This window comes from Shewanella sp. UCD-FRSSP16_17, from assembly GCF_001675935.1.
GTDB lineage: Bacteria > Pseudomonadota > Gammaproteobacteria > Enterobacterales > Shewanellaceae > Shewanella > Shewanella japonica.
Genome location: NZ_LZFV01000024.1, coordinates 115,343 through 173,013 on the forward strand (window position 1 = coordinate 115,343; position 57,671 = coordinate 173,013).

A 57,671-nucleotide genomic window follows, 5' to 3' on the forward strand; every position below is an offset into this window, starting at 1 on the left:
CGAATGACTAAAGCTGAACTAGCTTATATGAATCATCGAGTTAAAGGTGTGGTGATATGTGTCACAAAGTAAATATGAGATATTCTAATTTGTGATCTTTGCAAAATTCTTCAGAGAGTTAATTTGATATTTTATACACATTCTGAGAATAAATATTTTATGCTAACTAGTTTTGTTTCACGATGGGATGGAAGCCACATCTAGTAGCCTTCGCTAAAAGAGAGTTAAATATGAAAATTCAAATTATTGTTGCTTTAGTGTTCTTCGCTATTTTTGCTGCTTTGCTTCCTGGCACCCATTACATCTATGTAGCCAATGCTGATTATTACATGGGGCAATACATCACAGTTGCTTCAGTATTATTGATGTGGATTAGCTTGTTTGCGGGTATTGCGAGTCTTTTCTTCCACAAAATTAAAAGCTTATATCAATCAATTTATAACGATTAATTGTAGACATACAAGGTTCGTTATTAATTGACTTGATACGTAAAGCCACCTAAATAGGTGGCTTTGTTGTTTTTGGCTTTGTTGTTTTTGGCTTTGATGCTTTGAGCAATTATACGTTTAATCCTCTGTCATATAGAAGAAAGTAATCGCGAGTCTTTTTTCCCTCTTTTCTTTACCAAAGTAACTACTGGCGCTGTGAACCATATTGCCTTTGAATAAAATGAGGCGATTAAATTTATTTTCAATGGCTTCGTCTTCATACCAAGCACTTGGAGGTAAGCTGTCGGTGTTTAACGCATCCACTAAATTGTTATAGGGTTTTTGTACTAGATTACCGCCAGCAGCTTCATTCGCGTATTTCAAGCGATAGAAAGAGGTTCCAGAGTGTGGTTTAGGATTTTTACTTAAAAAAAGCACGGCGCCGTATCGACAAAGCTGCCGATTATCAACATGAGGCCTTGCCGCTCCTTCATCAGCCCCAACCAAAATGGCTGTGTTTGTATCAACAACGACACTGTTTGATTCAGCAACCCATAATTTATCGACTTTTAGGGTTTCTTTTATCCAGTTTTCTACTTGTAAGAGCTCTTTTTTCTTCAAGGCGTTTTTAGAGCGCATACCAGGCCATAACTCACTAGTATAAGGCTTGCCGAGCTTCCACTTACTTTTCATGAAACAGCGATTGGCAATCTCTGTTGCTTGCTTTTCAGAAAAGAAATTATCAATTATCCAAAAGTTTTTATTTTCTTCGGGCTTTTCATAATTGAGTTTAGGAGCATCGAAAGGTGCATCAGGAAGGTTGAGTTCATCTGAATATATTGGGTGCATGCTGTATCTACCTGCAAACGATTTAAAATAATAATTGTTCGTTTAATACGGACGGTGCTTGTTGAATTTATGTTATCAACATTCAAATGCGATGGGTAGAAAAGTGGCTCATTAACTTGTAAAAAATAATGAGTAATCAAAATCGGAGTAACGATTACTCACATAACACTCAATGACTTGAAGAAAGCAGCTCAATATGAAAACAACTTCCTGTACCAGGTTGACTGTCGATATTTATACGGCACTTTAATATCCCAAGGAGCTGTCTAACAATTGCAAGCCCAACACCTAATTGTGGGAGTGGTTGTTCTGGTGAAAAGGTAAGTTGTTGCATTGATAATTGTTTTAAAGCGTCCACTTCATGCTTGTGCATACCTGCGCCAGTATCTTTTACTGCAAGCCAAGTTTGACCATTTAACGTTTCACTGTAAATGGTAATAGTGCCATCTTTAGGGGTGTATCTGAGCGCATTATCAACAAGGTTATTGAGGATTCTGCGCATCAATTGTGGATCGGTATAAACCTGTAATTCATCGGTAATATTAAATTGTAATCTTATTCCCAGCTTTTTAGCTCTAGGAGCAAATGTCTGATTCAAATCGAGTAACAACTCACGCAAATTGATTTGTTTAATTTGAGCGCTAATTTGACCGTTTTCAAGTGCTGCAAGCTCAAGCAGTTGCGATAGTAATTGTTGCAAGTTTTGCCCTGAGTTAGCCGCATACTCTATGTATTCTGGTTGGCGCTCATTTGGTGGGGAGAGCAACCAGGTATCTATATATCCTAATAAAGAGGTGAGCGGTGTTTTTAAATCGTGGGATAAATGCAGTAAAAAGTCATGTTTTGCTTGTTGCTGGCGTTTAACTTGTTGATGTTGATTATTAAGCTCTTGCAGTAAATGATTAATATGTTCGCTGAGCTTTTTGATTTCTAAGCTACCGTTATAACGGTTTGGGAGAGTCAGGCTGCTGTCGAAGGAATTCCCTTCAAACGAACACGCTTTAAGACGCGTTAAATCACTGGCTAACTTTTGAATTGGACGGGTAAAAAAGCCTAATAATAATACAAACAATATCAAGGCAAATATCACCCAAAAACCAATCGTAGCGCCCCATAGTTTAGGCTGATTTTCAGAATTAATCAGCGCCTGCCAGCTGTCATAATCTTCACCGCCAATAATCACGTATAAATACCCGCTGTGAAGGCCATCCTCTGTGATAAGTGGGCTGACTGAAAAAATCTTCTCAGTTTCAGTCGATCGAGGGTCTGTTCCTAATATAGGTAAATCTCGGCGTGCAATAAACTGCTCAATTTTATCTAAACTCACTCGGTTTTTTTTAATCTTCTCCTCTTTTGCATCATAAGCAACGACTCGGCCTTCTGGATCGAGTGTATAGATCTCAAAACTGGGCCCAAGTAACATAAAATCATGAAACGCTTCTTTTAATGCCGCATCAGAAGTAATGCCTTGAGAGAGTAATGGGTTGATATGTGCCATATGCTCAGCCAATTCGAGATGCAAAGATTGCTGAATTTGGTTACGACTAAATTCATGATTGAGTTGCAACCATTGCCATAACGCCATGAACAGAATAAGCACAACCAATGTCGCTGAAAGAAATAGTCGATTAAATAGTCGATTCATAATGACTGGCCTGCCTTGGTAACATCAGAGAAAAATAATCCATTTACGCTTCTGGTGGAGAAAATTTATAACCCACTCCCCACACTGTTTTTACGAGCTCAGGATGACCTGGACTGCGGGCAAGTTTGCTGCGTAAACGATTAATATGGCTATTTACCGTATGCTCGTATCCATCATAGTTATAACCCCAAACAGCCTCTAGCAATTGCATACGACTGAATACTTGGAGTGGGTGCTTGGCTAAAAATAACAGTAAATCAAACTCTCTTGCGGTGAGTTCAAGTGGGCTGTTATTGGATACGACCTCTCGGGTGGTTGAGTTAATGGTGACCCCATTAAAGTCCAATTGCTCAGTTTGTACTTGTTGAACCTTACTGCGCCTTAGCATGGCTTTAACGCGGGCTCTAAGCTCTAATACGCTAAATGGCTTCACTAAATAGTCATCAGCGCCAGCTTCTAACCCCAAAACAATGTCGGCTTCAGAATCTTTTGCAGTTAGCATCATTATTGGTAATGACTTTTCTGCTTCTCGTAATTGCTGACATAACATGATGCCGTCACCATCAGGCAGCATCCTGTCCATGAGAATGAGGTCGAACGTTTTTGTGTCGATGATCTGCATTGCCTGACTTAACGTAGTCGCATGAAATACTTCATAATTTAATGCTGTTAAGTTGAGCATGATAAGTTTTGCTAAGTCTTGTTCATCTTCCACAAGTAAAATATGCGGCTTTATCTGATGGCCGTTATGCTTAGTGCTATCGTTCATCCAGAATGTCCCAAATCAGATCCCTACTGAGCAGACCTGACTTGGGCAGATTAAATTTCAAATTGTTTAAATAATGTTATCAAACAGAATTTAATCTATCGCTGAACAATCTGATTAGCTATGCATTCGCATCACTTACTCAGTACGGCTAATCGAGATAGAAACCGCTGGATTATCAAAACGATGTGAAGGCGTTAATACGCTATCCATTAACCCATCATACATAGTGATAACACCAGGGTGGATATGGACAAAATCAACATCATCACGTTCAGCGTTGTAGCCTTCACCACCATCAGCAGGTCCAGGCATAGTGCCTTGTGCTTCTGAGTTTGCTTCGGTTCCAGCATCGTAAACCATGCCACGCATAGATACTGAATCACTCACTGCGAGCATACTGATGTCATAGCTGTTTAAGCCTGTAAATGCATCATTGGTGTTCACTAACATAGTGGCAACCGTGAGGTTGGCTACATCGGCTTCTTCGAGTGTCACGGTAATGGTTTCTGACATCCCTGGCATTAAAATACCAGCGCCACTGACGGTTGAAGTAATGCCTTCAATCGCAGCAACATCTGCTGCATCACCACCTTCTGCGATTTTCTCTAGTGCAACGTTGGCTGCTTCACCGGCCTGCCACAACATGACATCATCACCATGAGAGGCGATAGCAATGGGAGACATTGGCTGGTTAGCTGTTAAATTCGTAACAGTGACAGTGTATGTTTGCATTACCACAGCTGGCGGCGTTGGTGTCACTGGTGCCGGTGTTGGTGAGTCATCATCGTCATCAGAACAACCACTTAATCCAATCACAGCGATAAGTGCTACGGCTGATAAACTGTATGGATGACTGCGTTTTTTGGACGTATTCGTTAAATATCTCATTGCGATTCCCCCTTATTTGACGGTAACAACAACTTTCGCCACAGGGTTTAACCAGCGATGAATACGACTGTCTAAATCACTGGCACCGCCTACTGCATCAGTATCGCCAAGCACACCTGGATGAGTGTGAACATAAGCATTAGTAGAACCATCCATAACACCAGTACCATTCATACCTCCGTCACCGCCAGGAGCAGCTGGAATACCTGGAACACCTGACATGCCGCCGCCATTGACGATTTCATCGTTGGCTTCTGTACCTGCATCATATGCATTTAAATACACAGTGTAGCTGCCTGCCTCAGTCGGAATTTCCCAGCTATCTAAACCAATAAAAGCATCGTTGGTTGGTAATACCATTGCCACAATCGATAAATGTGTCATATCCATAGAGTCGAGCATCACTTCACTTACATTCGCGCCAGGGGCTAATAATCCCATTGCAGGGTTAACAGCGGTAAAACCACCAGCACCCATTACGGCGGCATCTAAATCACCAACATCGCCGCCTTCAGCCATTTTTTGTAAGGCTGGTGTGGCCATTTCACCGACATGGAAAAGGTGACTGTCAGTATCATGAGCAGCAATCAGTAGCGGGGTGAAATGATTACCATGGGTTAGGTTAACGACACTAATTTCTAAATCAGCTGCAGATGCTTGAGCACTAAATATTCCGCCTGCAACTAATCCAAGGGTTAACAAGCTGGTTTTGACTGATAAATTTTTGTGTGTTGATGTCTTTAAGACTGATGATTTCATAACAGAGCTCCTTTTGTTTGATTGATAATGATTCTGACAAAGGGATCTCACTGGGTTATCGCTAAATTATCACAAAAGTTTAACATCGTTTATTTGAGCGATTTTTTTGTGTTATCGTGATGGTGAATAGTAAAATTTTAGGGTGTGAAAATGATAATAAGAACACTAACTCCTGAAGATTTTCAACAGGTTATTGAGCTAGGTAATTTAGTGCATGGTGAAGGTTACTTAGACATGCCTTCGCTGGAAAATATTTATCAAATGGGAATAAAAAATAATATTAATGCCCATTTTATCGCAGAAAATGAACAATTATCATCGGTACATCAGGCGCAAGAACAATCAAAAATAGCTGGGTTTAGACTGACCTATGCAGCGGGCAATTGGCCAATTGATAATTGGTGTACACCACAAAAATGGCCAGTTTCACCCGATCAAATGTGTTACTTCAAGTGCAATACAGTGGCTCAAGAGCTTAGAGGGCAAGGCATAGGTTCGCAACTACTACAAGCCTCTATCAAAGCAGTAAAAGCGCAAGGTGCGACAGCTGGAGTGAGTCATTTGTGGAAACAAAGCCCTAAAAATTCAGCAGTGGGCTACTTTACTCATGCTGGCGGTAAATTGATTAAAGAGCATCCGAGTCGATGGAACCAGCAGCAAGACAACAGTGATTATCTGTGCGTGATATGTGGCGATGATTGCCACTGTACAGCCTGTGAAATGGTGATTGAGTTTAACTAAATAACTCATTTTAACATTTCTCTGTATGACCACATTGGTGTTAACCACGAGTACCCAACATGCCTCAAGCTTTGTATGATCCCTTAATTAATCAATCACCTGCTAAGCAGCCTTTTGCGCATAGCTACTGGGCGATCACACAATCATTACCCGCATTACTTCCCTCGCTCAAAGGTTCTCAGCAAACAGACGTTGCTATTATTGGCGGCGGCTATACTGGTCTATTGACGGCTTATTATTTAGCGACACAATACCACATTGATTGTCGTGTGCTTGAGGCTAATCAAGTGGGGTTTGGCGCTAGCGCTCGCAATGCGGGTTTTGTATTAAAAGGGTCTGGTCGTTTGGGGTATTCAGCAATGGCTGAACGTTGGGATCTAGACACTGCGCGCGGGATCTACAGTGAATTTAGTCAAGCGGTAAGTCGAGTTGAAGGATTAATACAGCAACATCACATTCAGTGTGAGCCACAAGATAAAGGTTATCTCAAGGTCGCTCATAATCCAAAAGCGTTAAAAAACCTTAAAGCGGCAGCCGAATATATTCAAAAAAATATGGCCCAAGGCAGCGATTTTACAGCCGAGTTTATTACTGCTGAACACTTTAGAGAGCAGTACCTTAACCATCATCAAGCTTATGGTGCGTTAAGGCTGAATGATGGCTTTGGGATTAACCCTCTTAAGCTATTACTGGGCTATAAGTCCATGCTTGAAAAACAGGGAATAACCATAAACGAGCAATCCTGTGTGCGTGACTGGATAGAAGAAAATGGAAAGCACCGTTTAGTAACGGATCAAGGTGAACTGTTAGCCAATAAGGTGATCATGGCGGGTAATGCTTATTCGCCTAAGCAGCTGAACCAAAGAATAGATGATAAGTTTTTACCGATACTGAGCAATATTATCGTCACTGAACCATTAACTGCAGATGAGCTAAAAGCGGCAGGTTTACATAGTCACCAAGTGACCATGGATACGCGAATATTAAAGTATTACTTTAGATTGCTGCCCGATAACCGTTTATTGTTTGGAGGCCGTGGCGCCGTATGGGGCAAGGACGCGGCTAAGCCGATATATGGTCAGCGTTTGAAACTTGCGATGGATAAGTGCTTTCCACATCTGAGCCGAAAGAAGGTTGCTTATAACTGGACGGGGTGGATAGCAGCATCAATGGATGACATGCCCCATGTTTACGGTAAAAATGGCGTTGGTTACAGTTTGGGTTATTGCGGCGCCGGCGTATCATTTAGCGCTCAAGCTGCCTTTAGACTGGCACAAAGTATTGCAGGAGAAACCTTACCGAACTTACCTTTGTATAACTCCCCATTACCACAGATGCCGTTTGCAAAAGCAAGACGGCTAGGGCAATGGGGTTATTATCATTATGGCTGGCTCAAAGATAAATTCGGTTAATACTGATTTTATACATCGATATCATCAAGGCTAGCTTGCTTGAATTTCTTCATTGAGCGTTGATTCATCTAATGGCTCAATTTTAATATTGAAATAGGCATAAGACGCACTGATAAACGGACAAACTAAGTTAAAAATAGCGTAGGGTAGGTATGCGATAGTCGCCACGCCTAGGGTACTTGCCATAAAGGCGCCACAAGTATTCCAGGGGATCAGCGGGCTAGTGACAGTTGCTGAATCTTCTAAAGAGCGGCTTAAATTGACAGGTGCAAGTTTACGCTTTTGATATTCCATTTTTAACATTCTACCGGGTAATACGATGGCAATATATTGGTCGGCAGTAATCACATTAGCGCCAATACAGACCCCAAGAGTGGTGATAATTAAGCTGCTGGTGCCTGTCACTAAATTCATGATGCTTTCAAGTAAGCGAGCTAATAAGCCTGTCACTTCCATCACGCCGCCAAAAGCCATAGCACACAATATTAACCAGACTGTTGTCACCATACTGCTCATGCCGCCACGGCTTAATAGATTGTCGAGCACGGTATCGCCAGTATTAGCCACATAACCATCAAACATCGCAATCCAAATGCCTTTAATGATGGCAATTACTGGTAATAACTGTGGGTCGTTAACGTAAGTAATCACATTATCAAACTGGAAAATGGCTGCGCAGATAGCACCCGCTAAGGTACCAATAATCACGGTTGGAAAGGCGGGCATTTTCTTATTTGCCAAAAAGAGCACAACTAATAATGGTAGTAATAAATGCAACCCAGGTTGGTAAGTATTTTCTAGTAATGTCAGCGTACCACCTAGTTCCGAGTTAAAGCTGGATACATCGGCTGATAAACCTAAAAAAGTAAACACGATTAAGGCAATAATAATGCTGGGCACAGTGGTCCAAGTCATATGCTTAATATGACTAAAGATATTTGAGCCAGCAACGGCAGGAGCTAGATTGGTTGTGTCAGATAATGGTGACATTTTATCGCCAAAATAAGCGCCACTGATGATTGCACCTGCAGTGATATTGATATCTAAACCCATCGCTGAAGCGATACCAATAAGGGCAATACCAATAGTACCTGCTACTGTCCACGAACTACCGATGCTTATAGCGACAACGGCACATAAAATACAGCTGGCGGCATAAAAATATTGTGGATGGAGGATTTGCATACCGTAGTAAATCATTGTCGGCACTGTGCCGGCTAAAATCCAAGTACCGATTAGGGAGCCAACAGTAAATAAGATCAGTAAAGCGCCAGTTGCGACACCAATACTTTTAATGATCCCACGTTCCATTTGGTTCCAGCTGTAGCCATTTTTGTAACCAATTAAAATGGCAATGCAAGCGGCGAGAATCAGTGCAATTTGGTTTGCTCCTGATGAGCTATCAGAAGAGAAAAGGTACACCGCAGCGCCCAGCATGGTGATAAGGGCGATAACAGGTGCAAGGGCGTCAAACAAACTAGGTTGTTTGAGTTGAGAGTCAGACATAAAGCGATCCCTAGAGTTATTTTTATTGGGGTTTTGTTTTATTTTCTTGCTTTGTAAACAGTCGGTATTATTTGTTGTTAATTTGTGACTGGCCGACATCCTGCCATAGATATAAGGGGTAAGTCGATGTTTTGGCAGTGTGATCACTTGCTCTCTGAGAATAGTGAATAGGCCAGATTGATTAATAAATTACCCTAATAGGTTAGCTATTCACTTGCGGTGATATAAGTGCATATTTACTTAGATTCGATTGTTTGTAAAAACTCATTTTTAGTGAATTTTTTCGTTTACTTTAATAAGATCAAAGTCGTGGCGCTTCGCCCACACCAGACGAAAGGGAAACAACAGCTTTTCCCTTTTCGATATCCCTAGCCGCCCCTACGAAACTTTCTGAAAAGCGAAATATTTCAATGGGGATGATTTTAACTTGTTACATCGTTTGTATTCCGCTTCGTCCATCTTCAAAATCCCTAACGCTTCCAATGGGGCGTCCCTTCCCCTCGAAAGCTAGCCTGACATCCATGTCAGGACTCACGCGATTTTTTTGATGCACTCAAGCCAAATGGTGGCTTCAGGCTCTATGCTTGAGTTTTTAGAATACCCAAATGAAGTTAAATCGAAGAGGTAATAATCCCAGTGCAGATGCGTCTAAGACCTTCGAAAACATGGATGTTTTCGCAGAGCTTAGATGGACGTACTTGAAGCGTGTCTTAGATGAATCTGTACAAAAGCCTGCGGCAGGCAATTGGTTAAGTCGAAGCTATGAACTTAGATACATTATTCAATATCTACAGGGGTATTAAATAAGCGGACTATTGGCCGAAAAGTCGTGGCGCTTTATGGTTGGATATTTATTTGCTCTGAGAGAGTTAAATTTAGTCGACTATTTCAAGGTAAGCATTTGGTGGAAGGTCTACATTATTCTAGTTAATTGGGATGTGATTACTTGAGTAATAGCTACATAGGGTAATTGAAGTAAAGATAAAAAAATGGCAGGTTATAATTCACTGATTAATAATCAAAATAATATAAAGGGATTTATTTTGTTAGATTTTAAAACGTTATGGGAATCATTTCCTGAGAAAAGCTTAATGAAAGCTCGGTGTCAAAATAAGCAAGAAACAAGCTCTGCACCTTTTGACAATTATTGTGCAATATTACTAAGTGAAGCTTTAATTAATGTTGGTGTTTCTACATCAAGCGCTAAGGCCGCAAAGTGTTGGTCACATTCAGGAACTAAGCATATTTTAAGAGCTGAAGAAATGGCTAAATGGTTAACTTCTTCTAATATAGGTGGACTCCATAAGGTTGAAAAATTTCACCTAGTACTTTTCAAAAAGACTTAAAAAATCGAACTGGAATAATTTTCTTTAAAGATTATTGGCAAAGAGGAAATGAAACAACTAATAACCAAAGTGGTGACCATATTGACTTATGGAACAAGGATGAAATAAGCAGTAGCGGTATGTTAATGAGATCAATTTATGAGTTTTTTGGGACAGTTTCTGATTTCAATAAAAGCAAAGAAATCCATTTTTGGGAAATTAAGTGATAATTATGAATAGTTTGATTAAGAAAGTTACTTTTATCATTGTAAATTCCATTTTTAACATAGGGATTTTTTTAGGGTTTTATAATTATTTAGTATCTCCATTGCTGCATGAAGAGCAAAGGATGGATATTGCGCCTTATATTTTTATGTATGTTTTCCCAAGTTATATCATTGTTTCTATTCTATCAATATTCATCTTCAGAGTTTTATTTACCCGTAATTAATAAATATTAAAATTTTACTATCGATAATTAATCAAAAAAAATCCCTGTGACTTTTAGCATTGACTGCTATCACAGGGATTTTATTTCATAGCTTCAACAACAAGCTAATTAACGAGTTAGTCTTTACCTTGCTCACGTGCAATCGCACGGTATGCAATATCTGTACGGAAGTAGACGTCATCCCAGTGGATGGCATCGACTAAACCATATGCCGCTTTTTGTGCTTCTGTCACTGTGTTACCGAGTGCTGTTGCACATAATACGCGGCCGCCTGCTGTGACAACGTGACCGTCTTTCATGGCGGTGCCTGCGTGGAATACTTTGGCGTTGTTATCACCTAAAGATAAACCGTCAATCACATCTGCTTTGCGGTAGGCATCAGGGTATCCGCCTGCAGCTAGTACCACACCGACTGCTGCGCGTGAATCAAATTCAGCGGTCACTTTATCAAGCTCACCACGGGTGGCGGCTAAACAAAGTTCAACTAAATCTGATTGTAGACGCATCATGATTGGCTGCGTTTCTGGGTCGCCAAAGCGGCAGTTGTACTCTAGTACTTTTGCGCTGCCATCAGGTGCAATCATTAAACCAGCATATAAGAAGCCTGTGTAAACATTGCCTTCTGCTGCCATCCCATCAACCGTTGGACGGATAACGTTAGCAATTGTCCAGTCGTGTACGGTTTGCGTGACCACTGGCGCTGGTGAGTATGCTCCCATGCCGCCTGTGTTCGGGCCGTAATCGCCATTATCACGGGCTTTATGGTCTTGGCTTGATGCCATAGCTAAGATGTTATTGCCATCGACCATGACGATAAAGCTGGCTTCTTCACCTTTTAAAAATTCTTCAATAACAACGCGAGAACCCGCTTCGCCAAACTTATTGCCTGCTAGCATATCTTCAATTGCAGCATCGGCTTCAGCTTGGTCTTGCGCGATAATCACGCCTTTACCTGCAGCTAAACCGTCAGCTTTAATCACAACAGGGAAACCTGTTTTAGCAGTTAACTCAACAGAGTAAGCTTTCGCTGCGTCAATTTCAGTGAAGTTTGAGTAGTCAGCCGTTGGGATGTTGTGGCGAGCTAAAAAGTCTTTAGTGAAGGCTTTTGAAGACTCAAGTTGCGCTGCACCTTGAGTTGGGCCAAAGATAGGTAAACCTGCTTCGTTAAAGGCATCAACAACGCCAAGTGCTAAAGGCACTTCTGGGCCAACAATGGTTAATTCAATTTTGTTGTCTTGGGCAAACTTCACTAATTCTGAAATTGCTTCAACTTTAATGTCGACGTTTTCTAATTTTGGCTCTAAAGATGTGCCTGCGTTGCCAGGAGCAACAAAAACTTTTTCAACTTGAGCTGATTGAGCTGCTTTCCAAGCTAGTGCGTGTTCGCGTCCGCCGCCGCCAATTACAAGTACCTGCATCTTTATTCACCTTTTTTATATTCAATTTGGTAAAAATTATCATGTTCTTTAAACGAAAAAAGCAGCCAAATGAGGCTGCTCTATTCAAATGCTATTTAGTGACGGAAGTGACGCATTCCGGTGAACACCATAGCAATGCCGTGCTCGTCTGCTGCGGCAATGATTTCTTCATCGCGGATTGAACCACCCGGTTGGATGATGCAGCTGATGCCCGCTGCTGCGGCTGCATCAATACCGTCACGGAATGGGAAGAATGCATCAGATGCCATCACTGAGCCTTCAACAACCAAACCTTCATCAGCGGCTTTAATGCCCGCTACTTTAGCTGAGTAAACGCGGCTCATTTGACCTGCGCCCACACCGATAGTCATGCCATCTTTGGCGTAAACAATCGCGTTAGATTTAACGAATTTAGCGACTTTCCAGCAGAACATTAAATCAGTAAGTTGTGCTGCTGTTGGTTGTACTTTTGATACCACTTTAACGTCAGCGACATCAACCATACCTTGGTCACGGTCTTGCACTAATAAGCCACCATTAACGCGCTTAAAGTCTTGAGTGGTGGTTTTAGTATTCCACTCGCCACACTCTAATAAACGTACGTTTGCTTTTGCTGCAACGATATCACGTGCTGCTGCACTGACTTTAGGGGCAATAATCACTTCAACGAATTGACGGTCAACAATGGCTTTCGCAGTGTCTGCATCTAACTCTTGGTTAAACGCAATGATGCCGCCAAATGCTGATGTAGGGTCAGTTTTAAATGCGCGATCGTAAGCTTCTAAAATGGTGTCGCCTAGTGCAACACCACATGGGTTAGCATGCTTAACGATAACACATGCAGGACCGTCGAATTCTTTAACACACTCAAGAGCTGCGTCAGTATCAGCAATGTTGTTGTAAGACAACGCTTTACCTTGTAGCTGAGTTGCGCTGGCAACTGATGCTTCATCAATGTGTGCATCAACATAAAATGCCGCTTTTTGATGGCTGTTTTCACCGTAGCGTAAATCTTGCTTTTTGATCAGCTGAGTATTGAAGGTACGTGGGAAGCTTGAATCTTCGTGGCACTCATCTTTACTGTGTGCTGGTACCATAGTACCGAAGTAGTTCGCAATCATGCCGTCATAAGCTGCTGTATGCTCGAATGCTGCAATAGCTAAGTCAAAGCGAGTTTCAAGTGTTGTGCTGCCTTCATTGGCTTGCATTTCTGCAATCACGCGGTCGTAATCACTTGCGTTAACCACAATCGTGGTGTCTTTGTGGTTTTTAGCTGTTGAGCGAACCATGGTTGGGCCACCGATATCGATGTTTTCAACGGCGTCAGCCAAAGTACAACCTTCTTTTGCCACTGTAGAAGCAAACGGGTAAAGGTTAACGGCAACTAAGTCGATTGGTTTGATGGCATTTTGTTCCATCACGATTTCATCGATACCACGACGAGCTAGAATGCCGCCATGCACTTTAGGGTGAAGTGTTTTAACACGACCATCCATGATTTCAGGATGACCTGTGTAGTCAGAAACTTCGGTCACTGGGATATTATTATCAGCAAGTAATTTAGCAGTGCCACCAGTAGAAAGTAGCTCTACGCCTTGCTCATGTAATGCTTTAGCAAACTCAAGCATTCCAGTTTTATCAGATACGCTTAACAGCGCGCGACGAATAGGTCTGACAGTATTCATGTAGGTACAGTGTCCACTATTTATTTAAGGAAGTTTGGCAAAGCTGAGTTTGTTAAATCAGCTTTGCCAAAGTTCCTACGATGCACATCTCGTTTTTATTTTATTAGTGAGCCGTACTCGAGCGCGCGTATTTTAACGTAATCTGTTTTATTTCGGGAAATTTCTGCGCGATTTCACAATATTGAAATAAGAACAAAGTACGGGGGCTTTTTTATTCTATAAAACCCTTGACCTTGGATTAAACTCCAAGGTTTATAATGATGACATTACACTGATATAGATTCTAACTTTGCAGGTAACGATATGTATCGAATTGGTGAGCTCGCGACGTTATTTGATGTGAAAACGGATACGCTTCGTTTTTATGAAAAACATGGTTTATTAGCCCCTTCGAATCGTTCTGATTCTGGCTATCGACTGTATAACCAAGACGACGCCGAAAAGCTGCGATTTATTATTCGAGCCAAAGCGGTGGGCTTTAGTTTAAGTGATATTGCTGAGTTGTTGTCTATTGAACTGGATAAGTCCAATTGGGCTTGTGCTGATGTTAAAGGCATGGTCGATATCAAGTTGGAGCAAGTACAAGCAAAGATAGCGGAGCTGGAGTTCTTTGCGAGTTCGTTGAGTAAATTGTCAGAGGCATGTTGTGGCGGGCCTGAAAGCGCCGAACACTGCTCTATATTAGAAGCATTAGAGTCATCAGATAAAGAATTACAGCCAAAATCTGAACATCATGCTGTAGTACACAATCCTTAGTGGCAAGAAATAGTGGGGCAAGAGATGTTATTCACTAACTTTGTAGAATTATTTTTAGAGTCAGCGCCTTGGTTATTACTTGGCTTGGTGTTAGCCGGATTATTAAAAGTGTTTGTGCCTATGGCATGGATGCAAAAGCAATTAGGTGGTCATGGGGTTAAAACCGTGGTTAAAGCCGCAGTGATAGGTGCGCCATTGCCGTTATGTTCGTGTGGTGTCATTCCTGCTGCCGTGGGGCTTCGTCGCAGCGGTGCCTCTAAGGCCGCTACGACTTCATTTTTAGTGTCGACCCCAGAAACGGGCGTTGATTCTGTTACTGTATCTTACGTTTTACTTGGGCCTTTTATGGCAATCATTCGTCCTATTGCTGCAATTACCAGTGCCGTTGTGGCAGGGTTATTGGTTGGTCGAGATGATAAAGATGAGGTGAGTGAGGCTAAGGCTTCATCAAAGGTTGCAAAAAATGCTGAAGAGAATGATTTAGGTACCGCGGGTGAAGTGGTGTCCTCATGCTGTAGTTCAAAAGCCGCTGAGGTTAAGGCTCCTGAAACAAGCTGTTGTAGTTCTAAGGCGCAAAGTAAACCGGCATCAAGCAGTTGCTGTTCTAGCAACAAAGACAACGTTGAAGCGATCCCGAGCACGAGTAGTTGTTGCGGGGGTAAGACAGATAATACAATTAACGAAAAAGTGGCTACAGTTGCTAAAAGCTGCTGTGCCACTAAGACAGATCACGCTGCAGTCAGTGACAACAATGACACGCATGAACATGCGGCTGAAAGCTGCTGCGAGTCAACAAAAGATATGGCGACAGAGCTAAAAAACGAGTCAGTATTGTCAAGGATTAAGTCAGGTTTGCATTACGCGGCAACGGATTTAGTGAGAGACACGACGATGTGGTTGTTAGTCGGTCTATTTTTTGCTGCGTTAGTACAAACGTTTGTTCCTGGTGACTTTTTAGCAAAATGGGGTGACGGGATTTTAGCTATGTTGGTGATGGTGTTGATATCTGTCCCTATGTACATTTGTGCTACAGCCTCAACACCGATTGCGGCAGGTTTACTATTAGCTGGTGTGTCACCAGGGGCTGTATTGGTCTTTATGATGGCAGGGCCTGCAACCAATATTGCCACTTTAGGTGTTGTCACCAAAGAGCTAGGTAAGCGCGCATTATTTGGCTATTTAGGCGGGGTGTTGGGCGTAGCGTTAAGTTTTGGTGTCTTAGTCAATTATCTTGTGGAGCACTTTGGTTTTGTTGTCATGCCGCAAATTGGTGAAGAACATGAGTTATTACCTCACTTTGTTACTACGGGATCTGGGATTGTATTGGCCTTGTTAATGGCAAAAGTTATTTATGATAAGTTACCGAAAAAAAGCTTGCGACGAGACTGCTGTTCGTAAGTTATTTGTTTTACTTTAGCAATAGAAAAGGCCCTCAGGGCCTTTTTTATTAACTGAACCTTAAGTCTAATGCATTGATTGATACAGCTTGTTACGTAGTTTGCGTGTAAATAACGAGCAGGTTGAGGAATGATTTTTAATTGTTAATATCAGCTCTAGCTAAACTAGATCTGGCTCAAGGTTTTAATTTAAAGAATATTGAAATTGTTAACGTTCAGATCTTACGTGACATGAATCACTCATAAAGTTTGGGTTAATACCTAACATGATTCCGAGCTACCTCAATGGTGGTATAAGAAATTGGAGTGATGATGAAACATTTAACGAAACGCAAACTAGCATTCGTTATCGCAGCAGCAATGGGGATTGCAGGCTGTGGTAGCGATGGAAAAGATGGCGAAGATGGCGTAACGCCACCACCACCATCAGCAGAAACCTCAGAGATTACTAATGTCGACGTTATTCACCATGAAATTGGTGATGGCAAAGTAACTTTTGAATTCCAAATCACAAACGAAAAAGACATGCTAATTGTTGGCTTAGAAAAAGCGAACGCAGAATTAGCGGCGATGACTGACAAAGGTATTGCTCGTAGTCGTGATGATTTCGAAGGAACTATCGTTGGTGGTAGTGCAAGCGAGTCAACTGAAGGTGCTAGCTTAACAGTACTTGAAAACGGTAATTATGAGTTTGTTGCACCTATGCCAAATGTTGAAGCGGGTACTGAAGGTATTATTCGCTTAGCTGTAGGTGGTGGTGATTTAATTGCTAAGTCTCGCTACATCGTAGTTAGCAAGCCTGAAAACGTGCACACAACGACGACAGAAACATGTCAGTCTTGTCACGTTGATTTCCATGCATCAGACGTTAAGCATTCAAGCTACACAGCAATCGATACTGAAGGCGAAACTGATTTAGTCGCAGGTTGTTTAGTTTGTCACAACAACGTGGTTCGAGATGATGGCGGTTACGCACGCAACAGCATGCAAAAGCTTGGTCATATTAATCACAATGGCTTTGAAAAAGATTTCACTGCAACTAACTGTTATACCTGTCACGCTGAGCCTGTGATTAACACAAGCATCGCGGGTAACGGTTGTAGCGATTGTCATACAACAGATATGTCTGACAACATGGCTTTATTAGCTGCTAACAGTGACTTTGATGCACGTGAATTCCACGTTAAGTCTGAAAAAATTGGCATTACAGAGCGTCAAACTATTCGTGAAGAGCACAGCACGTCATTATCTGCTGTTTACATGAATGATATCGGTGAATACTGTACTGATTTAACCTTATTCAAAGGCGAAGAAGTACTGGATATTGAAGCGCTATATACTGATGGCACATTAACTTACGCAAGCACATACCTACATGGCTATAACAATGATTCAATTGTTGGTCGTGAGTCAAATTCTTATGAAGAGTCATACAAAGGCGACGGAACTAAAACCTTCTGTCACCCATCGCTAGACTTGAACACACCACAAATTATGGCAAGCTCTCGTGTCACCTTTAATCATGGTGAAGATGCTTCTTATGACGGTGTTTCATTCACAAGTTACTCGCCAGTGGCTGACTTAGCAGATCTGAACAATGTGACTGACTATGCTCGCCGTCATGCTGTGACAAACGATAGTTGTACAACTTGTCATAACAACGAAACTAATTACCACAAAAATGGTAGCTATGCTGAAGGTGGCTTAGATTGTGTTGCTTGTCATAACAATGGCCAAGATCGTAATGCTGCAGGTTCTGCACCAGGCTTCGGACCAATGGTTCACAGCATGCACTGGGGCGTAGGTAGCCAAGCTGGTGAAGACGGTGAAAATGCAGCAGCAAGAAATCTAGACGCTGCAAACTGTGTTTCTTGTCATGCTGATGGTATCGAACTTTACGCTATTCCTAACCAATATATGCTTTCAAAAGCCTATAACGGTGGCGATTCAGGCGTTATGACTAGCCCAATTACAGCAAACTGTTACGCATGTCATAATGGTGAGCAAGCGCTTAACCATATGGAGCAAAATGGTGGTGAGCTGAATGTTGAAGCTGGTACTAATTGGTACACAAATGGTACTTCTGAGTCTTGTGCAACTTGTCACGACACTGGTAAGTCAATGGGTATCGATAAGTTCCATAACTTTGAGCGTTAATCACTGACATTTTATAGCTTGCGATATTATCTGGCCCTGCAAAGCTCAATATCGCAATCATAAATAATAAAAAGCCACTAGAAATAGTGGCTTTTTTCATTTTTGCCTTTCTATTTCATCTGTCAATTGGCAGGTTTGAATTTCATATTCTATTCTTTTTCGGTGCTTGCTAAAGCAACATAATGTCATTGACTGATTTTTGAGCTCAACTTCAAACCTTAAAATTAACTTAATTTAAACTTAATTGTAATTTCAGTTATAGAGTAAATAGGCCTTTACTTACTATAAATGCAGGTTAAGCTACTGAATAATAAGATTTAATTTGTTTGTTAAATTATTTAATTAGTTGTAAATCCTTTTAAAACAATGGTTTAGTCTGCTGTTGCCATTGTTGTTATTTATATAAGGATGTAGTTATTTAGATCTGAGTCAAACTTTGAACATTAAAAAGTGTTAATCAGCTTCGTGTTAATTCAGTCGTGATCATTGTCACTATTTAGCGAGCAAGAAATGCCTAGTATAAAAATAGACCTGTACCTACAAAGTGGTAATGGGCAATAGGAGATGATGATGAAGCATTTAACGAAAAGAAGATTAGCTTTCGTTGTCGCGGCTGCAATGGGGATTGCAGGTTGTGCTGATGACGGTAAAGATGGTGCTGATGGCGAAGATGGTGCACCGGGTGAACCCGCTACTCCACCAGTTACTGAAGTGTCTACAGTAACCAATGTTGAGTATATTGCTCATATGGTTGAAGAAGGCCAAGTGACAGTAGAGTTTAACTTAACTGATGAAGATGGCGTTGCGATTACGGGTCTTGAAAATGCAGGTATTTACTTAGCTGCTAAGACAGATCGCGGTATTCAACGTAGCCGTGACGGTAGTGTCGGTGGTAGTGCAACGTTTGGTGGCGATAATGCTACTGAAGGTGCAACTATTACAGAAGTTGACAGCGGGCAATATAAGCTCGTTGCTCCAATGGCAGCTGTACAAGCAGATACAGAAGGATTAATTCGCTTACAAGTGGGCGGTGGCGATATTGCTGATTCACCGTATATCATTATTGATAAGCCAGAAATGACCCACACCTCAACAACTGAAACTTGTTATTCATGTCACGTTGATTACGCCACCTCAGATATTAAGCATGCGAAATATGTCGCACAAAACATTGATGGCGAAGTTGATTTTGTTGGTGGCTGTATGGTGTGCCACAACAATGTTCCACGTGATGTTGCTGAAGATGGTACCTCACTTGATACCGGTGGGTATGCGAAAAATACCATGCAAAAGCTTGGTCACATTAATCACCAAAAATTTGAAAAAGATTTTACCCCAACTAACTGTTACACCTGTCACGCAGAGCCTGTGATGAATACCAGTATTGCTGGTAATGGTTGTTCAGATTGTCATACATCTGATGGTTCAGGTGCTGCCACTGTATTAGCCGATGATTTTGATGCTCGTGAGTTCCATTTCCAATCTTCTAAAATTGGTTTAGAAGAGCGTAAAGAAATTCGTGCAAATCATTACACTACAACTAGTGCGCCATACTTTAACCCTACAATGGATGAGTGGATTGATCACAAAGATGTAGCTTGGACATCAGGTTACTGTGTTGATATTGCATTGTTTGATAACTCTGGTGAAACACCGGTGCAATTAAACATTGGTGAAATGTATGCTGCGCATGAAGTTGTTTATGGTGGTGCTTACATTAACAACTACTACAATGATTCTATTGTTGCACGTGTTATTGGTCATGGTTCAGAAGGCTACATTGAAAATGCTGACGGCTCACGTTCAGTATGTTACGGCGCGCTAACTGCGGGTTATGAACTTGCTAACTTGTCTGCCAGCTCACGTATTACGATTGCTGATACCAATTGGATTGATAGCGATAATGAATACGGTGTGTCTTTCACTGGATACAGTGATGTAGTTGACCCAATCAACTTTGAAAAAGTACAAGATTGGGGTCGTCGTCATACTATCGATGAAAACAGCTGTACGACTTGTCACAACAACGACACTAACTACCATAAGAGCGGTAGCTACGGTGACGGCGGTTTAGATTGTGTTGCTTGTCATAACAATGGTCAAGATCGCACAGGCGCATTGTCTGGTCCTGGTTTCGGCCCAATGGTTCACAGCATGCACTGGGGTGTTGGTAACGAGTTAGGTGATAAAGCGCCAGAAGCGAACTCAGCAGCAAGCTTGAATGCCGATAACTGTGTCTCTTGTCATGCTGATGGTGTAAGCCTAGCTGATGTACCTAACCAATACATGCTTTCTAAAGCGTATAACGGCGGTACTGCTGGTGTAATGACGAGCCCTATCACTGCAAACTGTTTTGCATGTCATAACTCTGATTCAGCGTTAAGCCACATGGAGCAAAATGGTGGTGAGTTGAATGTACCATCAACGACAGAATGGTTCACTGAAGGTACTTCAGAGTCTTGTGCAACATGTCATGATACTGGTAAGTCATTCGGTATTGATAAGTTCCATAACTTTGAACGCTAAGAGTAACTTAACGACAATGTTATCCCTGCTAAGATAATTGTCATAAGTTGAAAAAAGCCACTATTTTATATAGTGGCTTTTTTATTGGTTAACGGGTCAAAAAACGAGGTTAATTTAGTATTTAAAGGTAATAATGCTTATGTTTTTATTGCTAATTACACTCGTTGTTTATTACATTTTTTAGTTTCTTTTTGATACAAGTGTATAATTTTAAAGTAGTTATATTGTTCTTGCATTTCCAGTAATCAAATTACAGATAAGTTGATTCTGATTTCATTCATAATTTAATCACAAAGGCTCTTTTCTGCTGTTTAATCAATAAATTTTCGTGAGCTTAATCACTCCAGATAAAGCGGTTAGTCCCTACTATGCCAATCAGGTGTTTACCTAAAAAGTAGTAATTAAACTATTCGGAGTGATGATGAAACATTTAACGAAACGCAGATTAGCCTTCGTTGTTGCAGCAGCGATGGGGATTGCTGGTTGTGCTGATGATGGAAAAGACGGTGCAGATGGCGCACCAGGTGAACCAGGTCCAGGACCTAATCCACCAGTAACAGAATCCGCTGATATTACCCATATCACTATGATTTCGCATGCGATTGAGGAAGGCCAAGTTCGCTACGAATTTGAAGTGACGAACGAAGATGGCGTTTTAGTCAATGGTTTAGGTAAAGCAGAAGCTAAATTTGCTGAAAAAACTGACCGTGGTGTGGTGTTAAATCGTGATGGCAATGTCGGTGGCTATACAGATTCCACTAAAGAAGGGTCATCATTGACAGCTATCGGTGATGGGCATTATGAGTTTATTGCTGCTATGCCAGCTGTGACGGCAGCCTCAGAGGGTATCGTTTGGTTACGTGTAGGCGGAGATAGCGAAACAGAAATCGCTCGTTCACAGCCTATGGTGGTGGATAAGCCTGAAATGATCCATACCAGCACGACAGAAACTTGTTATAGCTGTCACGTGGATTATGGCACTTCTAGCATGAAGCATCCTAGCTACACAGCAATTAATGTTGAAGGCGAGGTTGATTTTGTTGCAGGTTGTTTAGTGTGTCATAACAACGTTTCTCAAGCTGAAGAAAATGGCGGATATGCCACCAACACATTACAGAAAATCGGTCACGTGAATCATCAGAAGTTTGAAAAAGACTTTGAGGTTGCTAACTGTTATACCTGTCATGCTGAGCCAGTGATTAATACCAGTATTGCAGGAAATGGTTGTAGCGATTGTCACTCAACAGATGCTGCTAGCGGCATTGTGATGGCGATGAATGACTTTGATGCCCGTGAATTCCATGCATCACTTTCAGGTATCGGTTTAGTTGAACGACAAGCTGATAGAAATGACCATTCTACAGTCCTATCTGATATCTACACTACGGACTCTGGTGTTACCTATTGTACCGATCTTAGCCTTTACCAAGGCGAAAGCATGTTAGATATCGAAACGCTTTATAATGATGGAACATTAAGCTATGCAGGCGGTTACATGCATGGTTATAACAATAAATCTATCATTGGCCGTGAAACCAATTCTTATGAAGCCAGCTTTAAAGGCGATGGTACTAAAACCATGTGTTATGCCGCATCAAGTTTTGGTATCAATGCACCACAAATTATGGCGAGCTCTCGCGTCACATTTGCTCACGGTGATGATCCTTCATATGACGGTGTGACATTTACCAGTTACTCTCCTGTGTTTGCTATCGCTGATGGAGAAGTAACTGATTATGACCGTCGTCATGCAGTAACAACTGATAGCTGCAGTACTTGTCATAACAACGAAACTAATTACCATAAAAATGGTGGATACAGTGAAGGCGGTTACGACTGTGTAGCATGTCATAACAATGGTCAAGACCGTAACTCAGCAGGTTCAGCTCCTGGCTTTGGTCCTATGGTCCATAGCATGCACTGGGGTGTAGGTAGTGAGTTACTTAAGACTGATGAAGACGGTAATCCTATCCCTAACTCTGCAACAGAGTTAAATGCGGATAACTGTGTTTCTTGTCACGCTGATGGTATTGATTTATATGCAATACCTAATCAATACATGCGCGCTAAAGCCTTCCACGGTGGTGATGATACTAAAATGGCTAGCCCAATCACTGCCAACTGTTACGCTTGTCATGATTCAGCTTCTGCGCTGAATCATATGGAGCAAAACGGTGGTGAGATTGACGCTGAAGTTGTAGCTGATTGGTATTTACAACCTACAATGGAATCTTGTTCAACGTGTCACGCCGAAGGTAAATCATTTGGTATTGATAAGTTCCATGTATTTGAACGTTAATGACGGTAAAGTGAGTCAGTGCCTGCAAGCTGACTAACTAGAACGTTTCATTTAACAGTCAGTGTTAAACAAAAGAGCCACTCAAATGAGTGGCTCTTTTTATACGTAATAAGCTATGTAATAACGCGGCTTGTAAAAATATGAAGAATAAATTTCAGTTCAATGACGACAGAATTATCTTAATATGACACTCTTTATTCACATAACAAGCATTACAATTATTTACTGAAAATAATATTTAACTTTTCTGCAAGACGGATCCCTGCTTGCTGTAAACGTAATTCAACTGTTGGCGTATGATCGAAAATATACTGCCAGCGTAAGTCTGGTTGGTCGTCGCGGTTTTTTTCTAATTCATAGGTTGCTTCACGCAATGTTTTTGACTCATCAGCCCAGTCATAATAGCTTTTTCCGACCCAACTCTTGATGTCTTTATCTGAGATACGTTCAATGAATTTTGTGTATTCGGTGTAGCTAAGCTGTTTATGATCAACCAGCTTACTATCCCAAACACTATGCAAGTTTGTGTCTTCACCAAACCATTTTAACTTGACCTTATTACCGCCATGATCGTGGCTATGGCCAACATGTAATGGTTGATGAATATCACCGACAAAGTGAACGTAAAATGCTAATGCGTCACGCTTATCTTTATTGCTAACTTTAGGATCCTTCAACACTTTTTCAAAACGCTCAAGGCTTTCAATAATATCGCCTTTCGGGTTTCTTTTGACTGTGTCCCAAGTTTCGTCGTCAGCAATTGATACATAGTGCCATGGTGATGCGTGATGCCAGTTTTTATCTGAACGGATTTCATCTGGCCAGGTCGACATTTGTGCTAAAGATTCACCTTGCGTTATTTGATTGATTTTATCTTGTGCGACAGCAGAAAGGTTGTTTTGTGCTAACTCTCCAATAATACGGTGACCATTTTGGCCCCAAGCATGAACTGGTGAGCTGACAAGGCTACTGAGCGCAAGTGTTGCACTGAAAAGAATTACTGCAGGTTTCATTATTATTATTCCAAAAGCGATTTAACAGGCTTTGACCCTAGTACGGCATGCTAAATCGAGTGAGTGAGGTCGTTTTATCATATATTTTTCAAATTAAATTTTTGTGACAAAACAACCATGAACCCTTACCAAGTAAGGGGTTGGTTAAATTTGTGAAGTAAATTTGACGCAAGTAGTTTAGATATTGTTGAAAAATAGTTCAAGAATGACATGATTTTGAAACAAATTGGTTATAAAATCCGCCCTGAAGTTTTTACTCTACGGCTTCATATTAAAAGCTAGCTTAACTAGCAAACAAATTAAAATATAAAAGTATTTCAGGGGTCTGAAAATGTTAAACAATAAAATCAGTCGCTTAGCGCTAGCGACTTGCTTTGCTATGGGTGTTTCTCTACCTGCCATGGCAGCCGATACTGCATCAAATATCCGAGGTCAGATTGTTGGCCCTCAAGGAAATGCTGTAACAGATGCAACAATTACTATCATTCATGAACCAACAGGCACCGTTACTGAGCTTGCTGTTGGTGCTGACGGTACGTTTGCTGCTCGTGGTCTTCGTGTTGGTGGTCCATATATCATTAAAGTAGATTCAGAAGAATTTGCGGATGATTTAGAGCAAGACTTATTTTTAAATGTTGGTGAAACCTTACGTTATAACCGTACTCTTCAAGCTGAAGGTGATATGGAGCGTATCGGTGTTGTGGGCAATGCAAACTATTACCGCAGTGCTGGAAGCAACAGCGAATTTGGTGCTAAGGATATTGCTAACTCTCCAGGTATTAACCGTGACCTTAAAGATGTATTACGCCAAAACCCAATGGCTGTTGTAGGTACTGATGGTATCTCAATGAGTGTTGCGGGTATTAACCCACGCTTTAACACGTTCGTTGTTGATGGTGTATCTCAAAACGATGACTTTGGCTTAAACTCAAACGGTTACCCAACTCAACGCTCTCCTATCTCAATTGATGCGGTAGAAAGTGTTGCATTAAACACATCTCCTTTTTCTGCTCGTACAGGTGGCTTCTCTGGCGCACAAGTTAACGTAGTGACAAAATCAGGTACGAATGAGTTAGCTGGTACTGTTTTTTGGGAAACGACTAACGATAGCATGGCTGGCGACGGTAAAGACCAAGAAACGGGTGAAAAATTAAAGCAAGATTTTGAAGAAACAACATTTGGTGCGACTGTTGGTTTCCCATTAATTAAAGACACATTATTCTTCTTTGGTTCATATGAAAACTTTGACGCTCCACAAGCGGCTGAGTGGGGACCAGCTGGGGCAGGTTTTGCTAACGACTCTCGTGTAACACAAGAAGAGTTAGACAGAATTACCAGTATTTCTAACAGTGTTTATGGTCTAGATAACATTGGTGGTTACAGCTCAACTCCACAAGAAAAAGATGAAAAAATCTTAGCAAAAGTGGATTGGAACATTAACGATGAACATCGTGCTTCTTTCACTTATCAAAATACTGTTGGTAACTTAACTAACAAAGTATCTGACGATGAGTCTTCACTTAACTTATCAAGCTACTGGTACGATAAAGAAGAAGAGTTAGAGTCTTATGCAGCAACGGTTTACAGTGACTGGACAGATTCATTTACTACTGAAATCAAATTAGCTTATAAAGATACGACAAGTAACTCTAACCCTGTTGATAACATCGGCATTGGTCAAGTTAATGTACGTACTGGCAGTGGTGATGTTAACTTCGGTACTGAGCGTTCTCGTCAATCAAATCAATTAAATAACCAAAATTTAGAGCTTCGTTTTGTGGGTGATTACTACCTAGACGAGCACACCATTGGTTTTGGTTTCCAGTATAACGACATCGAAGTGTTCAACTTGTTTGCTCAAGACACTATGGGGTCATGGGATTTCGATTCAATTGATGATTTCGAAAATGGTGTTGTTGATCGTTTCCGTTATCAAAATGCTGAATCAGGCAACTCAAACGATGTTGCTGCTAACTTCACAATGGAAACGTTAGCATTATTTGTTGAAGATACTTGGGAAATTAACGCTGACTTAGAAATGACCTTTGGTATGCGTTATGAAACCATCACCATGTCTGAGTCTCCGGCATTAAACCAAAACTTCGTTGACCGTTACGGTTTTGCAAACAACGAGACAATGGATGGTAAAGATATCTGGTTACCACGTATCGGTTTGACTTACGTCTTATCTGACGATGTTACTTTACGCGGTGGTGTCGGTCGTTACAGTGGCGGTTACCCAACAGTTTGGATGTCTAACAGCTTCTCAAATGACGGTAATAGCTTATTAAGCTTCAACGATGGTTGGAATACCGATTGGGGTACGCCTGATTTTGGTAATGTACCAAGCGAAGCTCAAGATGGTCTTGTTGGCGGCGATGGTAACACTAACTCATTAGATCCTAATTTCGAGCTACCTTCAGATTGGCGTGCAAGCATCGGTTTTGACAGTACTTGGGACTTTGGTGCTCTAGGTCAAGACTGGTTCTTTGGTGGTGAGTTCTTATATATCCAAAAAGAAAATGACGTAGCTTGGGTTGATTTAGCACGTCGTGAAGTTGGAACAGATTSAACAGGCCGTGTGATTTACGAAACGTGGGATCCATTAGCAAGCAATGGCGCAGGTGGAAACACTGAACGTTATGACTTAATGCTAACTAATGCAGAAGAAGATGGTAAGAGCCAGACATTAAGCTTCACCCTAGCGAAAAACTGGGACATGGGTCTTAATATGCGCTTAGGTTATGCCTACAACTCTGTTGATGAAGGTAACCAAGGTTCGTCTTCAACAGCGACATCTAACTACCAATACCCGATTACTCAGTATGACCGTAACGGTACAACAATTGGCCCTGGTTACTATGAAACACCACATCGTTTCACCTTTAGTTTAGGTTATGATGTTGAGTTTGTTGCGGGTTACAACTCAAGCTTCAACATGTTCTATGAAGCACGTGAAGGCCGTCCTATGACTTGGGTTCTAGGTTCGCACAATGACCGTGGTTTCGGTGACCAAGGTTCATTTGCCTACTCTGATGCATACCTTCCATACATTCCAACAGGTGCTGATGATGCCAATGTTGAATATGCTGGTGGCTTAACTTACGAAGACTTTAAAGCAGCTATTGATGAAATTGGTCTAAGTGAATACGCCGGCGGTATCGCACCTAAGGGTACTGATAACCAACCTTGGGTTCACCAGTTAGATTTCCGCTTCACTCAAGAGCTACCTGGCTTCCTAGAAGATCATAAAGGTATCTTGTACTTTGACGTGAAAAACGTACTTAATCTAATGAATGACGATTGGGGTGTTGTTGAGTATCAATCATTTGGTAGCAAAATCCTAGTTGACCATAACTACAATGCTGACACGGGTGTATACACTTACTCAGTGCCTTATGGCCAAGATGGTATCGAAACAGCTAACCAAAATACTTATGATATTAATAAGTCTGCTTGGCAGTTAAAAGTAGGTGTTAAATACAAGTTCTAAATTGAGCTAATTTAACCGATAAAATACCGAGCTTAGGCTCGGTATTTTTTTGCCTGCTACTCAAGGTTGTTGCTAGTTGGTGGGTGATTTGTTTTTTATTTGTTCGTGTATTGAGGTTTGTTTGTTTGCCTGTTGATGCTTATTTGTTTGTTTTTTTGAAGTGTTAAAAAACTTTTTAACCTAATTAATTTGCTTTTTATTGCCTCAGTTTTTAAAAAAATCATACCCCTCTCACAAGATTAACATTAGTTAACCTAGGTCTCATCGGGCTTTTAGTCAGATGCCGTTATTTCGGTGATGGTAAATTCGATATGTTAATTAACGCTTTGTAAATAGATGTACTTTGCCATTGATGCGTTTTGCTACAAATATGAAATGGCACTGAAATATATGCTCAATAGCATCCGCCCCTGAAGTTTTACTCTACAGCTTCATATAAGGCTAGACCAACTAGCTATATTATAATTTTTCAGGGGTCAGATAATGTTTAACCATAAAATTAGTCGCTTAGCGCTGGCGACTTGCTTTGCTTTAGGTGTCGTATCTCTACCAGCTACCGCATCGCAGACTGCATCTAACATTCGAGGCCACATTGTTGGCCCAATGGGTAATGCAGTTACCGATGCAACTATTACTATTATTCACGAGCCAACAGGTACCGTTACAGAAGTGCCAGTAGGCGCTGACGGTCAGTTTGCAGCTCGTGGTTTACGTGTTGGTGGTCCATACATTATTAAAGTCGGTTCTGATGAATTTGCCGATGATGTTGAGCAAGGTTTGTTTTTAAATGTAGGCGAAACACTGCGTTTTAATCGTGAATTAAAATCTGCTACTGACATTGAGCGAATTGGGGTTGTGGGTAATGCCAACTACTACCGTTCAGCTGGCAGTAACAGTGAGTTTGGTGCTGATGATATTGCTAATTCACCTGGTATAAACCGTGACTTAAAAGATGTATTACGTCAAAACCCAATGGCGGTTGTGGGGAATGATGGTATCTCTATGAGTGTTGCGGGTATTAACCCTCGTTTTAACACCTTTGTGGTTGATGGTGTATCTCAAAATGATGATTTCGGCTTAAATTCAAATGGTTATCCAACTCAGCGTTCACCAATATCTATTGATGCTGTAGAGAGCGTTGCATTAAATACTTCGCCATTTACCGCGCGTAGTGGTGGCTTTTCTGGGGCACAAGTTAATGCGGTAACCAAGTCGGGTACCAATGAGCTATCGGGAACGATGTTTTGGGAAACCACCAATGACAGCATGGCAGGTGATGGTAAAGATCAAATCACTGGTGAAGCTTTAAAGCAGGATTTCGAAGAAACCACATTTGGTGGCRCGATTGGCTTTCCTTTGATTAAAGACAAGCTATTCTTCTTCGGCTCTTATGAAAACTTTGATGCACCACAAGCGGCTGAATGGGGACCTGCAGGAGCGGGTTTCCCAAATGATTCTCGGGTAACACTTGAAGAATTAGAGCAGATTAATAGCATCGCTAGTAGCGTATATGGCCTTGATAATATTGGTAGTTATAACGCCACACCTCAAGAAAAAGATGAGAAGATTCTGGCTAAGTTAGACTGGAACATTAACGATGACCACCGTGCTTCTTTAACCTATCAAAAAACGGTCGGTAATATGACTAACCGTGTTTCTGATACCGAAGGTTACTTAAACTTATCAAGCTATTGGTACGATAAAGAAGAAGATTTCGAATCTTACGCTGCGATTGTATACAGTGACTGGAGCCATGACTTTACCACTGAATTTAAAGTCGCTTATAAAGATACTGTGAGTAATTCTAACCCTGTAGATAACTTAGGTATCGGTCAGGTTGCTGTAAAAACTGAAGGCGGTACAGTCACGTTCGGTACTGAACGTTCACGCCAATCTAATCAGTTAGATAACCAGAATTTAGAAGTGCGTTTTGTGGGTGATTATTACCTAGATGAGCATAAGATTGGTTTTGGTTTCCAGTACAACAGCATTGACGTCTTTAACCTGTTCGCTCAAGACACTATGGGTACATGGGATTTTGATTCTATCGAAGACTTCGAGCGTGGCATTGTTGATCGCTTCCGCTATCAAAATGCGTTATCAGGCAATCCAGATGATGTTGCCGCTCAATTTAACATGGAAACGCTGGCATTATTCCTAGAGGATACCTGGGAAATTAACTATGACTTAGAAATGACCTTTGGTGTGCGCTACGAAAGGATCATGATGTCAGACTCACCAGAGTTAAATAGCAACTTTGTTGATCGTTACGGCTTTGCTAATAACAGCACAATGGATGGCCTAGATATTTGGCTGCCACGGGTAGGATTAAATTACGTACTAACGGATGATGTGACATTACGTGGTGGCGTCGGTCGCTACAGCGGTGGTTACCCAACGGTTTGGATGTCGAATAGTTTCTCAAATGACGGCAACAGCTTATTAAGTTATACCGGCGGTTGGAACGATGCGTGGGGCACACCTGATTTTGGTAATGTTCCTGGTGAAGCGCAAGATGGCCTTGTGGGTGGAGACGGTAATACTAACTCACTTGACCCGAACTTTGAGTTACCATCAGATTGGCGCGTCAGTGTTGGCTTTGACAGTACTTGGGACTTAGGGGCCTTAGGTCAAGATTGGTTCTTTGGTGGTGAATTCCTCTACATCCAAAAAGAAAATGATGTAACTTGGGTTGATTTATCTCGCCGTAAAGTCAGAACTGATGATACTGGCCGTGTAATTTATGAAACCTGGGATCCATTAGCGAATAATGGACAAGGTGGACACACAGAGCGTTCAGATTTAATGCTCACTAATGCAGACACTGACGGCTCAAGCAAAACGTTAAGCTTTAGCTTGGCGAAGAATTGGGACATGGGTCTGAACATGCGCTTTGGTTATGCTTATAACCAAGTTGACGAAGGTAACCAAGGTTCATCTTCTACAGCAGGTTCAAACTACCAGTACCCGATTGTTGGCGCAGATCGTAACGGCACCACTATGGGGCCAGGCTATTATGAAACGCCACATCGTTTCACTCTTAGCTTAGGTTACGATACTGAGTTATTTGCAGGTTATAACTCTAGCTTCAATATGTTCTATGAAGCACGCCAAGGTAACCCAATGAGCTGGGTATTAGGTTCGTATAATGACCGCGGATTTGGTGACCAAGGTGATTACGCCTACTCTGACGCATATCTACCGTATATTCCAACAGGTGCAGATGATGCCAATGTTGAATATGCTGGTGGCTTAACTTATGAAGAGTTTAAAAAGGCCATTGATGAGCTTGGGTTAGGTAAATACGCAGGTGGACTCATTGATAAAGGCACTCACAATCAACCTTGGGTACATCAATTAGACTTCCGTTTCACTCAAGAATTACCGGGCTTTACTCAAAAACATAAAGGGATGCTGTACTTCGATGTTAAGAACGTATTGAACTTGCTTAATGATGATTGGGGTAAGGTGCAATATCAAAGTTATGGCAACAAGGTGCTTGTTGATCACAGCTATGATGCAGAAACTGGTGTTTACACTTACTCAACTCCGTTTGGTCAAGACGGCATAGATACTTCCAACTTCAATACTTACGATATTAATCAGTCAGCATGGCAGATTAAGGTTGGTGTGAAGTACATGTTCTAATAGAGCTGTATTAATCGATAAAATACCGAGCCAATGCTCGGTATTTTTTTGCCTAAATTTAATGGATTGTTACGCTTATTATTCGTGTTAGACTGCTGAAAATGAAAGAGAGCTGAGCGCCAAACGATGTCGTTATTAGATTCAATACAGTGGAAATTATTAAGCTTTAACGAGCTTAGTCTTGATGAGCTTTATGATGTATTAAAGCTGAGAGTTGACGTGTTTGTGGTTGAGCAAAACTGCCCTTATCCAGAACTGGATAATAAAGACAGGTTGCCTGGCGCAAAACACCTATTAGGACTCAATGCGCAAGGCGAACTGATTGCATATACAAGAATCTTACCCGCAGGCGTGAGCTACCCTGAGGCGAGTATTGGCAGAGTTATTATTGCTGAATCTGCACGCGGAAAGGGAATTGCCCATGCATTAATGCAACGGTCAATCGATGTGGTAAAGGACTTGTGGCCACAGGAAAATATTCAAATTGGCGCTCAGCAACATTTAAACCATTTTTACCAGCAGCAAGGGTTTATCAATAATTCAGAGATGTACCTTGAAGACGGCATCCCACATATTGATATGTTACTCACTTTAAAACCTAGTTAAGTTTACTATTCAAGGATATCTATGTCAGATTATAGAATTAATACGACTCGTATAGTTTGTATTGCGCAGTTTGTCGCTAAAGAAGGCAAGCGTGAGTTATTAGTTGAAGCGCTAGCATCGTTGATCCCAGACACACGTCGTGAATTGGGATGTATTAGATATGAGCTTAACGTGAGTTTAGAAGACGATCGTAAGGTCGCATTCGTTGAAAAATTTACTGATAAAGCGACGTTTGATGAGCATTGCGCTAAAGATGATATTCAACATTATTTCCACAACGTCATGCCTGAGCTCGTTGAGTCTCATCATGTGGAAGTGTTTAATGAAGTCATTGCTTAAAGTGTGATTTAAATTGGATCAAAAAAGAGTGCAGAGGCACTCTTTTTTATGCGTGACTGATAGAACCAATGATTAGATTTCCGTCTTGCTATTGAGACTCTTCACGTAATTTGATGTCAGGACGCAAATTCACTTCGCCTTCAAAATCAATCACTGCTAATTCACTTTGTTGTGAAACCACCGCGAGAGGGCCTTCTGGCATCATTCTTACAAACAGTAATCGGTAGCCAAACCGGTTTAAATCATACAGCGCCATTTTTTGGTCTGCTGTCATCCGTTCCCAATGCTGTTCTTGATCGAGAGGTTCCCCACGACGCTCGCCGATAGCATATGCAACTTGATTCATAATCAATAAGCCTGAATAATTATTGAGTTAACAAAATGAATATAACAACTAATACGATCATTTCAAACATTTTGGATCAGGAAATAGAATAAAAAACAGTCATTACGCTCACTGTTTATACAAAATGTGTTTTGAGAGGTCGAAAGGATACGACATTGATTAGCTATATAGAGCCAGTATTTAGGCCGCCTTCTGAGTGGAAATCACTGATTTTACAAGTGAGCAATGGTTGCAGTTGGAACCGCTGTAGCTTTTGCGATATGTATACTCAAGAGCAAAAAAAGTTTAGAGCTCATAAAGTTGATAAAATTGAACAAGACATATTAGCAGCAGCGGCATCGAGACATTCCATTAGTCGAGTATTCTTAGCCGACGGTGATGCAATGACTTTGCCCTTTAAGCGGCTAAAAGAAATTTGCCAACTAATTAACAAGCACTTACCCAGTGTGACTCGTATTAGCAGTTATTGCTTACCTCGTAATTTATCTAATAAGACAGTAGAACAGCTAACAGAGCTTCGTCAAATGGGCTTGTCATTGCTTTATGTTGGTTGTGAAAGTGGTGACAACGAGGTACTTCGTCGTATCGAAAAAGGGGAGGATTTTGACTCATCTTTAGCGGCGCTCAATAAAATAAAGCAAGCGGGTATCAAGTCGTCAGTGATGATTTTAATGGGGCTGGGCGGCAAAAGTTTGTCATTGCAACATGCTAAAGCCTCTGCTGAATTGATGAATGCAGCGCAGCCTGAGTATCTTTCTACGTTAGTGGTCACCTTACCGCTTGGTACTGACAGAATGGATGCAGCATTTGACGGTCATTTTGAACTACCCGATCAAATAGGTCTACTTGATGAGATGCAAACACTATTGGCTAATTTGGAATTAGACAAAACGATTTTTAGGTCTGATCACGCTTCGAATTATTTGGTGTTAAAGGGCGTACTTGGTAAAGATAAACCTCAGTTACTAGCCCAAGTAAATCAGGCTATGCAAGGTATGGTGCCATTACGACAGGAATGGCAACGAGGTTTGTAAGGCCGCAACGAAGAGTCACATGCGTGGCTGCGCTAATGGGCAGCCACATATCGTTGTTGCTAGGGCCTGTTGATCTTTCAAGGTTGTTTTTGCAGCGAATTGTTGGCCATTTATACAAGGAGGAGACTTTGTGGTGTAGTTATTCTACATAAAAAGTTAATAACGCAGTAAAAATGGCCAACAAACCTTGCCCAATGGGTTCAAGTAAAAGCGCTTTACTCTTTGTTGGATGAATTTTGCTTAGATGACTAGGCATCAATCCATCTGCCTCAATTAAAACGCTTTTATTTCGAACAAAACTTAACCAGCAAAGATCAACAGACCCTAGTGACTCACTTTTTCAGATACCGATTGGCAATGAGCAATCGTTAGTTTGTCTCAGGCGTATCAGCAGCTGCGGTCATCAAGGCATTTTTAAAGTCATTTACCCAGCGTCGATAAACTGTTTTCACATCACCCCAATTAAATACCTTAGTGTTTTGACGCCATTGATCAAATCCTATAGCGCGATCGGCAGCCTTAGCGAGTACCTCATCTGTTTGGCCATCTTTCAGCACAGCCAGCAATACCATTGAACCTGAGTTTTGTGTGTAGGTTTTACCCATAGAATTATAGCTTCTGCGGCTGCTTTCAACAGGTGCGCTAAGGCGAATGTCGCTAACGGCAGTGTCAATCACTAAGGTATTAGGGCCTGCGCGAGTCACTAACTCAAATGGTTGCTCATGATTAAAGACATCCTGCACCGTCTTTGAAAACTGTTGTGCCATTTTTTCCAGCGATTCTTGTGGTAAGTCATAGGTGGCATTTAAGCCGTCAGTCTGTGGATCGACTCTAGGAGCACGGTAATCTTTAGGGTGATCATTAGTCACCTTTGTTGGCCTGAAATAGAGTTTGGAGTATTGGGTCCAATCTACGTCAGGTCGAACGTACGAAAGTGCCAATCTAGAGTTATCGACTTTAACCAGCCCATCCTTGGTGATTTCTGCATCTGGCCCTTGTTGAAGTGTGGCAGGCTGAGTTGCACAACCAAACAAGCCAAATACAACGAGTCCTGCCATAGCGATATGTGATGTGTTGATATGACGCATTTGTTTAATCCCTTAATTTACATGATGCTAATTAATATGGCAGGAATTAAGGTAGAGTCAATATTGGTTCTAGTGCATGACAAAAAGCATCACTGGCTATTATTGTTAATAACGGTGGTCAGAACACTCTAGTCTTCTTGATTTGTAGGTTAACAATAAAACATTTGCAATGTTCGGTGAAAACAAAGGAAAAGCGATATGGATGTCAGTAAGTTTACAATAAAATTGGACGATTTATCTGGTCATGAGGTGGCGCAGTTATTAAATGAGCATCTGCAAGATATGTATGCGACGTCGCCAGTTGAGTCTGTTCACGCATTGGATTTATCTAAACTTCGTCAGTCCAATATTAAATTTTGGACCATATGGGATGAGCAAATGCTCGCAGGCTGCGGAGCGTTAAAGACTTACTCTGCAACGAGTGTGGAAATTAAGTCAATGAGAGTGGCAAATGCTTATCGACGCCAAGGTGTTGCTGCACAACTATTGCAACATATTCTACATGAAGCTAAATGTGCCGGCGCTAAAACTGTTTACCTAGAAACAGGTTCAATGGCATTTTTTGCACCAGCAAGACAACTTTACGCCCAGCACGGTTTTATCGAAACTGGCCCATTTGCTGATTACCAAGCGGATGAAAATAGCATTTTTATGTCGCTCTCTTTATAAAAGTAAACGACAAAAAATCTCGTTGAACTAAGCCTCATCTTCAAAGACGTCCTCGATAGTGAGGCCAAACAGTTTAGCGGCCTTAAACGCCAACGGTAAACTTGGGTCAAATTTTCCCTTCTCAATAGCGTTGACCGTTTGTCGAGATACTCCCAATAAATCCGCCAGTTGAGCTTGAGTTAAATCACGCTCAGCCCGAAGTACTTTTAATCTGTTTTTCATTGGTACTTCCTGTTACCGAGAATAATACCGACCATGTAAGTTAAGCTCATGACAATCACCAAATGGGAGATTTCTGCATGACTGTTTATTACGCCAGTGGTACTCAGTGTAGAGTAACTGATACCTGAAATTAGCCCAACGCCTAGACTCAATCCCATGGCATTAAGTTGTATTTTTTGTTGTAACTCATCAAGGCTCAGTAAATGATGCTTATTGGCTAGAATCATCCCGATCCCCACTAAAAAGTTAACCACAATTGCTGTTATGGTTATCGCTTCTTGTTGCCAGATAAAGACTGGACCAAACGTTGCTATCGCTAACGTCACAACCCAAGCAGCGGTCCACTTGGCCAGTTTTTTTGTGTAGTTAGCGTTACGCTCTTTCCAATCTGTTGTCGTTGATTGAGGTGTTTTCATCGCCGATTCCTTTCAAGTAAACTTGTCTTAATGTCAAACTAACTTGACTTAACTATGTGTTCAAATATTGCTCATGTCAAGTTTTGACGACATTTTGTATTGTCTAACTTGCTTTTAAAGACAAGAGTGTTGCTTGCCAGATGAGGTAGCCAATGGGAGAAAGTAGAGTAGCTAAGTCGTTAAGGTGTTGATATTAAAAATGATACCATTTTAGCTAGCACTGTTTGAAATAGCCTATTCAGCCAGAGTGCAATTATTCTGGCTGAACGCTATTTAATGGAAACAACTACAGTTTACTGTTGTAAATGGATTTCTCTAACCGGACAAGGAATCGTGATATCAGCACTTTTTAAGGCATTTATAATGGCCAAGTTGCTTTGGTATTTGTCGTCATAGTAGCTATTAGTTGGCACCCAGTAACGTACGCCGATTTCCATACCAATACTGTTGAAGTCATTAATACCCACTTGAGGCGGGCGAGACTGATTAATATTGTCTTGCGTTTGTAGTGCTTGAGCAATCAGCTGAATGACGTGTTGTGGGTCGGTTTGATAATCAATATTAAATTTAGTGTCGACCAATTTATATTCTTGAGAGTTATGTAAAATTTCACCGACGATATGCTTATTAGGAATACTAATTAGCTCGCCTTCCTCATTAGTCAGTATCGTTAAGCCCAACTGGATTTTTTGCACCACACCTGAAACCCCTTGGATTTCGATAGTGTTACCAATCACAAAAGGGCGAGTCACGATAATGGTAACCCCTGCAGCGTAGTTTGCCAGCATGCCTTGAAGTGCTAAACCTGCACCTAATGATGCCGCACCAATTGCTGCTACCATTGGAGTGACACTAATGCCTAGCTTACCAAGGGCAATGATTGCCACCATCACGATAATTGTGATTCTGACTAAGTTCGAAACAAAGTTACCTAGGGTGACATCAATATTGTGTTTTTCGAATTGATTCGTAACGACATTAGAGACTTTATTCGCAACCCATACACCAATTAAAAAGATGATTACGGCACCAACAATCTGGAAGCTATATTGCACAATAAACTCGGTGAGCAAATCGTAAACATTTTGCAGTTGGGCTAGCTCTTGGTCTAATCCTGTTTCGTTCATAATAGTGTTCTTTACTGTGAATGATGGAACATGAATGCATTGAATATAGTGTTGCGAAAAAGCACTAATTTGTCGAGTTTATTAACACTTTTAATCATTTAAAGGTGAGTTGATTGCAATAGTCATATTTCATACATAACAATGATGCCATTCCGTGAGATACCTCAAGGTTCCAATGCAATTTCATCGGTGTTAAATCACATTGAAGGTATAGTTTAGTGCGCAATTACATTTATCACTTTGCCTCACGGTAAGGTTTGTACTCTACTTCAGGAATAACAAGATGAAAGCCATTTTATTTGTAGCAAGTTTATTGTTTATGACGACAGCACAAGCTGAGGTGTTTGTTGTGAATGATAAAATTGAACCAGTGACTTTAGAAGATCAGTTTGAGCAGCCTTTAGTGGTAAATGAACAAACTCAATGGGTATTATTTAGCCGAGGCATGAAAGGCGGCGAGCTTATTCAAGCATCGCTTGAATCATTGCCAGCTGAAAAACAACCAGAGAACTTAGTTTATATTGCTGATATCAGCGGTATGCCTTCTCTTATTGCTAGATTTGTCGCTATCCCAAAAATGAAAGACTTACCCTTTTCAATGGGGTTAGATCGTGAAGGTGATGTCACAGCAACTTTCCCATCAGAAAAAGACATGGCGTCAGTCATCAAATTAGATAAATTCAATGTCGTTAGCATTGAGCACTTTGATTCAAGTGAAGCTATTACTGAAGCTATTTCTCAGTAATGACAAACTCGATGGCATCTCACTGATGCCTGACAATATTAAAGGACGCATATGCGTCCTTTTTTATTGGCTGAAAATTGATAAAAGTGTCAGCGTTAATGCTTTTTCAGCATTGAGAAAATTTCTTCTTTTAAATGCAATTTCTTGGATTTGAGAATTTTAAGCTCGGGAGTGGCATCGCTACTGTAGTGCTGCTCGTACTGTTTAATTTGTTCATCTAGCTGATTATGCTCATCGAAAATCTTTGAGAAATGGGCATTGGTGGTTTTTAATTTACTGATTAAATCACGGTACTCTGGAAACATAGAAGGGCTCCTTTTTTTCTATTGTTAATACCAAATTACGCCGACTTTTAAGCCAGTATCGTGACCAAGATCAATTATTATTAAAATGCTTGTTATTACTGAATATAAACTAAAATTGACTATTGAGTTTCAGGTAGTTTATGGTGCGCTAAATTAGAGGTTGGTATTGGCATTTGTAAATTTGTCACAACAAGCGTTTTATAAGTATCAAGATTTATGTGATCGAGTTAACCCTAACTGAGTTAATAGTGGGGTAAAGTCGACATAATTAGGATTTTATATTCAATAATGAAAGGGGTTTTCAACATGGCCGACGTATTTCACTTAGGTTTAACCAAGCAAATGCTTGATGGTGCAACAACGGCAATTGTTCCGGGTGATCCAGAGCGTGTTAAGCGAATTGCTGAATTAATGGACAACGCAACGTTTCTAGCCAGTCACCGTGAATATACCAGTTATCTTGCTTATATCGATGGTAAAGCTGTGGTGGTTTGTTCAACTGGTATTGGTGGTCCTTCGACTTCAATTGCGGTTGAAGAGTTAGCACAACTTGGTGTGACCACATTCTTGCGTGTCGGTACCACTGGTGCGATTCAGCCTCAAGTTAATGTTGGTGATGTGATTGTAACTCAGGCATCGGTACGTTTAGATGGCGCGAGCTTACATTTCGCTCCGCTTGAATTCCCAGCAGCTGCAGACTTCAACTGTACAACAGCAATGGTTGCCGCTTGTCGTGATTATGGCTTAGAGCCTCATGTTGGCATTACCGCGTCATCAGATACCTTCTACCCAGGTCAAGAGCGCTACGATACCGTTTCAGGCCGAGTGACCAGTCGTTTTGTTGGCTCAATGAAAGAGTGGCAAGCGATGGGCGTATTAAACTACGAAATGGAATCAGCGACGCTATTTACTATGTGTGCTTCACAAGGTTGGCGCGCAGCCTGCGTTGCAGGTGTGATTGTGAATCGTACTCAACAAGAGATCCCTGACGAAGCGATGATGAAGAAAACCGAAGTCAGTGCAATTACTATCGTAGTTGATGCTGCTCGAAAACTCATGGCGTAATCGTTAAGTTTATAAATTAACTTAACTGTTTGAATATAAAGGTGCTTAGGCACCTTTTTTATTGGTTGTATTTGGTAAATTGCGCAGTGTTTTTAATGTAAGCGAACGTGTCCCCGTGTGGAATATGATTGCAATTTAGTCATTTTACTGTATTGTTGACATAATATGTCGTGTTGTTAACCCTTATCTTAATTGGTGTGAACAGTACAGATATTGTCAAAGTGCTTTTAGCATTCCAATGGTTATCAAGACTATAAACTCCCTGCCTAAAATCTGGGTTGGATCAGGGTTTAATAGCTTAAAGGATTCTATGATAACGTGTTTACAGGGGGGTATATGGAGTTTTCAAATCCAACCAGCATTTGGTTAATTGTTGGTCTCATCTTAATGTTCGCGGAAATTATTGTTCCCGGGGGTATCGTTATCTTACTCGGCACAGCCTGTGTCATCGTTGCGGCTGCACTATTTACAGGTGTTGTTGATGGCGCTACACAAAGTTTTACCCTGTGGTTTATCACTTCAATTGTATTACTTCTGAGCTTTCGTCATGTCACTCAACGAATGATTGGAGGGGATGCTCACGTGGATAATACCGACGAAGAAATGGATTTATATAATCAAATTGTCACGGTAAAGGCTGATATTGGTCCAGGTGAACGAGAAGGTCGGGTGACTTATTCAGGCACTGAATGGCCAGCATTAGGCGACGGTAGTGAGATTAAGTCAGGTAGCAAAGTGCGTATTATTTGCCGTGAAAACATCGCGTTAATTGTTGAGCCATATATCGAAACTGAAGTGTCGCCTTAACGAAGCGCTATATGTGCATTTCAAAAGCGCAAAACCGTAAGCCAAATTAATAAAAAATCACGGATAAAGTCATATTAAAGCCATGCTCATTATTGGCTTGAATATTATTTTCAAAAGGAAGGGGAAGTATGTTTGAACTAACCATAGCATTTTTATTCATCGTTTTTATCTTGTATAAACTCATGTTGATTGTACCAATGCGTGAGGTCAATGTGATTGAGCGTTTAGGTAAATTTAGAACCGTATTACAACCGGGATTTCATTTTTTAGTGCCTTTTGTTGACCGAGTTGCTTACCGCCACGATACCCGTGAAGAAGTACTCGATGTCCCACCGCAAAGCTGTATTTCAAAAGATAATACTCAATTAGAAGTTGATGGCTTAGTGTACCTAAAAGTCATGGACGGTAAGTTAGCCAGTTACGGTATTGAAGATTATCGCCGCGCTGCAGTTAACCTTGCACAAACCACCATGCGTTCAGAGATTGGTAAATTAACCCTATCGCAAACGTTCTCAGAACGTGACAGTTTGAATGAGTCGATTGTACGTGAGATTGATAAAGCATCCGATCCTTGGGGGATCAAAGTGCTGCGTTATGAGATCAAAAACATCACTCCTTCTATTCATGTGATTCATACGCTTGAAAAGCAAATGGAAGCAGAGCGTCGTAAACGTGCTGAGATCACCCTAGCGAACGCCGAAAAAGCGGCCATGATCAACATGTCAGAAGGTGAACGCCAAGAGGCGATTAACTTGTCAGAAGGTCAAAAACAAAAACGGATCAACGAAGCAATTGGTTCAGGGCAAGAAATTACCATCATTGCTAAAGCAAAATCAGAAGGCATGGATATGATTTGTACTGCACTGGCTAACGAAGGCGGTAATGATGCGATGAACATGATGCTAAAAGAGCAGTTTATTAGCCAAGTGGGTAACATTTTGTCTGAGTCTCAAGTGTCGGTAGTTCCTGCTGAAATGGCTAAATTAGAAGGCTTTTTTGAAGGTATGGAGCAAGTGACCCACGCCGTAGCTAAACCATCATCAGCCACAAAAGGAGCACGATAATGTTAAACGGAGTTGATACAGATTTCATCGTGATGATCATTTGGGGCGCAATCTTTTTAATATTTGTACTGAAGTTATTTCAGTCAATTCGATTAGTGCCTACTAAGTCTGCTTACATTGTTGAGCGCTTAGGAAAATATCACAACACACTAGATGCAGGTTTTCATGCCTTAGTGCCTTTTATTGATAAAGTGGCTTATATCCACGATTTGAAAGAAGAAACCATTGATGTTCCTCCACAAGAATGTTTCTCAAGTGATGAGGTCAATGTTGAAGTGGACGGGGTAATCTATATCTCAGTGGTGGACCCCGTTAAAGCGAGTTACGGGATTACTGATTATCGTTATGCAGCAATTCAATTGGCACAAACAACCACACGCTCCGTTATTGGTACGCTGGATTTAGACCGTACTTTCGAAGAGCGCGATATTATATCGGCCAAAGTGGTTGAAGTGCTTGATGAAGCTGGAGCGATTTGGGGTATTCGAGTTCATCGTTATGAAATTAAAAACATTACCCCGCCAGAAACAGTTAAAAATGCCATGGAAATGCAAGTGAATGCTGAGCGTGAGCGTCGTGCTTTATTGGCAAAAAGTGAAGGTGATAAACAAAGTAAGATTAATCGCTCTGAAGGTTTTATGGCTGAAACCATTAACTTGTCAGAAGGTGAGATGCAACGCCGTATTAACGAAGCTGAAGGTAAGGCTGAAGAGATTTTAACCCTTGCTAAAGCGACCGCTGAATCGATTGAGCGTCTGGCTGTCGTTATTTCAAAACCTGGCGGACACAGCGCACTGCGTTTGCAATTAGGTGAGCAATACTTCAAGCAACTTGAAGGGTTAAGTGATGCCGATAACCGAGTGGTATTACCGGCTAACTTGATTAATTTCGAGCAATGGATGACGACCATGGGTCTTGAAGACGAATTTAAGGCTAAAAAATAGTTGTTTGATTCGTTAAGGGAGAGGCTAGCAGCAGTGCTAGCCTTTTTTATATAGCAAATACCGTGGCGGGTATAATTACTGCTCAAATCGCGGCGACATAGCCGAATAAGTGGCTAAAACTGACTAAAAACCTGATTGACTAACTGATTAATGAGTCATTCAAATTTTGCGAAATCAATAAGATAAGGTTATGTTTATGATGAGTGCATTAGGTTAAGTCGTGATAACCGAGATGAATAGAATGTCAGTGAATAAACGTGTTATGGCATGCCCTTGTAGATAAGAGGTGAGAGTGAAACCAAAAGTATTGCATTGTGTTGACGATCCAAACATGGGCGGCGTTAATTTTGCGCTTCAAAGCTTATGCGGCTCAACATTGCAACACGACTTTGAATTCGACATCAAATATGTGGATTTTTCAAAGCCGGTTTCTTTGAATTCAACAGCGGATATTATTTGCTTACATGGTGCTTCAAATTGGCGAAATCTGTTCAATATTTTCATATTTACATTACGGCACCCCAAGGCAAAATTCGTCTTGCAAGAACATCACTACAGCGCAAGCTTTGTGCGCTCGCAAATTCAGTCTCCTAAACGTTTTTACTGGATGCTTAAACTCAATTATTGGCTAGTGGACAGGGTTATTGCCATTGCGCCTTCACAGCAGTTATGGATGCTTAACCATGATTTAGTGCCAAAAAATAAGATCAATTTATTAGGCCAAGGACGTGATTTAAGTCGGTTTATTCCTAAATTGAACGACCTAAATAACGCCGCAATCGACGCTGAACGAAGTAATGTTAATAAAACATCCGCTGACATAAAAGTGCCTGTTATAGCCGCTTATGGGCGTTTTCATTATCAAAAGGGCTTTGATTTATTGATAAAGGCGATGTCGCTGATTAATCAACCTTGTTTACTGAAAATCGCGGGTGAAGGCCCCTTGGACGATGAGCTAGAGCAATTAGCTGGTGGCGCTGCGAATGTTGAGTTTGTGGGGAAAGTTGAACGTGTCCCTGAGTTTTTAAATCAAGTTGATGCTGTGGTTATCCCATCTCGCTGGGAGCCCTTTGGGCTGATATTTATTGAGTCATTGGCCATGAATAAAGCCATTATCTCAAGCACTGTCGATGGGCTAGGGGATCAAATTAATCAGCATGCTGCATACGATGTTAATCAAGGGGAAAACCTTCCTGTTATTCATCCTATTTCTGAGCCTGTTAGCGCTGAATCTATTGCCGATGCAATTAATCAATTTTTATCTCAAGCGGTTTCATCAAACACAGACTCGAATATTGGCTATATCAATCACTGGAAACAGCAACAATGGTTTGAGCTACAGCAAGCATGGAAAGACTTGTTCGATGAGTTATTGAGAGAGAGATAAGATTGTTAAAAATACTCTTCAGATTGTTTTGCTGGTAAGAAGACATTGCTAAATATACAGATTATTACTTTTTAAAACTGTACGTATTTTAGCTTGATCTTTTAGTACGGTTTTATATATCCACTTATAAAAATACTGTCCATTCGTGGCAATAACTGTTTCTGCTTTTTCTTTGCCTAACACTTCAGCAAGTGCATCTAGTTCGAGTAAGCAAACAGCAAGGTGCAAGTAGGTCGAAAACTCACTTCTTGCGCCATCTGGATAGCCAACGGGGACAATCGGATACATCTTTCGAAGGGCTGAAATAGTATTCTCTACTTCTTTTTGCCTTGTGTCTTCAAACCAATGAATCTGTTCATGCAACAATTGAGACAGACCAGCAGGATCATTGTTTGGCATTGAAGCTTTAAGTGTTAAAACGGGGTGACTAAACGGGCTGCGAATAGACTCATCTATGACGATGGTATCCGTAAACCACCATTGGCTGAGATCATGTTGCTCAATAAGTCGTATTATCTGAGCCCGCTTTATCTTTTCTTTTTCACTGTCATGTGACAGAGAAATATCAAGGTCAGTGGCCGAGACCTGAGATAGAAATAGTCGTAGACTTCAACGCTTCCGGAAACTTATCTCTCACTCCGCTTATTGCGGGGTTATGCATATTGCCTGAAGATTTAAATGCAGCCTCTAGCTCGATTGGGTAATGAGTTTGATAAAAGGTTAGCAGCTCTTGATTGGTTAATTCAGATGACTGGCCAATGAGACGGACTGTAAATTCGCGCTCACGATAAGTAATTACTTCGAAAACTTCAGCTATGCTACTGCCTCCGCTTGGCATTAGAAATAGCTCCAGATGCGGAGAGGTGCCATATCGCTGTAGATTTCCCAGCTTCACATCGGTTGCAAAACTATTTGCTGACATAATGAGTAGTAAAATAGATAGAGTGATTTTCATAGTGATGCCTAATGTCCGAAACCGCTGAAATTTAGGAGTACCAGCGAGTCATCTTTCGGACTGCTTGTAATTAAGTTTGCTCTGCCCCTACTTATTTTCTGGGGTACCATGGTTTTTCTTGTAAAAATGTAGTGCTGTTATGGTGCCGAGCACACTACTAACTAGTGGGGGCAGGGTAAACTTTACAAGGGAGTTGATAGGCACATCATTATTTAATGGCTTCTTCTTCCCTAAATGGCGTGCTCGAAGATTGTGTTCGAGGTTACCTAACTCTGTCCTTAAGTGGTTATACCTTAATATAACTTTTATTCTTAATTCAATGTTTTGCTTAGTTTTTTGTTGGCTTGGTTATCTAAGTCTATTACTTCAATCTAATCCATTGCCTGCCGCAGGCTTATGTGCAGATACAACTGCGAGACGCTGCAAGTACGTCCATGTAAGCTCTGCCAAAACATCCATGTTTTGTAAGCTCGCTGCTGCATCTACACTGGGATTATTATTTCTTCGATTTAACGGTATTCGTGAAAATTTGAAGAGCTAAAAGGCGCAATTTAAATTGAGGACGTTGAAGAAAATAGCGTGATGCTCACATGGATATGAGCATAGCTTTCTCGGTGCATGGATGCACCATCGGAAGCGTTAGTGATTTTTGTAGCTTGCTGAAGCGGACTACAGATAAAGTTTAAAGTTATGAAGTCCTCCATTGGAAGTTTTGCTTTTTAAACTTCGCTGGAGCTGCGGGGTGTTCTAAGAGGGAGTCGCAGTTCACTCCCTTTTAGTCTGGTGTGGGCGAAGCGCCACGACGTTGACTTTAATCCAAACGGAGTTTGGAGAATAACAGAGCAGCCGCAATCTGGTGTGGGCGAAGCCCCAAGACCTTGACCTTAATACAAACCAAGTTTGGAAATATAAACACCCATCTTCTCAAATTCAGAATGCGTTGCAGAATGCATTTTAGCCATAATTAAAATCTTTGATAATTATATAAACTGCTGTATTTAAAGGGTATTAAAAGTTGGCATTCGCTGTGCATTACACCGTTACATCCTGATAACGAATAGCGAGATGCAATATGAAAACAGCAACTGTAAAAGCAAATAATGTAAATTCATTGAACGCCCAAATCATCAATATTCTTGGTTTCAGTAGTATTGCTATTGGCACTGGCATGGCGCTATTTAGTGCTAATACCCATGCTGCTGACGCATTTGATGCTTGTCCGACGGAAGCCTTTATCGTGCAAACGCCATCGGGTATTCCAAAGACCTTCGGCGTTGAACTTGGCACAGGTAGTTATACCGTATTGTCACCAGATATGGGGATTAACAAAGCACTCAACGGTGTGGGGTTTAGTTATCTTGATAACTACCTCTACGGTTGGGATTACGAAAATGCCACTGTTGGTAAAGTGGGTAAAGATTACCAAGTAGAGCCATTAACAATCACCAAAGACAGCGCGGCAGCTAATCAAAACTTTTATGTTGGTGACGTCGCCATTAACGAAAACGTTTGGTACGGCTACCGTAAAGGTAAAGGGTTATTTACCGTACCGCTTGATGGTAATGACCATCCTATGAACATTGTGCCGGGCAGTAAAAATAATGCCACTTACAATATTACCGATTTTGCATTCCATCCAACCAATGGCTTTTTATATGCAGTGACTAACGGCAGCTCTGGTACCTTAATCAAAATTGATCCTAGTACGGGTGCGCATGAAAACTTGGGTAATGTGATCACCAAAGACAGCGGTAGTTTTACCTTTGGGGCACAGTTTTTCGATCCTGATGGCAACTTATACTTGAGTAATAACGGTGACGGTAATGTATTTAAAGTCAAGGTTGATGCTGATATTCCACAAGCTGAACTTTTCTCTTATGGTCCTTCTTCTACTTCTAATGACGGTGCGCGTTGTGCGCTTGCCGAAGTGCCAGTAGGAGACAGTGTTGATTTTGGTGATGCGCCAGACACTTACGGCACCTTAATAGACTCAAATGGTGCTCGCCACGGAATTGTTGGCAATATGAAATTGGGTAGTGTCGTTGATAATGAATCAGACGGTTATCCAGCACCATTATCTGATGATGAAAGTGATGGTATCGATGATGATGACGGTATCAGTATGCCTACAGGGTTTGAAATCGGCGAAAATGCGATGTTGATTGTCACAACCCAAGGCGATGCGGCATTTTTAAATGGTTGGATTGATTGGAACCAAAATGGCGAGTTTGATACTGACGAAAAAGTGATTGCTGCTCGTTCATTAAATGCGGGTACAACCACCTTATCAATTGATGTCCCAAATTGGGCTAAAACCGGTGAGACATGGGCACGATTTCGTTTAAGTTCGGTTGCTGATCTACTGCCTACTGGTGGTGTGAGTGATGGTGAGGTAGAGGATTACCCAATTACAGTCACTGAAACGGGTATCACGATCAGTTATTACCCATCTTCTTCTGAGTACACCACGCTGGCTTATGAGGATTTATATCCGAACCAAGGTGACTTTGATATGAACGATGTGGTGATGCAATTACGTATTAGCCAGTTCAGTAAAAATGACATGGTGCGTCGTGTGGCATTTGATGCGCAGTTAGTGGCAATGGGCGCTGCTTACCATAACGGTTTTGCGGTGCAACTGCCTGATGTGGGACGCGGTAATGTACAAGAGTCTGCGATTGAGTGGAGCATGCAAGGGGTGAAACAAACCACCTCGCCATTAGAAGAAAATCAAACTAATGCGGTATTATTGTTCAGTCAAGATTTATGGCAGCACGCTACGCCAGGTAACGGCTGTTTATACTTCAGAACAGAGCCGGGTTGTGGTACTCAGTATCGTGCGACATGGCAAATGACCGTGCCATTTATTGATTCGGTTCATGTCGATGACATGCCTGAATTTCCTTATGACCCATTTATTTTTGCCACTCCAGGTACAGATCATGGCTTAGCGGCGAAGAATATTACTGATGGGCAAAACCCTGGCCGTAAATTAGAAATCCATTTGAAAAATAAAGCACCAACTGATTTGTTTGATACGCGCTTTTTAGGCATGCATGACGATGCGTCAGCGGCTTCACAAGGCCAGTATTTCCAAGATCAAAACGGCATGAGCTGGGCGATTGAAGTACCTGATTCATGGCAGCATCCTGCAGAAAACCAACGTGTTGATAGTGCTTACATTGAGTTTATTGAATTTGCTGCAGACGAAACTGGTGAGACTAAGCCTTACTGGTACCTAAATGCACAAGATTCTTTGATTTTTAAAGACTAAAAGTCACGATGAATCGCATAACTGCAAACCCAATTAACTTAAGTCATAAACGGAATTTTAAGGTGAATATTATGAACACATTAACTCAAACAACTACGGCTAAAAATGCAATGTTAATCACGTCGAATAAAGGTGTAACGGTAGCGGCGACAATGTTACTCACATTACTGACTGCCTGTGGTGGCGGGGGGGGCGGAGATGACAGCTCTCCAGCGCCAGTGGCTGCAACACCAGCGACAACCACAACGACAACGACGCAGACGACACCAACGACCCCAGAAACACCAACGGATCCTGAAACGCCTGAGGAGCCAACGATACCAGCAACGTCAATTGATGATCTGATTGTTGATGCTGATTTTGACTTACAAGCGGCTTTTAATCTGGATATTGATGTGGCGCTTGAGTCTACACAGCGAGGTTATTTTTCGTTATGTGACCAATATGAGCAAAATGGTGCCCAAGTGACGGTTAACTTTGAGTCATGCTTATTACGTGGCGCATTAGATGAAGGTAGCTTAAATGAAGCGCTATTAGTGGCAAACCATCAACAAAACTTAGTGGCGGTAGTGTGGTTTTACGATGGTTCAGATCCTATTTATCAAATGTGGTCATATGATATAGAGGCAGAGGAGCAAACGTTAACCATTGGTGCTATCTAACGGGGTTGCCAACAATACATTAACCAAAAGTCCGTTAACGCGGACTTTTTTGGTTTTATCCCTTCACTGGGGCATGCTAGAAACGTTTACCTAAGGTTAAGTAAAAAGATTGATGATGTAAGTCGTTGACTCCAAAGCCAAACACAGCTGGGCCAAAATCTGTCTCTGTGCCTACAAATATACTGGCGGCATAAATCAAGTCATTAGTATCTCGGGCAGATTTTCGTTGCCAAACATTGCCAGCCTCAACGGATAGCCCCATATAAACAGGGACATCTTTATTGAGTATTTGCCAATCAGAGCGGTGTTGGTAAATAAGCGCACCGTACGCTAATTGACTTCCCACTAGGGCATTATTTGATTCGCCTGATAAGTTTAAAAAACCTCCCAGATTTTGGGTATGCAACAGACTAAACTCTTCAGTATCAACGCCTGCTAAATCGACTTTGGCAATTAAAGTATGGTGCTGATAACTGCTGGCTTTCTTTAAACTAAATTGATATTCAGTAACCGATTCATAACCTTGGCTTGAATTGAATGAAGTGCTATCGGTCATAGTTAATTTATCTTTATGCCAAAAAACATTCGCCTCAATTAAGATGCCTGAAGATGGAAAACTATAACTATCCAAGCTGTCATAACCTACATGAATCATGCTGCCATATGCGTCATAATCAAAATTGAGTTGCGGATATTGTGGGCCCTCCATATCGCCCGTTTCACCGTATATGCCAAGTTCAATCACCATATTATCAAGCGGTGAGTACCCCAAGGCTGCATACAAATGATGGGCATTATGGGTGGTTTTTAGTAACAAGAGCCCTTGTTCATAATAGGTTTGTTGTTGCTGTTGATACTGATAACGGCTTTTTGCGTAAAACTGCTCAAGCTCATCCAGTGGTAAGTAAACTTCTGTTGCCAGTAACTTATCTTTGCCTGTGGTCAGCTCAAAGCGAACTTGGGTATCGGTATCGGCAATATGATTTATTTGATATGCCAGATCGAGTATCACGTTAGAATTGTTTTCAAAGTCTTCTTGCCAGCTAAAACCAATATCAAAAAAATTTGGCCCCCAGCTTTTTTCTTCAGTGTTAACCACCAGCACTTTTTGGTTGTTTTCTTGTTCAAATTCAACGGTGACTTTTTCAAAGTCATTAAGGGCATACACCCGATCAATGGCTTCGATAAGCATGTCTGTACTCACTGATTCGCCGTCATCAATATTCAGCTTTTGTTTAATGAGGGCTGTTGAGGTTGATGACTGATTATTAAAACGAACCTGTTCAATAGGCGCGTGTTGAAAAGCAATAATACCTTGCTTGAACCGAGCTCGTTGACTGAGGTATTGACGAAATTGCTCATTGGTTGAAGCCAGTGTTTCTAGCTGCTGCTGGTGGCTTGAAGCGGCGAGTTGTCCAAGCTCAAAGCCACTGGCTAACGCACTAAAATCTGTGGTATCGAAATTACTGACATCAGGGCGGATAAGGATATCGGCATCAGACAATGTGGCTATTTGTTCAACGGCATTGGCGCGAGTCATCAAGGTACTTAATTGACCGACGATGGCAATAGCGCTGTTGAGCTGTTCTTGGGCTGATAAATCCGCACCAATATCGATGGCAATAACAATATCTGCCCCCATATTTTTAGCGGTTTCAACGGGTAAATTACTTACAATGCCACCATCAACTAAGGATTTTCCATCAATCACGGTGGGCTGTAATATGCCGGGTACCGTGGCGGAAGCTTGCATTGCTTTGAGTAAATTACCTTGGTTTAGCACCACAGCTTCACCTGTGGAGATATCGGTTGCTATCGCGCTAAAAGGCGTTGCGAGATCATTAAAGCTGACTTGGTTTTCGATAGCGCCAAATGAATCCAGGTAAAGGTTGCCCATGGTTTGGCCCCTAAGTAGGCCTTTGGGGAGCAGCAATTGGCCATCAAGTAGGCCTAATTCAAATGGCATGTTGTAGCGGTCGATATCTTGTTTATCACGGTAGCGTAATGATTGTCTTGGCACATTATCGTTAAAACCACTTTCCCACGCTAAGCCGAGCATAATGGTTTCGATGTCGTTTGCACTAAAGCCTAATGCGTATAAGCCGCCAACATAAGCGCCAATACTGGTGCCGACAATATAGTCGACTTCAATTTGTTGTTGCTCTAAATACCGTATTACGCCCACATGGGCTGACCCTTTTGCTCCGCCGCCACTGAGTACTAAACCGACGGTGGGTCTAGGTGATGACTCAAGTTGAGCATCTGGGTGAGTGTTTACTGGGTTTAATGAGTTTGCGCCTACCATGTGACTGATGCAAATACAGCTTGCCGCTAGCCAAGCTAGGCAGGTTTTCGCTAGGTTGACGTTAAAAAGGGGCAATAGGAATTGACGCATCAGAAACCTTTAAATTGGAATGATTGAATTAGGGTTGAAAAGATTTGGGTGCTCACAAACCACCGAAAAATGGGGGAAACAGTGGTCTGTGAGGCTTAGGGTTTGTGATCAATCGGTCAGGATTGATTGCTTGCCTGTTGCGGTGTCTTTTTGGGTGTTGTCATCAGTTGATGGCTTCACTTTCCAGTCTCCGCCTAAGGCTTTGTTGACCAAAATGACATTTGACGCAATGTTCAGCTGCGCTGTGACAAGTGCATCTTGCATGGTGTTATCTTGTCTTTGTGCATCCAACACTTGGATGTAATCAATTAAGCCCGCTTTGTATAAACTATTGGCTTTTGCCACAGCTGTTTGGGTTTGCTGGGCTGCAGTCTCTAATTGTTGATAAAAACGTAAACTATTGCCGTAGCTCATTAATGTGGTTTCAACTTCATTAAATGCCGCATTGACTGCCTGTTCGTAACGCAAACTGGCTTGCTTAAAACGAGTTTGTTGCATATCGACCATTGCGCTGCTGCGCCCGCCATCAAACACTGTCCACTTTGCCCCTAATCCTGCAGCCCATCCAACAGAGGTTGAGCTGAATAAATCATCTGCGCTATCAGCAATCACAGCAGGGCTTGCAGTCAGATAAAACTGCGGATATTGATTGGCAATACTGGCACCGAGTTCTGCATTAATGGCGGCCATCTCTCGCTCTGCTAATGCAATATCAGTGCGTCGTTTAAGGATGTCTGATGGCATTCCTGTCGGGATTTGCCCTGTTACTGTGGGTAAGGGCGCATCTTCAAAGCGATTAAGGATGTCACTTGGGTGTTGGCCTAATAGCGTTGCAAGGCGATATAAATGCACTTTCTCAGCCGTTTCAAATAGGGTTTGGCTAGCTGAGACTGTAGCGAGTGCTGCACGAGCACTGGCTAAGTCTAGTTCTGAACCAAAGCCGCTATTGACTAAGGTTTGTACCATTTCTAAGGTCTGTTGTTGCTCATGAATATTACGTTGAGCAATGGCTAGACGAGCTTGCGCCCCACGATATTGCAGGTAGTTGTGTACCACATCGGCGGTAATCAGTGTATTAACGCCTTGAGACAAAATTTCTGCTTGTTGAACACGAATATTGGCGGCATCGCTTAATGCATCTAAACGACCAAATAAGTCAATTTCCCAACTGACATTTGCGCCAACCATCAGGGCTTGATGATCTTTGTCAATCATCTGGGCGCCTATAGCAGGGCCCGATAATGAGTCGTTTTCTGATAAGCGGTAATCCACAGCTCCCGCCCCTAAATTAACGGTCGGAATTTTTAGCGATGACATCATTGATTCATAAGACTGCGCTGCGGTTATTCGCTCTGCAGCAATTTGAATACTGATGTTTTGCTGCTGCACTTCTTCAACTAAACGATCGAGTTGTGGATCGCTGAAATTGTTCCACCACATATCGGTTTCAATTTGCTGGGTATTGTCTGCATGTAAGTAGATGTGATCTAGCCCGACGGTTTCAGGGGCTTGGTAGTCTGGTGTCATGCTACAACCGCCAAGTAAAAGGGCGATGACTAATGAGATATTACGCATTTTCATGAGTTAACTCCTGTTGTGCTTGGCGTTTAAAAAACAATTTATACAGTGCTGGCATAATGAATAATGACAGTACAGTTGCGACCGCAAGGCCACCAATAATGGTTGCAGCCATTTGATCGAATAATAAGTCAGACAATAGCGGTACCATACCTAAAGCTGTCGTCAGGGCGCCCATCGAAATCGCCATGGTTCTATTGAGGGTTGAGTGAATAATGGCGTCGTCTAATTCAGCGCCATTTTTACGTTCAAGCTCAATTTGATCCATTAGCACAATGCCGTTTTTAATGATCATTCCAGATAAAGCGATTGCCCCGACTAGCGCCATAAAGCCAAATGGTTTGTCGAATAAAATTAAGCTCCAACACACGCCGATAAAGGCCAGTGGCAAGGTAATTAAAATGATGGCGGGTTGCTTAAAGGCATTAAATAGCAGCACCAAGATAATGACCATGATTAAGAATGACTTAGGCGTTTGAGTCATTATGTCGTCAATGGCTTCACGTTCTTCTGAATATTCGCCGCCCCATTCCATTTTGTAACCCGGTGGTAATTCAATCGCTTCAATCTCAGCGGCGATTTCATTACGCACATTACCAATGGTGTCGCCTAATACACCGGCTTGAACGGTAATGGTTGGCACACGATCACGGCGCCAAATCATGCTTTGCTCACCGCGCATTTCAAAACCATCAACCACATGGGAAAGAGGCACACTATGCAAGCCGACAATGGATCGAACAGGGATATCGCCAAGATCGTCTAAGCTGGCATTTGATGACTGCAATACAATTGGCACTAAGGTATCGTGCTCACGTATTTGGCCTAAAGTAATCCCGTCGCTGGCGCGTTTTATCGCTAAGGCAATATCGGCACGATTAATACCAGCAAGACGGGCTTGCTCTTGATTAATAATTGGGTGAATCACTTTGCTTTCTTGACGCCAATCATCACGTACATAACGAGTATGAGGGTGCTGCTCTAAAATCACTTGCGCTTGATCTGACAGCTGTTTTAGCACGAGAGGGTCTTTACCTGAAAAACGTGCTTCGATACTAAATTTATCTGATGTGGCCAGTTTTAAATCCCGAAAACGTGGTTGTGCTTGCGGGAAGGTTTTTGATAACCATACATCGCCATCAGCCACTAATGTTTCAATGTCCTCAAAGCTATGGGTATTAATTAAGATTTGGCCATAACTGCCATCTAGTGGTTCTGGCTCTACCGTAACCGAAAAGCGTGGTGCACTGGCGCCGATAGAAGTAGAAATACTTTCTACTTCAGGGCGAGCCAATAGCCATTGCTCAATTTGTGTCATGTCTTGTGAGACATCTTGAATACGACTGCCATTAGGTAACCAGTAATCCACAAACACCATGGCTCTGTCTGAGGTCGGAATAAAGTTGACTTTCACCATTGGCGTCGCCAGTAATGTCACGATAAGCGACGGAATAATAATAGCGATAGTGTATTTAGGGTTGGCGACAGTCCATGTAATGGCGGCTTTAAATTTAGTGGCAGCGGCGCTCGGTGCTTTTTCGCCGTCATGTTCTGGCGCTTTAATAAATGCCCAGCACATCAGCGGGGTAATGGTCATCGCCACAACCCATGACAGCAATAACGAACTGGCAAGGATTTGCACCACAGATACGGCAAATTCAGCGGCATCAGTCGTTGAGAAAATGACAGGTGTTGCCCCCATAATGGCAATGACGGTCGCAGCAAGCAGTGGTAATGCAGTTTCGCCAATACATGCTTTAGCGGCTTCAAAACGTGCTTTACCTGCTTTGAGTTTACTGACGAACATATCAGTAATCACAATGGCATTATCAACCAACATACCCAATGCAAGAATAAATGAACCCACTGATACTCGCTGTAAGTCAACTGAAGTCAGGTTCATATAAATCAGAGTGAACAGGATGGTCATTAATAAGCTTGCACCGACAATAGATGCACTGCGCCAACCCATGAATATCATTAGGATCACCACCACAATGGCGATACTTTCAAGTAAGTTGTTAATAAAACCTGTTATCGACTTATGGACTTCATCAGGCTGAAAAGCAATAGTGCTAATATCCACACCTAATGGCAGTTCAGATTGGTACTGACTGATCACGTCTTTGAGGGTGTCGCCCAGCGACACGACATTAATCCCGTTAACTGGGCTGACCGCTAATGTGATGGCTTGCTCACCATTAAAACGGCTTTCTGTTAGTGAAGGTGTTTGGTAGTCATAGTAAATATCGGCGATATCACCTAAACGAATTAACCCACTTGAAATAGGGCCAACACCCGACTTAATGGTGAGGTTTTTGATATCTTCAATGCTGGTAAAGCTGCCCGTTTGCTCAACACGTACTTGTTCAATACCCATATCGAAATTACCAGCATCGATAGGCAGGTTTTGGCTAACCAGTTGATTGTACACTTGGGCGGCCGACAATCCTGACTCAGCAATACGCTCATCGCTGATATCAACATTGACGACACGATCTCTAACGCCGTGCAGTTCAATTTTTTTAATGCCATCGACTTCTTTTAGGCGGAGCTGCAACTCTTTAGAGTAATCTTTAAGTTGCTGTAAACTCGCATCGTCACTGTGAATGGCAAAGAGCATTCCATACACTTCAGAAAACTCGTCTTGGACGATATTGATTTGGGCTTCGAGCGGCAAACTGAGTTTTACGTCATTGACTTTACGGCGCAGTAAATCCCACTCTTGTGGCAGTTTTTCTGATGATATGGTCGAATGTAGATCGACAAAAATCATCGACATACCTGGACGAGATAATGAGCGCAGCGTGTCTAATGAACTCATTTCTTGTAGCTTGGTTTCTATTTTGTCTGTTACCAAGTTTTCAACTTCCGATGCAGAAGCACCTGGATAGAGCGTCACCACAACAGCCGTTTTAACGGTAAATGATGGGTCTTCAAGTTTACCTAAGTCAAAATAAGAGTAGATACCTGCAATGATGCATAGCACGGTAAAGAAGCACACGAACACTCGCTGCTTGATGGCAAATTCAGCTAAATTCATCATGAACCTCTCACAGAAATGATATTTTCAACGACTTTGCCGTCATGAATAAAGGCGCTACCAGCCACAATGACGGTGTCATTGATCTTGATGTCACCAAGCACACAAACATGGTTGCGACCTTGTTTAATGACGTTCACATCAACACGCTCCGCTTTACTATCAACAATCTTGGTCAATTGGGTGATGTTTTGACGACTGACTAACGCACTTGCTGGTAAACAAATGCTGTTGTTGTCGAGAGTTTGATCTGCAATACGTACATTGACCACTTTGCCTGGATAGAGATGATCTTGCTTTTCGTTAAGTGCAATGGTCGCCGAGAAGGTGCGTTTAATGCTATCTGGGATACTGGCTATTTCGATCACTGTGCCGTTAAGCGCCTTGCTACCATTATTTGCAGCACCCTTGGTTTCATTAGTGGATACACTGGCAGCTTGGCCTTGAGAAAACGCAGGTAACATCGTTTCTGGGATATCGATAATGGCTTGTAATTTTTCTGGTTGATGCAAGGTGACAAAGGCAAGCCCTGGTGAAACTTGTTCAAAATTATCGTATGAGCGTTGACCTACAATGCCGCTAAATGGCGCGACGAGCTCAGTGTAGTTAAGGGCATCTTTAGCTTGTTTTAGATTTTGCTCGACAACAGTGACGGCAGCCTTGGCTCTTGCTACCCCTGTTTTAGCACGATCTAAGCTGACATCAGACATAGCATTGTCTGTGGTCGCCATCTGGGTGCGGTCTAACTCATTTTTAGCTTGATAGTAACTTGCGTTCGCTTCAGCTAAACGGCCTTCCAGCTCTGCAACTCTGACTTGGTAGTCATGGGGATCAAGACGGGCAATCACTTGTCCTTTTTCGACGTAATCACCTTGTGCAGCGTTTATTTCAATTAGGGTTCCAGCCACTCTAAATGCAAGACGTGCCTTTTCTTGGGCTTCTAATACACCTGAAAAGCGCAAGTCATGGTTTTGGTTATTTTCACCGATAACAATGACAGAAACTGGTTGAGTTGGTTTATCTGCAACAGTAGCGTCTTGACTGCAGCCGCTGACCATCGCAGTAATAAGTGCAAGTTGAGTCAGATTAGTGATTTTTTTCATTTTCATGGAACACCTCATAATTAATGAGGGCAGTTTATTCAGATATTCACTTATTAAGTAGCGGTATATGAGTAGTTTCACTTACTTATAAAATGAGACAATCAAAAGATGCTAAAGATTAAATAAAGTGATGTCTCATGGAATCTAATAACGGCTGGTATGGTTTATTTGCTTATAATTGCAGGTTTTTATTCTACAGTTTGTTGTTGTTTACTTGAGGGTAATATCAATCTATCAAAGCGGTAACATGGATAACATCATATTAATTGTCTCTTTTTAAGAGACTAAGAGTCTGCTTTTTGTCATCTTCTCAAGTGAATTTCAGCCAAGTACAGTGAGGGCATCTGGATTGAGAACGCAATCTAGGACTGACTTTCTTACTGTGCTTGATGAGGTGAATCTGATGAAAATGAAAACAATTTTAATGACAACACTGTGCTCTTCTATGATGCTAGCCAATGCTCAAGCTGCTGACATTGAATACTTTATTGGTGCTGGTACGGGTTATCAAACCGATACTATTAATGGTGACATAAAAAAAGATACTGACGGCTTACCAGTGCAGCTTCGAGCAGGTTTATTGATTAACGAGCAGCATCGTATTACGGGAACGTTCAGTTACATGGAAGACAAGTTCTCAATTGACGATCAAAAGTACAAACATGAACAGTATTCTTGGTTAGTGTCTTACGACTATATGATCCCTGTGGCAAACAACACGCATTTGTTTATGGGGGTTACAGCGGGCGGCAATGATAATAAAGTGGCAGGTAAAGCGTCAGCGGATTTTGCATGGGGTGGTCAAGCGGGCGTCACCTACCAATGGAACGAACATTTCTCATCTGACTTGGGTTACCGTTATTTAGAACAAGACTACAGTAAAAATGGCGTCGATATTGATAACAGCCAACAAGTGTACTTAACCTTAGATTACAAGTTCTAAGTTAACGCTGGTTAATCGCTCCAAAAGGCATAGGGTCGTCGCTTATGCCTTTTTTAATTCTGTTTTGGTATCGTTTTTAGCACCCTTGTAATAGCCCGTTTCGGTTTCAATAAGAGACGTGGCCATATCAACAATGGTGTCGGCAAATAACTTAGCTGCTGCAGTCATATGTTTACGACTTGGATAGACTAAAAATGTGTCGATGGGAGTCGATTCAATTTCAGGTAACACACTGACGAGTTTACCTGAAGCAATGGCTTCAGCTGCAATACTATAAGGTAGCATTGAGATCCCCGCACCCGCCAAACAAAAGCTATATAAAGAATTCAGCTCGTTGGTGATGATATTGTATTTGACCTCAATGGTTTGATCGCCCATTTTAAGTTTGG

General features: G+C 41.6%; 48 protein-coding genes (1 of these 48 cut by a window edge). 26 read left to right on the forward strand and 22 right to left on the reverse strand.

All coding sequences use genetic code 11. The features are described from left to right. Positions 1-230 precede the first annotated feature (230 nt). Positions 231-449 (forward strand): hypothetical protein, encoded by a 219-nt coding sequence (locus A9267_RS11955; protein ID WP_055023552.1) that lies wholly within the window; start codon positions 231-233, stop codon positions 447-449. 117 nt (positions 450-566) lie between these two features. Here the strand turns inward: A9267_RS11955 and A9267_RS11960 are convergent, their stop codons facing one another. The 5 genes from A9267_RS11960 to A9267_RS11980 form a co-directional block, all read right to left on the reverse strand. Next, entirely contained in the window at positions 567-1,277 is a 711-nt protein-coding gene (locus A9267_RS11960) for a DUF6445 family protein (RefSeq protein ID WP_055023551.1), read from the reverse strand. A 169-nt stretch (positions 1,278-1,446) separates the two neighbouring features. After that, complete coding sequence (locus tag A9267_RS11965) at positions 1,447-2,922, reverse strand: sensor histidine kinase (protein ID WP_065109330.1); 1,476 nt, start codon at positions 2,920-2,922, stop codon at positions 1,447-1,449. Between the two features lie 43 nt (positions 2,923-2,965). After that, a complete protein-coding gene (locus A9267_RS11970; protein ID WP_065109331.1) occupies positions 2,966-3,691 on the reverse strand; it encodes a response regulator transcription factor in 726 nt (241 codons plus the stop codon). 135 nt (positions 3,692-3,826) lie between these two features. Next, positions 3,827-4,579, reverse strand: a complete 753-nt coding sequence (locus A9267_RS11975; RefSeq protein WP_055023548.1) for a spondin domain-containing protein — start codon at positions 4,577-4,579, stop codon at positions 3,827-3,829. Positions 4,580-4,591: 12 nt separating this feature from the next. Next, positions 4,592-5,338 (reverse strand): spondin domain-containing protein, encoded by a 747-nt coding sequence (locus A9267_RS11980; protein WP_080916941.1) that lies wholly within the window; start codon positions 5,336-5,338, stop codon positions 4,592-4,594. A gap of 150 nt (positions 5,339-5,488) precedes the next feature. On the opposite strand from A9267_RS11980, the gene A9267_RS11985 reads away from it, so the two are divergent. Next, the gene (locus tag A9267_RS11985; protein ID WP_065109332.1) at positions 5,489-6,079 is read left to right on the forward strand and encodes a GNAT family N-acetyltransferase; all 591 of its coding nucleotides are present in this window, start codon (positions 5,489-5,491) and stop codon (positions 6,077-6,079) included. Between the two features lie 59 nt (positions 6,080-6,138). Then, positions 6,139-7,491 carry an NAD(P)/FAD-dependent oxidoreductase gene (locus tag A9267_RS11990; RefSeq protein ID WP_065109333.1) on the forward strand — a complete coding sequence of 451 codons (1,353 nt, stop codon included), beginning with the start codon at positions 6,139-6,141 and terminating at the stop codon, positions 7,489-7,491. Between the two features lie 30 nt (positions 7,492-7,521). On the opposite strand, the gene nhaC is transcribed toward A9267_RS11990, so the two are convergent. Beyond that, positions 7,522-8,997: a Na+/H+ antiporter NhaC gene (gene nhaC / locus A9267_RS11995; protein ID WP_065109334.1), complete on the reverse strand. Its 1,476-nt coding sequence runs from the start codon at positions 8,995-8,997 to the stop codon at positions 7,522-7,524. 605 nt (positions 8,998-9,602) lie between these two features. On the opposite strand from nhaC, the gene A9267_RS12000 reads away from it, so the two are divergent. The 3 genes from A9267_RS12000 to A9267_RS22270 all read left to right on the forward strand — a co-directional run bounded on the left by A9267_RS12000 (position 9,603) and on the right by A9267_RS22270 (position 10,549). Further along, on the forward strand, positions 9,603-9,800 hold the full coding sequence (locus tag A9267_RS12000; RefSeq protein WP_065109335.1) for a hypothetical protein: 198 nt from the start codon (positions 9,603-9,605) through the stop codon (positions 9,798-9,800). Between the two features lie 186 nt (positions 9,801-9,986). Then, the gene (locus tag A9267_RS21925; protein ID WP_197495532.1) at positions 9,987-10,343 is read left to right on the forward strand and encodes a T6SS effector amidase Tae4 family protein; all 357 of its coding nucleotides are present in this window, start codon (positions 9,987-9,989) and stop codon (positions 10,341-10,343) included. A gap of 17 nt (positions 10,344-10,360) precedes the next feature. Continuing rightward, positions 10,361-10,549, forward strand: coding sequence for a T6SS effector amidase Tae4 family protein (locus A9267_RS22270; RefSeq protein ID WP_443018796.1), 189 nt, complete (start codon positions 10,361-10,363; stop codon positions 10,547-10,549). A 340-nt stretch (positions 10,550-10,889) separates the two neighbouring features. On the opposite strand, the gene purD is transcribed toward A9267_RS22270, so the two are convergent. Together purD and purH are read right to left on the reverse strand one after the other, a co-directional pair. After that, complete coding sequence (gene purD / locus A9267_RS12010; RefSeq protein ID WP_065109336.1) at positions 10,890-12,191, reverse strand: phosphoribosylamine--glycine ligase; 1,302 nt, start codon at positions 12,189-12,191, stop codon at positions 10,890-10,892. Between the two features lie 95 nt (positions 12,192-12,286). Further along, positions 12,287-13,876, reverse strand: a complete 1,590-nt coding sequence (purH, locus tag A9267_RS12015; protein WP_065109337.1) for a bifunctional phosphoribosylaminoimidazolecarboxamide formyltransferase/IMP cyclohydrolase — start codon at positions 13,874-13,876, stop codon at positions 12,287-12,289. Positions 13,877-14,179: 303 nt separating this feature from the next. Here purH and zntR point away from each other — a divergent pair, with 303 nt between their 5' ends. From zntR to A9267_RS12040, 5 genes are all read left to right on the forward strand, one after another. Continuing rightward, on the forward strand, positions 14,180-14,632 hold the full coding sequence (zntR, locus tag A9267_RS12020) for a Zn(2+)-responsive transcriptional regulator (protein WP_065109338.1): 453 nt from the start codon (positions 14,180-14,182) through the stop codon (positions 14,630-14,632). A 24-nt stretch (positions 14,633-14,656) separates the two neighbouring features. Continuing rightward, entirely contained in the window at positions 14,657-16,030 is a 1,374-nt protein-coding gene (locus tag A9267_RS12025; protein ID WP_065109339.1) for an SO_0444 family Cu/Zn efflux transporter, read from the forward strand. A 311-nt stretch (positions 16,031-16,341) separates the two neighbouring features. Next, complete coding sequence (locus A9267_RS12030) at positions 16,342-18,186, forward strand: multiheme c-type cytochrome (RefSeq protein ID WP_065109340.1); 1,845 nt, start codon at positions 16,342-16,344, stop codon at positions 18,184-18,186. 570 nt (positions 18,187-18,756) lie between these two features. Beyond that, positions 18,757-20,712 (forward strand): multiheme c-type cytochrome, encoded by a 1,956-nt coding sequence (locus tag A9267_RS12035; RefSeq protein WP_065109341.1) that lies wholly within the window; start codon positions 18,757-18,759, stop codon positions 20,710-20,712. 421 nt (positions 20,713-21,133) lie between these two features. Next, positions 21,134-23,011 (forward strand): multiheme c-type cytochrome, encoded by a 1,878-nt coding sequence (locus tag A9267_RS12040; protein WP_065109342.1) that lies wholly within the window; start codon positions 21,134-21,136, stop codon positions 23,009-23,011. A gap of 218 nt (positions 23,012-23,229) precedes the next feature. Here A9267_RS12040 and A9267_RS12045 read toward each other — a convergent pair whose 3' ends face one another. Continuing rightward, complete coding sequence (locus A9267_RS12045; protein WP_055023537.1) at positions 23,230-24,024, reverse strand: S1/P1 nuclease; 795 nt, start codon at positions 24,022-24,024, stop codon at positions 23,230-23,232. Positions 24,025-24,355: 331 nt separating this feature from the next. Between A9267_RS12045 and A9267_RS12050 the strand changes: the two genes are divergently transcribed. The 4 genes from A9267_RS12050 (at position 24,356) to A9267_RS12065 (ending at position 32,110) form a co-directional block, all read left to right on the forward strand. After that, positions 24,356-27,517 (forward strand): TonB-dependent receptor, encoded by a 3,162-nt coding sequence (locus tag A9267_RS12050; RefSeq protein ID WP_065109343.1) that lies wholly within the window; start codon positions 24,356-24,358, stop codon positions 27,515-27,517. A 483-nt stretch (positions 27,518-28,000) separates the two neighbouring features. Further along, positions 28,001-31,165 (forward strand): TonB-dependent receptor, encoded by a 3,165-nt coding sequence (locus tag A9267_RS12055; RefSeq protein ID WP_065109344.1) that lies wholly within the window; start codon positions 28,001-28,003, stop codon positions 31,163-31,165. A 126-nt stretch (positions 31,166-31,291) separates the two neighbouring features. After that, the gene (locus A9267_RS12060) at positions 31,292-31,771 is read left to right on the forward strand and encodes a GNAT family N-acetyltransferase (RefSeq protein ID WP_065109345.1); all 480 of its coding nucleotides are present in this window, start codon (positions 31,292-31,294) and stop codon (positions 31,769-31,771) included. A 21-nt stretch (positions 31,772-31,792) separates the two neighbouring features. Next, entirely contained in the window at positions 31,793-32,110 is a 318-nt protein-coding gene (locus tag A9267_RS12065; protein WP_055023533.1) for a putative quinol monooxygenase, read from the forward strand. Between the two features lie 88 nt (positions 32,111-32,198). Here A9267_RS12065 and A9267_RS12070 read toward each other — a convergent pair whose 3' ends face one another. After that, the gene (locus A9267_RS12070; protein WP_055023532.1) at positions 32,199-32,456 is read right to left on the reverse strand and encodes a hypothetical protein; all 258 of its coding nucleotides are present in this window, start codon (positions 32,454-32,456) and stop codon (positions 32,199-32,201) included. Between the two features lie 155 nt (positions 32,457-32,611). On the opposite strand from A9267_RS12070, the gene A9267_RS12075 reads away from it, so the two are divergent. Continuing rightward, the gene (locus A9267_RS12075; RefSeq protein WP_065109346.1) at positions 32,612-33,490 is read left to right on the forward strand and encodes a radical SAM protein; all 879 of its coding nucleotides are present in this window, start codon (positions 32,612-32,614) and stop codon (positions 33,488-33,490) included. Positions 33,491-33,858: 368 nt separating this feature from the next. Here the strand turns inward: A9267_RS12075 and A9267_RS12080 are convergent, their stop codons facing one another. Further along, positions 33,859-34,578 (reverse strand): DUF3313 family protein, encoded by a 720-nt coding sequence (locus A9267_RS12080; RefSeq protein WP_082972351.1) that lies wholly within the window; start codon positions 34,576-34,578, stop codon positions 33,859-33,861. 198 nt (positions 34,579-34,776) lie between these two features. On the opposite strand from A9267_RS12080, the gene A9267_RS12085 reads away from it, so the two are divergent. After that, the gene (locus A9267_RS12085) at positions 34,777-35,247 is read left to right on the forward strand and encodes a GNAT family N-acetyltransferase (RefSeq protein WP_055023530.1); all 471 of its coding nucleotides are present in this window, start codon (positions 34,777-34,779) and stop codon (positions 35,245-35,247) included. Between the two features lie 27 nt (positions 35,248-35,274). On the opposite strand, the gene A9267_RS12090 is transcribed toward A9267_RS12085, so the two are convergent. The 3 genes from A9267_RS12090 to A9267_RS12100 all read right to left on the reverse strand — a co-directional run bounded on the left by A9267_RS12090 (position 35,275) and on the right by A9267_RS12100 (position 37,012). Next, positions 35,275-35,469, reverse strand: coding sequence for a helix-turn-helix transcriptional regulator (locus A9267_RS12090; protein ID WP_055023529.1), 195 nt, complete (start codon positions 35,467-35,469; stop codon positions 35,275-35,277). Beyond that, entirely contained in the window at positions 35,466-35,885 is a 420-nt protein-coding gene (locus A9267_RS12095; protein WP_065109347.1) for a hypothetical protein, read from the reverse strand. Before A9267_RS12095 ends, A9267_RS12090 begins: the two co-directional genes overlap by 4 nt. Before the next feature lie 293 nt (positions 35,886-36,178). Further along, the gene (locus A9267_RS12100; RefSeq protein ID WP_065109348.1) at positions 36,179-37,012 is read right to left on the reverse strand and encodes a mechanosensitive ion channel family protein; all 834 of its coding nucleotides are present in this window, start codon (positions 37,010-37,012) and stop codon (positions 36,179-36,181) included. Between the two features lie 283 nt (positions 37,013-37,295). On the opposite strand from A9267_RS12100, the gene A9267_RS12105 reads away from it, so the two are divergent. Further along, positions 37,296-37,757 carry a hypothetical protein gene (locus A9267_RS12105; protein ID WP_065109349.1) on the forward strand — a complete coding sequence of 154 codons (462 nt, stop codon included), beginning with the start codon at positions 37,296-37,298 and terminating at the stop codon, positions 37,755-37,757. A gap of 95 nt (positions 37,758-37,852) precedes the next feature. On the opposite strand, the gene A9267_RS12110 is transcribed toward A9267_RS12105, so the two are convergent. Next, positions 37,853-38,062: a YdcH family protein gene (locus A9267_RS12110; protein ID WP_065109350.1), complete on the reverse strand. Its 210-nt coding sequence runs from the start codon at positions 38,060-38,062 to the stop codon at positions 37,853-37,855. Between the two features lie 306 nt (positions 38,063-38,368). On the opposite strand from A9267_RS12110, the gene udp reads away from it, so the two are divergent. The 5 genes from udp (at position 38,369) to A9267_RS12135 (ending at position 43,329) form a co-directional block, all read left to right on the forward strand. Then, positions 38,369-39,127, forward strand: coding sequence for a uridine phosphorylase (gene udp, locus A9267_RS12115; protein ID WP_055023524.1), 759 nt, complete (start codon positions 38,369-38,371; stop codon positions 39,125-39,127). 336 nt (positions 39,128-39,463) lie between these two features. After that, on the forward strand, positions 39,464-39,934 hold the full coding sequence (locus A9267_RS12120) for an NfeD family protein (RefSeq protein WP_055023523.1): 471 nt from the start codon (positions 39,464-39,466) through the stop codon (positions 39,932-39,934). A gap of 128 nt (positions 39,935-40,062) precedes the next feature. After that, positions 40,063-40,998, forward strand: coding sequence for an SPFH domain-containing protein (locus tag A9267_RS12125; protein WP_065109351.1), 936 nt, complete (start codon positions 40,063-40,065; stop codon positions 40,996-40,998). After that, on the forward strand, positions 40,998-41,942 hold the full coding sequence (locus A9267_RS12130; protein WP_055023521.1) for an SPFH domain-containing protein: 945 nt from the start codon (positions 40,998-41,000) through the stop codon (positions 41,940-41,942). Before A9267_RS12125 ends, A9267_RS12130 begins: the two co-directional genes overlap by 1 nt. A gap of 292 nt (positions 41,943-42,234) precedes the next feature. After that, on the forward strand, positions 42,235-43,329 hold the full coding sequence (locus tag A9267_RS12135) for a glycosyltransferase family 4 protein (protein WP_065109352.1): 1,095 nt from the start codon (positions 42,235-42,237) through the stop codon (positions 43,327-43,329). A 48-nt stretch (positions 43,330-43,377) separates the two neighbouring features. On the opposite strand, the gene A9267_RS12140 is transcribed toward A9267_RS12135, so the two are convergent. Together A9267_RS12140 and A9267_RS12145 are read right to left on the reverse strand one after the other, a co-directional pair. Continuing rightward, complete coding sequence (locus tag A9267_RS12140) at positions 43,378-43,728, reverse strand: hypothetical protein (protein WP_065109353.1); 351 nt, start codon at positions 43,726-43,728, stop codon at positions 43,378-43,380. Positions 43,729-43,900: 172 nt separating this feature from the next. Further along, positions 43,901-44,284, reverse strand: coding sequence for a hypothetical protein (locus A9267_RS12145; RefSeq protein ID WP_065109354.1), 384 nt, complete (start codon positions 44,282-44,284; stop codon positions 43,901-43,903). 1,072 nt (positions 44,285-45,356) lie between these two features. On the opposite strand from A9267_RS12145, the gene A9267_RS12150 reads away from it, so the two are divergent. Then, positions 45,357-47,558: an LruC domain-containing protein gene (locus A9267_RS12150; RefSeq protein WP_065109355.1), complete on the forward strand. Its 2,202-nt coding sequence runs from the start codon at positions 45,357-45,359 to the stop codon at positions 47,556-47,558. A 71-nt stretch (positions 47,559-47,629) separates the two neighbouring features. Then, positions 47,630-48,220, forward strand: a complete 591-nt coding sequence (locus A9267_RS12155) for a hypothetical protein (protein ID WP_082972353.1) — start codon at positions 47,630-47,632, stop codon at positions 48,218-48,220. Positions 48,221-48,296: 76 nt separating this feature from the next. On the opposite strand, the gene A9267_RS12160 is transcribed toward A9267_RS12155, so the two are convergent. The 4 genes from A9267_RS12160 to A9267_RS12175 all read right to left on the reverse strand — a co-directional run bounded on the left by A9267_RS12160 (position 48,297) and on the right by A9267_RS12175 (position 56,345). Continuing rightward, positions 48,297-50,615 (reverse strand): patatin-like phospholipase family protein, encoded by a 2,319-nt coding sequence (locus A9267_RS12160; RefSeq protein ID WP_082972354.1) that lies wholly within the window; start codon positions 50,613-50,615, stop codon positions 48,297-48,299. A gap of 108 nt (positions 50,616-50,723) precedes the next feature. Continuing rightward, positions 50,724-52,196 carry an efflux transporter outer membrane subunit gene (locus tag A9267_RS12165; RefSeq protein WP_065109356.1) on the reverse strand — a complete coding sequence of 491 codons (1,473 nt, stop codon included), beginning with the start codon at positions 52,194-52,196 and terminating at the stop codon, positions 50,724-50,726. Continuing rightward, positions 52,183-55,239 (reverse strand): efflux RND transporter permease subunit, encoded by a 3,057-nt coding sequence (locus A9267_RS12170; RefSeq protein ID WP_065109357.1) that lies wholly within the window; start codon positions 55,237-55,239, stop codon positions 52,183-52,185. Before A9267_RS12170 ends, A9267_RS12165 begins: the two co-directional genes overlap by 14 nt. Continuing rightward, positions 55,236-56,345, reverse strand: coding sequence for an efflux RND transporter periplasmic adaptor subunit (locus A9267_RS12175; protein ID WP_065109358.1), 1,110 nt, complete (start codon positions 56,343-56,345; stop codon positions 55,236-55,238). Before A9267_RS12175 ends, A9267_RS12170 begins: the two co-directional genes overlap by 4 nt. A gap of 397 nt (positions 56,346-56,742) precedes the next feature. Between A9267_RS12175 and A9267_RS12180 the strand changes: the two genes are divergently transcribed. Beyond that, a complete protein-coding gene (locus tag A9267_RS12180; protein WP_065109359.1) occupies positions 56,743-57,282 on the forward strand; it encodes an outer membrane beta-barrel protein in 540 nt (179 codons plus the stop codon). A gap of 42 nt (positions 57,283-57,324) precedes the next feature. On the opposite strand, the gene A9267_RS12185 is transcribed toward A9267_RS12180, so the two are convergent. After that, on the reverse strand, positions 57,325-57,671 hold the 3' end of the coding sequence (locus A9267_RS12185; protein ID WP_065109360.1) for a LysR family transcriptional regulator. Its footprint extends 598 nt past the window's final position; 347 of the gene's 945 nt are visible here — the last part of the coding sequence; its start codon lies off the right edge, out of view — the gene reads right to left on this strand; the stop codon is at positions 57,325-57,327.

Coding starts and splice junctions, on each gene's coding strand:
- A9267_RS11955 (WP_055023552.1), top strand. CDS start 231: ATGAAAATTCAAATTATTGTTGCTTTAGTGTTCTTCGCTATTTTTGCT.
- A9267_RS11960 (WP_055023551.1), bottom strand. CDS start 1,277: ATGCACCCAATATATTCAGATGAACTCAACCTTCCTGATGCACCTTTC.
- A9267_RS11965 (WP_065109330.1), bottom strand. CDS start 2,922: ATGAATCGACTATTTAATCGACTATTTCTTTCAGCGACATTGGTTGTG.
- A9267_RS11970 (WP_065109331.1), bottom strand. CDS start 3,691: ATGAACGATAGCACTAAGCATAACGGCCATCAGATAAAGCCGCATATT.
- A9267_RS11975 (WP_055023548.1), bottom strand. CDS start 4,579: ATGAGATATTTAACGAATACGTCCAAAAAACGCAGTCATCCATACAGT.
- A9267_RS11980 (WP_080916941.1), bottom strand. CDS start 5,338: ATGAAATCATCAGTCTTAAAGACATCAACACACAAAAATTTATCAGTC.
- A9267_RS11985 (WP_065109332.1), top strand. CDS start 5,489: ATGATAATAAGAACACTAACTCCTGAAGATTTTCAACAGGTTATTGAG.
- A9267_RS11990 (WP_065109333.1), top strand. CDS start 6,139: ATGCCTCAAGCTTTGTATGATCCCTTAATTAATCAATCACCTGCTAAG.
- nhaC (WP_065109334.1), bottom strand. CDS start 8,997: ATGTCTGACTCTCAACTCAAACAACCTAGTTTGTTTGACGCCCTTGCA.
- A9267_RS12000 (WP_065109335.1), top strand. CDS start 9,603: ATGAAGTTAAATCGAAGAGGTAATAATCCCAGTGCAGATGCGTCTAAG.
- A9267_RS21925 (WP_197495532.1), top strand. CDS start 9,987: ATGGCAGGTTATAATTCACTGATTAATAATCAAAATAATATAAAGGGA.
- purD (WP_065109336.1), bottom strand. CDS start 12,191: ATGCAGGTACTTGTAATTGGCGGCGGCGGACGCGAACACGCACTAGCT.
- purH (WP_065109337.1), bottom strand. CDS start 13,876: ATGAATACTGTCAGACCTATTCGTCGCGCGCTGTTAAGCGTATCTGAT.
- zntR (WP_065109338.1), top strand. CDS start 14,180: ATGTATCGAATTGGTGAGCTCGCGACGTTATTTGATGTGAAAACGGAT.
- A9267_RS12025 (WP_065109339.1), top strand. CDS start 14,657: ATGTTATTCACTAACTTTGTAGAATTATTTTTAGAGTCAGCGCCTTGG.
- A9267_RS12030 (WP_065109340.1), top strand. CDS start 16,342: ATGAAACATTTAACGAAACGCAAACTAGCATTCGTTATCGCAGCAGCA.
- A9267_RS12035 (WP_065109341.1), top strand. CDS start 18,757: ATGAAGCATTTAACGAAAAGAAGATTAGCTTTCGTTGTCGCGGCTGCA.
- A9267_RS12040 (WP_065109342.1), top strand. CDS start 21,134: ATGAAACATTTAACGAAACGCAGATTAGCCTTCGTTGTTGCAGCAGCG.
- A9267_RS12045 (WP_055023537.1), bottom strand. CDS start 24,024: ATGAAACCTGCAGTAATTCTTTTCAGTGCAACACTTGCGCTCAGTAGC.
- A9267_RS12060 (WP_065109345.1), top strand. CDS start 31,292: ATGTCGTTATTAGATTCAATACAGTGGAAATTATTAAGCTTTAACGAG.
- A9267_RS12065 (WP_055023533.1), top strand. CDS start 31,793: ATGTCAGATTATAGAATTAATACGACTCGTATAGTTTGTATTGCGCAG.
- A9267_RS12070 (WP_055023532.1), bottom strand. CDS start 32,456: ATGAATCAAGTTGCATATGCTATCGGCGAGCGTCGTGGGGAACCTCTC.
- A9267_RS12080 (WP_082972351.1), bottom strand. CDS start 34,578: ATGCGTCATATCAACACATCACATATCGCTATGGCAGGACTCGTTGTA.
- A9267_RS12085 (WP_055023530.1), top strand. CDS start 34,777: ATGGATGTCAGTAAGTTTACAATAAAATTGGACGATTTATCTGGTCAT.
- A9267_RS12090 (WP_055023529.1), bottom strand. CDS start 35,469: ATGAAAAACAGATTAAAAGTACTTCGGGCTGAGCGTGATTTAACTCAA.
- A9267_RS12095 (WP_065109347.1), bottom strand. CDS start 35,885: ATGAAAACACCTCAATCAACGACAACAGATTGGAAAGAGCGTAACGCT.
- A9267_RS12100 (WP_065109348.1), bottom strand. CDS start 37,012: ATGAACGAAACAGGATTAGACCAAGAGCTAGCCCAACTGCAAAATGTT.
- A9267_RS12105 (WP_065109349.1), top strand. CDS start 37,296: ATGAAAGCCATTTTATTTGTAGCAAGTTTATTGTTTATGACGACAGCA.
- A9267_RS12110 (WP_065109350.1), bottom strand. CDS start 38,062: ATGTTTCCAGAGTACCGTGATTTAATCAGTAAATTAAAAACCACCAAT.
- udp (WP_055023524.1), top strand. CDS start 38,369: ATGGCCGACGTATTTCACTTAGGTTTAACCAAGCAAATGCTTGATGGT.
- A9267_RS12120 (WP_055023523.1), top strand. CDS start 39,464: ATGGAGTTTTCAAATCCAACCAGCATTTGGTTAATTGTTGGTCTCATC.
- A9267_RS12125 (WP_065109351.1), top strand. CDS start 40,063: ATGTTTGAACTAACCATAGCATTTTTATTCATCGTTTTTATCTTGTAT.
- A9267_RS12130 (WP_055023521.1), top strand. CDS start 40,998: ATGTTAAACGGAGTTGATACAGATTTCATCGTGATGATCATTTGGGGC.
- A9267_RS12140 (WP_065109353.1), bottom strand. CDS start 43,728: ATGCCAAACAATGATCCTGCTGGTCTGTCTCAATTGTTGCATGAACAG.
- A9267_RS12145 (WP_065109354.1), bottom strand. CDS start 44,284: ATGAAAATCACTCTATCTATTTTACTACTCATTATGTCAGCAAATAGT.
- A9267_RS12150 (WP_065109355.1), top strand. CDS start 45,357: ATGAAAACAGCAACTGTAAAAGCAAATAATGTAAATTCATTGAACGCC.
- A9267_RS12155 (WP_082972353.1), top strand. CDS start 47,630: ATGAACACATTAACTCAAACAACTACGGCTAAAAATGCAATGTTAATC.
- A9267_RS12160 (WP_082972354.1), bottom strand. CDS start 50,615: ATGCGTCAATTCCTATTGCCCCTTTTTAACGTCAACCTAGCGAAAACC.
- A9267_RS12165 (WP_065109356.1), bottom strand. CDS start 52,196: ATGAAAATGCGTAATATCTCATTAGTCATCGCCCTTTTACTTGGCGGT.
- A9267_RS12170 (WP_065109357.1), bottom strand. CDS start 55,239: ATGATGAATTTAGCTGAATTTGCCATCAAGCAGCGAGTGTTCGTGTGC.
- A9267_RS12175 (WP_065109358.1), bottom strand. CDS start 56,345: ATGAAAATGAAAAAAATCACTAATCTGACTCAACTTGCACTTATTACT.
- A9267_RS12180 (WP_065109359.1), top strand. CDS start 56,743: ATGAAAATGAAAACAATTTTAATGACAACACTGTGCTCTTCTATGATG.